52 protein-coding genes, 1 tRNA gene and 1 riboswitch (1 of these 54 running past the window's edge) are annotated in these 57671 nt (G+C 65.5%); of the genes, 15 read left to right on the top strand and 38 right to left on the bottom strand.

Translation table 11 applies throughout. From position 1 onward, the window contains the following. Nucleotides 1–355, top strand: the 3' portion of a protein-coding gene (locus tag D619_RS0109845; protein WP_017668419.1) for a hypothetical protein. The gene continues 119 nt to the left of window position 1, outside the view; the window shows 355 of its 474 coding nt (coding positions 120–474); the start codon falls outside the window, past its left edge; the stop codon is at nt 353–355. A gap of 163 nt (nt 356–518) precedes the next feature. Further along, entirely contained in the window at nt 519–1010 is a 492-nt protein-coding gene (locus tag D619_RS0109840) for a hypothetical protein (protein ID WP_017668418.1), read from the top strand. A gap of 6 nt (nt 1011–1016) precedes the next feature. Here the strand turns inward: D619_RS0109840 and D619_RS0109835 are convergent, their stop codons facing one another. From D619_RS0109835 to D619_RS0109795, 9 genes are all read right to left on the bottom strand, one after another. Next, nucleotides 1017–2975, bottom strand: a complete 1959-nt coding sequence (locus D619_RS0109835; protein ID WP_017668417.1) for a biotin carboxylase N-terminal domain-containing protein — start codon at nt 2973–2975, stop codon at nt 1017–1019. A 5-nt stretch (nt 2976–2980) separates the two neighbouring features. Further along, nucleotides 2981–3430 carry a DUF4440 domain-containing protein gene (locus tag D619_RS17330; RefSeq protein ID WP_017668416.1) on the bottom strand — a complete coding sequence of 150 codons (450 nt, stop codon included), beginning with the start codon at nt 3428–3430 and terminating at the stop codon, nt 2981–2983. Next, a complete protein-coding gene (locus D619_RS0109825; protein ID WP_206536358.1) occupies nt 3427–4230 on the bottom strand; it encodes an enoyl-CoA hydratase-related protein in 804 nt (267 codons plus the stop codon). Before D619_RS0109825 ends, D619_RS17330 begins: the two co-directional genes overlap by 4 nt. A gap of 96 nt (nt 4231–4326) precedes the next feature. After that, entirely contained in the window at nt 4327–5901 is a 1575-nt protein-coding gene (locus D619_RS0109820) for a carboxyl transferase domain-containing protein (protein ID WP_026090918.1), read from the bottom strand. A 57-nt stretch (nt 5902–5958) separates the two neighbouring features. After that, complete coding sequence (locus tag D619_RS16305; RefSeq protein WP_020480455.1) at nt 5959–6249, bottom strand: hypothetical protein; 291 nt, start codon at nt 6247–6249, stop codon at nt 5959–5961. A gap of 19 nt (nt 6250–6268) precedes the next feature. Then, nucleotides 6269–7000 (bottom strand): ABC transporter ATP-binding protein, encoded by a 732-nt coding sequence (locus D619_RS16300; protein WP_193743290.1) that lies wholly within the window; start codon nt 6998–7000, stop codon nt 6269–6271. Between the two features lie 47 nt (nt 7001–7047). Then, nucleotides 7048–7959, bottom strand: coding sequence for an iron ABC transporter permease (locus D619_RS0109805; protein WP_243442633.1), 912 nt, complete (start codon nt 7957–7959; stop codon nt 7048–7050). A 23-nt stretch (nt 7960–7982) separates the two neighbouring features. Continuing rightward, nucleotides 7983–8723, bottom strand: coding sequence for an ABC transporter substrate-binding protein (locus tag D619_RS0109800; protein ID WP_152417404.1), 741 nt, complete (start codon nt 8721–8723; stop codon nt 7983–7985). A 122-nt stretch (nt 8724–8845) separates the two neighbouring features. Continuing rightward, nucleotides 8846–10771 (bottom strand): TonB-dependent receptor, encoded by a 1926-nt coding sequence (locus D619_RS0109795; RefSeq protein WP_193743289.1) that lies wholly within the window; start codon nt 10769–10771, stop codon nt 8846–8848. A gap of 150 nt (nt 10772–10921) precedes the next feature. Further along, nucleotides 10922–11123: riboswitch (cobalamin riboswitch) on the bottom strand. Nucleotides 11124–11212: 89 nt separating this feature from the next. On the opposite strand from D619_RS0109795, the gene rpmE reads away from it, so the two are divergent. Beyond that, nucleotides 11213–11443 carry a 50S ribosomal protein L31 gene (gene rpmE / locus D619_RS0109790; RefSeq protein ID WP_026090916.1) on the top strand — a complete coding sequence of 77 codons (231 nt, stop codon included), beginning with the start codon at nt 11213–11215 and terminating at the stop codon, nt 11441–11443. A 183-nt stretch (nt 11444–11626) separates the two neighbouring features. Here the strand turns inward: rpmE and D619_RS0109785 are convergent, their stop codons facing one another. From D619_RS0109785 to D619_RS0109755, 7 genes are all read right to left on the bottom strand, one after another. Next, nucleotides 11627–13192, bottom strand: a complete 1566-nt coding sequence (locus D619_RS0109785; protein ID WP_017668407.1) for an AMP-binding protein — start codon at nt 13190–13192, stop codon at nt 11627–11629. Nucleotides 13193–13270: 78 nt separating this feature from the next. Then, nucleotides 13271–13483, bottom strand: coding sequence for a DUF4170 domain-containing protein (locus tag D619_RS0109780; RefSeq protein WP_017668406.1), 213 nt, complete (start codon nt 13481–13483; stop codon nt 13271–13273). Between the two features lie 25 nt (nt 13484–13508). Continuing rightward, nucleotides 13509–14090: a gamma carbonic anhydrase family protein gene (locus D619_RS0109775; RefSeq protein ID WP_017668405.1), complete on the bottom strand. Its 582-nt coding sequence runs from the start codon at nt 14088–14090 to the stop codon at nt 13509–13511. A gap of 62 nt (nt 14091–14152) precedes the next feature. After that, entirely contained in the window at nt 14153–14785 is a 633-nt protein-coding gene (locus D619_RS0109770) for an ABC transporter substrate-binding protein (RefSeq protein WP_017668404.1), read from the bottom strand. A gap of 52 nt (nt 14786–14837) precedes the next feature. Continuing rightward, entirely contained in the window at nt 14838–15335 is a 498-nt protein-coding gene (locus D619_RS0109765) for a hypothetical protein (protein WP_017668403.1), read from the bottom strand. Next, nucleotides 15332–15736, bottom strand: a complete 405-nt coding sequence (locus D619_RS0109760; protein ID WP_017668402.1) for a phage holin family protein — start codon at nt 15734–15736, stop codon at nt 15332–15334. Before D619_RS0109760 ends, D619_RS0109765 begins: the two co-directional genes overlap by 4 nt. Continuing rightward, on the bottom strand, nt 15733–16143 hold the full coding sequence (locus tag D619_RS0109755; protein WP_017668401.1) for a hypothetical protein: 411 nt from the start codon (nt 16141–16143) through the stop codon (nt 15733–15735). Before D619_RS0109755 ends, D619_RS0109760 begins: the two co-directional genes overlap by 4 nt. A 114-nt stretch (nt 16144–16257) precedes the next feature. On the opposite strand from D619_RS0109755, the gene eno reads away from it, so the two are divergent. The 4 genes from eno to prfB all read left to right on the top strand — a co-directional run bounded on the left by eno (nt 16258) and on the right by prfB (nt 22514). Further along, nucleotides 16258–17532 (top strand): phosphopyruvate hydratase, encoded by a 1275-nt coding sequence (gene eno / locus D619_RS0109750; RefSeq protein ID WP_017668400.1) that lies wholly within the window; start codon nt 16258–16260, stop codon nt 17530–17532. 38 nt (nt 17533–17570) lie between these two features. Next, complete coding sequence (locus tag D619_RS16295) at nt 17571–18872, top strand: N-acetylmuramoyl-L-alanine amidase (protein ID WP_017668399.1); 1302 nt, start codon at nt 17571–17573, stop codon at nt 18870–18872. 7 nt (nt 18873–18879) lie between these two features. Further along, nucleotides 18880–21318, top strand: a complete 2439-nt coding sequence (locus D619_RS0109740; protein ID WP_152417403.1) for a PBP1A family penicillin-binding protein — start codon at nt 18880–18882, stop codon at nt 21316–21318. Between the two features lie 67 nt (nt 21319–21385). Next, nucleotides 21386–22514 (top strand): peptide chain release factor 2 gene (gene prfB / locus D619_RS0109735; RefSeq protein ID WP_152417402.1). Its coding sequence is split into 2 segments (ribosomal slippage): nt 21386–21454 and nt 21456–22514, totalling 1128 coding nucleotides; the frame shifts between segments, so codons are not numbered across the junction. Here prfB and D619_RS0109730 read toward each other — a convergent pair. Genes D619_RS0109730 through sseA form a run of 3 tightly spaced genes read right to left on the bottom strand, consistent with a single transcriptional unit; the run spans nt 22511 to nt 25125 of the window. Beyond that, on the bottom strand, nt 22511–23041 hold the full coding sequence (locus D619_RS0109730; protein ID WP_026090914.1) for a chlorite dismutase family protein: 531 nt from the start codon (nt 23039–23041) through the stop codon (nt 22511–22513). The two genes, prfB and D619_RS0109730, sit on opposite strands and share 4 nt — an antisense overlap. Before the next feature lie 31 nt (nt 23042–23072). Then, nucleotides 23073–24278, bottom strand: coding sequence for a cystathionine beta-lyase (gene metC, locus D619_RS0109725; RefSeq protein WP_033373384.1), 1206 nt, complete (start codon nt 24276–24278; stop codon nt 23073–23075). Between the two features lie 7 nt (nt 24279–24285). Next, a complete protein-coding gene (gene sseA / locus D619_RS0109720) occupies nt 24286–25125 on the bottom strand; it encodes a 3-mercaptopyruvate sulfurtransferase (protein ID WP_026090912.1) in 840 nt (279 codons plus the stop codon). Between the two features lie 119 nt (nt 25126–25244). Here sseA and queF point away from each other — a divergent pair, with 119 nt between their 5' ends. Both queF and D619_RS0109710 read left to right on the top strand, forming a co-directional pair. Next, nucleotides 25245–25694 carry a preQ(1) synthase gene (queF, locus tag D619_RS0109715; RefSeq protein WP_017668393.1) on the top strand — a complete coding sequence of 150 codons (450 nt, stop codon included), beginning with the start codon at nt 25245–25247 and terminating at the stop codon, nt 25692–25694. Between the two features lie 19 nt (nt 25695–25713). Then, nucleotides 25714–27435, top strand: a complete 1722-nt coding sequence (locus D619_RS0109710; protein WP_020480453.1) for a DUF885 family protein — start codon at nt 25714–25716, stop codon at nt 27433–27435. Between the two features lie 46 nt (nt 27436–27481). Here D619_RS0109710 and queE read toward each other — a convergent pair whose 3' ends face one another. From queE to D619_RS0109670, 8 genes are all read right to left on the bottom strand, one after another. Continuing rightward, entirely contained in the window at nt 27482–28114 is a 633-nt protein-coding gene (queE, locus tag D619_RS0109705) for a 7-carboxy-7-deazaguanine synthase (protein ID WP_017668391.1), read from the bottom strand. Then, nucleotides 28111–28776, bottom strand: coding sequence for a 7-cyano-7-deazaguanine synthase QueC (queC, locus tag D619_RS0109700; protein WP_017668390.1), 666 nt, complete (start codon nt 28774–28776; stop codon nt 28111–28113). Before queC ends, queE begins: the two co-directional genes overlap by 4 nt. Beyond that, nucleotides 28773–29663, bottom strand: coding sequence for an Hsp33 family molecular chaperone HslO (locus D619_RS0109695; protein WP_017668389.1), 891 nt, complete (start codon nt 29661–29663; stop codon nt 28773–28775). The genes queC and D619_RS0109695 overlap by 4 nt, the downstream gene beginning before the upstream one ends. Continuing rightward, nucleotides 29663–30589 carry an ornithine carbamoyltransferase gene (gene argF, locus D619_RS0109690; RefSeq protein ID WP_017668388.1) on the bottom strand — a complete coding sequence of 309 codons (927 nt, stop codon included), beginning with the start codon at nt 30587–30589 and terminating at the stop codon, nt 29663–29665. Before argF ends, D619_RS0109695 begins: the two co-directional genes overlap by 1 nt. Before the next feature lie 107 nt (nt 30590–30696). Further along, nucleotides 30697–31884, bottom strand: coding sequence for an aspartate aminotransferase family protein (locus D619_RS0109685; RefSeq protein ID WP_017668387.1), 1188 nt, complete (start codon nt 31882–31884; stop codon nt 30697–30699). Between the two features lie 122 nt (nt 31885–32006). Then, complete coding sequence (locus tag D619_RS0109680; protein ID WP_017668386.1) at nt 32007–33974, bottom strand: TonB-dependent receptor; 1968 nt, start codon at nt 33972–33974, stop codon at nt 32007–32009. Beyond that, nucleotides 33971–37189 carry a hypothetical protein gene (locus D619_RS0109675; protein WP_017668385.1) on the bottom strand — a complete coding sequence of 1073 codons (3219 nt, stop codon included), beginning with the start codon at nt 37187–37189 and terminating at the stop codon, nt 33971–33973. Before D619_RS0109675 ends, D619_RS0109680 begins: the two co-directional genes overlap by 4 nt. Nucleotides 37190–37203: 14 nt before the next feature. Beyond that, complete coding sequence (locus tag D619_RS0109670) at nt 37204–37953, bottom strand: hypothetical protein (RefSeq protein ID WP_152417401.1); 750 nt, start codon at nt 37951–37953, stop codon at nt 37204–37206. A 109-nt stretch (nt 37954–38062) separates the two neighbouring features. On the opposite strand from D619_RS0109670, the gene D619_RS0109665 reads away from it, so the two are divergent. From D619_RS0109665 to D619_RS0109655, 3 genes are all read left to right on the top strand, one after another. Continuing rightward, entirely contained in the window at nt 38063–38542 is a 480-nt protein-coding gene (locus D619_RS0109665; protein ID WP_017668383.1) for a YbaK/EbsC family protein, read from the top strand. 99 nt (nt 38543–38641) lie between these two features. Further along, nucleotides 38642–40390 carry a PEPxxWA-CTERM sorting domain-containing protein gene (locus tag D619_RS18320; protein ID WP_017668382.1) on the top strand — a complete coding sequence of 583 codons (1749 nt, stop codon included), beginning with the start codon at nt 38642–38644 and terminating at the stop codon, nt 40388–40390. Nucleotides 40391–40462: 72 nt separating this feature from the next. Further along, on the top strand, nt 40463–40852 hold the full coding sequence (locus D619_RS0109655) for a hypothetical protein (protein WP_152417400.1): 390 nt from the start codon (nt 40463–40465) through the stop codon (nt 40850–40852). Here the strand turns inward: D619_RS0109655 and D619_RS0109650 are convergent. The 8 genes from D619_RS0109650 to D619_RS0109615 form a co-directional block, all read right to left on the bottom strand. Then, complete coding sequence (locus D619_RS0109650; RefSeq protein ID WP_017668380.1) at nt 40846–42168, bottom strand: AarF/ABC1/UbiB kinase family protein; 1323 nt, start codon at nt 42166–42168, stop codon at nt 40846–40848. The two genes, D619_RS0109655 and D619_RS0109650, sit on opposite strands and share 7 nt — an antisense overlap. A 64-nt stretch (nt 42169–42232) precedes the next feature. After that, a complete protein-coding gene (locus tag D619_RS0109645) occupies nt 42233–43777 on the bottom strand; it encodes a wax ester/triacylglycerol synthase family O-acyltransferase (protein ID WP_017668379.1) in 1545 nt (514 codons plus the stop codon). A gap of 85 nt (nt 43778–43862) precedes the next feature. Next, on the bottom strand, nt 43863–44642 hold the full coding sequence (locus D619_RS0109640) for an alpha/beta fold hydrolase (RefSeq protein ID WP_017668378.1): 780 nt from the start codon (nt 44640–44642) through the stop codon (nt 43863–43865). A 123-nt stretch (nt 44643–44765) separates the two neighbouring features. Then, nucleotides 44766–44841 (bottom strand) — tRNA-Glu (locus tag D619_RS0109635). Between the two features lie 67 nt (nt 44842–44908). Next, nucleotides 44909–46678, bottom strand: coding sequence for a single-stranded-DNA-specific exonuclease RecJ (gene recJ / locus D619_RS0109630; RefSeq protein ID WP_017668377.1), 1770 nt, complete (start codon nt 46676–46678; stop codon nt 44909–44911). A 161-nt stretch (nt 46679–46839) separates the two neighbouring features. Then, nucleotides 46840–47832, bottom strand: a complete 993-nt coding sequence (glpX, locus tag D619_RS0109625; RefSeq protein ID WP_017668376.1) for a class II fructose-bisphosphatase — start codon at nt 47830–47832, stop codon at nt 46840–46842. Nucleotides 47833–47927: 95 nt separating this feature from the next. Further along, nucleotides 47928–49217: a homoserine dehydrogenase gene (locus D619_RS0109620; protein ID WP_017668375.1), complete on the bottom strand. Its 1290-nt coding sequence runs from the start codon at nt 49215–49217 to the stop codon at nt 47928–47930. A 3-nt stretch (nt 49218–49220) separates the two neighbouring features. Beyond that, nucleotides 49221–50432, bottom strand: a complete 1212-nt coding sequence (locus D619_RS0109615) for an LL-diaminopimelate aminotransferase (RefSeq protein ID WP_017668374.1) — start codon at nt 50430–50432, stop codon at nt 49221–49223. A gap of 343 nt (nt 50433–50775) precedes the next feature. Here D619_RS0109615 and phaC point away from each other — a divergent pair, with 343 nt between their 5' ends. Genes phaC through D619_RS0109595 form a run of 3 tightly spaced genes read left to right on the top strand, consistent with a single transcriptional unit; the run spans nt 50776 to nt 54123 of the window. Continuing rightward, nucleotides 50776–52554: a class I poly(R)-hydroxyalkanoic acid synthase gene (phaC, locus tag D619_RS0109605; RefSeq protein WP_017668372.1), complete on the top strand. Its 1779-nt coding sequence runs from the start codon at nt 50776–50778 to the stop codon at nt 52552–52554. After that, entirely contained in the window at nt 52554–53102 is a 549-nt protein-coding gene (locus tag D619_RS0109600) for a hypothetical protein (RefSeq protein ID WP_017668371.1), read from the top strand. The genes phaC and D619_RS0109600 overlap by 1 nt, the downstream gene beginning before the upstream one ends. A gap of 4 nt (nt 53103–53106) precedes the next feature. After that, a complete protein-coding gene (locus D619_RS0109595; protein ID WP_152417399.1) occupies nt 53107–54123 on the top strand; it encodes a glycosyltransferase in 1017 nt (338 codons plus the stop codon). 82 nt (nt 54124–54205) lie between these two features. On the opposite strand, the gene D619_RS0109590 is transcribed toward D619_RS0109595, so the two are convergent. The 3 genes from D619_RS0109590 to D619_RS0109580 form a co-directional block, all read right to left on the bottom strand. Then, on the bottom strand, nt 54206–55654 hold the full coding sequence (locus D619_RS0109590; protein ID WP_017668369.1) for a serine hydrolase domain-containing protein: 1449 nt from the start codon (nt 55652–55654) through the stop codon (nt 54206–54208). Continuing rightward, nucleotides 55651–57129: an NAD(P)-binding domain-containing protein gene (locus D619_RS0109585; protein WP_017668368.1), complete on the bottom strand. Its 1479-nt coding sequence runs from the start codon at nt 57127–57129 to the stop codon at nt 55651–55653. The genes D619_RS0109590 and D619_RS0109585 overlap by 4 nt, the downstream gene beginning before the upstream one ends. A 190-nt stretch (nt 57130–57319) precedes the next feature. Then, nucleotides 57320–57671, bottom strand: a 352-nt coding sequence (locus tag D619_RS0109580) for a GcrA family cell cycle regulator (RefSeq protein ID WP_017668367.1), incomplete at its 5' end; no start/stop codon positions are given.

The following is a 57671-nucleotide window of genomic DNA, read 5'->3' as shown; positions in this document are numbered from 1 at the left end:
GGATGGCACGACGCCGATGGGTTTCCTGGGGCTGCGCCTGATCGGCCTGTTCAGTGCGGTGGCGCTGTTCATCGAAGGCCGCGGGCAGCTGACCCAGGCCAGCGACGCCATGCTGGATGAGCGGGAACGGGCACTGCGCGACAAATCCTATGTTGCCACCCACCAGATCATGATCATGGCGCTGTTCGGCTTTTTCCTGTGGTCGATCCTGGCCAAGTTCATCGATGGCTGGATGCCAGGCCGGGAACAGGCGCTTGATCTGCTGTCGGGTTTCGCCATCACCTCGATGGCGCTGCCGGGCATCATCCTGGCGTGGGGGGAACGCGTGGTTGACGATGCGGAGGACGCGGGATGACGCAATTGCCACGGTGCGCGCCCGATTGAACAGACTTCCCGGCCGGAAGGGCCCGGGCCGACAACGAGCCCCGTCGGCCCGGGCCACAACAGGTTGTAGCCACGGCTCCCTTGCTGCGTCTGCTGTGCTAGAATGCTGCAGCATGGTGGCGGGGAGAGTGTCGATGAGCGAAGCGCTGAGGCGATTTGTGGCCCAAACGGGCCGCGCAGCACAATTGGCCACCGCATCAGCCCGGTCGCCGGCAGCACAGCCGGGCACTTATCCCGATTGGTCGATCGACGCCCGATCGGTGCTGCAATGGCAAGCGCTGGTCACCGGCAGCGCGCCTTTGGGTGTCATCACGCTCGCCGCCGATGGGCAGTTGCAGATCGATCTGGATGACAGCCCGGGCTGGCATCCGTTCATCGCCATGGCGGGTGAAGCCGGCGGCCGGCAGTTCCGGGTCAACGCGCGCTATCGCTGGGATGGCGGCCCGGTTGAAGACAGTGAAATGGCCACCTTCGACAGCACGCTCGGCCGCTATGTCCGGCTTGCCACGGCCTCCGATGGCTCGCTGGCTTCCAATGGCCTGCGGTCCCGCCTGGTGGTGGTTGCCCTTGATGGCCAGCCGTGGACAGTGAATGATGCCTGGGTGGGATGGGTGCAGAGCGGTTGATGGCGCTCAGCCGATTTCCACCAGCATCATGCCATCGGCGACCTGATCGCCCACGCTGATGTGAACGGCCTGCACAGTGCCGGCGACGCGGGCGAGCAGGCGGTGCTCCATCTTCATGGCTTCCAGCACCAGCAGGCGGTCGCCTTCGGCCACGGCCTGGCCCGGCGTCACGTCGACCGCCAGCACGCGACCGGGCATCGGCGCGATCATGTGGGCGTGGCCGCCGCCAGCATCCTTCACGCGCGGCGGGCGGGTGCCGATCAGCCAGCTCTGGCCGGCGAGGCGCACATCCACCGTGCCGGTGCCGGGCACCACGGTGGCGGTCATCATCTGGCCGGCGAGGTCGATCGCCAGGCCGTGCGCACCAACCCGCATGGCAGATATTTCGCCAACCCCGGCGAGGCCACCGACGCGCCAGCGCTGGCCGCCCACATGGCGCAGGCTGATGGCGTGCCGGTTTTCATCCCACCACAGGCGGACATGGGTTTCGGCGGCCAGATTGATGCGGAAATTCAGTGCGCCATACAGGCTGGCGGTGGCGCTGTCCTGCGGCAGGCCCAATCCCAGCGCGGCGGCGAGCAGCACGGGGGCCGGGCACAGGCCGGGGGCGGCCAGTTCGGCGGCATGGCGGGCGATGAAGCCGGTATCGACCTCACCGGCGCGGAAGGCCTTGGTGTCGGCCAATCGGGCCAGGAAGGCGCGGTTGCATTTGAGGCCACTCACCACCGTGGCATCGAGCGCGCCGACCAGCCGGTCGATGGCTTCAGCCCGGGTCGCGCCGTGAGCGATGACCTTGGCGATCATCGGATCATAGTCCAGCCCGATGCGGCTGCCGTTTTCGACGCCGGTATCGATGCGCACCCCGGGGCCTGTGCCGAATTCCAGATTGCTGATCGTGCCGGTGGCCGGCAGGAAGCCGCTGTCCGGATCTTCGGCATAAAGCCGGGCTTCCATCGCCCAGCCGGTGACCGACAGTTCCTCCTGCCGCTTGGGCAATGTCTCGCTGCGCGCGACGCGGATCTGCCATTCAACAAGATCCTCGCCGGTGATGCATTCGGTCACCGGATGCTCCACCTGCAGGCGGGTGTTCATTTCCATGAAGTAGAAGGCAGGATCGCCGGCCTCGTCCACCGTGTCGAGATCGAGGATGAACTCCACCGTGCCGGCGCCGCTGTAGCCAATGGCATGGGCGGCGGTAACGGCGGCAACGCCAAGCGTGTGGCGCAGGCGCTCGGAAAGCCCGGGGGCAGGGGCTTCCTCGATCACCTTCTGGTGGCGGCGCTGCAGCGAACAATCGCGTTCGAACAGATGGACGGCATTGCCGTGATTGTCGGCAAACAATTGCACTTCGACATGGCGCGGGCGCTGGATCAGCTTTTCCAGCATCACCGCCGGGTTGCCGAACGCGGTTTCGCCTTCGCGCTGGGCGGCCATCAGGGCTTCCTGGAATTCGGCGGGGTTGTGCACGGCGCGCATGCCCTTGCCGCCGCCGCCGGCCACCGCCTTGATGAGCAGCGGATAGCCAACGCCCTCGGCCGCCTTTTGCAGGCGCACCAGCGATTGATCATTGCCCTGATAGCCCGGCGTGATCGGCACGCCGGCCTTTTTCATGGCGGCCTTGGCAGTGTCTTTCAGGGCCATCACCCGCATGGCGCTTTCGGGCGGGCCGATGAAGATTATCCCGGCCTTTTTCAAGGCCTTGGCGAAATCGGCATTCTCACTGAGGAAGCCGTAACCGGGGTGAACAGCATCGGCGCCGGTGCGTTTGGCCGCCGCAATGATGGCGTCCACATCCAGATAGGGCCGGTCACCGGCCAGCGGCACCGATTGGCCGGCTTCACGGACGAACGGCGCAGCGGCGTCGGCGGCCGAATGCACGGCGACCGTGGCAATGCCCATCCGGTGCGCGGTGCGGATGATGCGGCGGGCGATTTCCCCGCGATTGGCGATCAGGATTTTCTGCATGGGTTTCACTTTGGCGGGCAGCCCTTGGGATCGGCGGTCCAGCCGAAGGTGGTCAGCACCCACTTGCCGTCGAGTTTGCTCCAGCCAAAGCTGTCGATGCCGCAATGGATGCGCTTGCCGTCGATATCGAGCGTGTAGGGCGCCCAGACATGGGCATGATCGCGGGTGACCAGCACCCTGGACCGCACGATGCGCTCATCAAACTTGCGTGGCGGGGCATTGCGGAAATTGTCGAACAATTGCTGCCGCGTCATCACGCTGTACTTGCTGCCGCCTTCAGGCGGGAAGCGCAGCACCTGGATGGTCAAGGTCGGATGCGTCATCGCCTCGGCACCATTGGCATCGCCCCTGTTGAGCGCCGCCATGAAGGCGTTGGTGGCCGCGAGCACCTCGTCCTTCGGTGCAGCGGCAGCGGGAGCCGCCACCAGCAGCGCAGCGGCAAACAGCGGCTTCATTCCGTGACCCATGATGGTTTCCCCTTGCTCAGGAAGGCGGATATGCCTTCGCGGCCTTCTTCACTCACCCGGCGGGCGGCGATGCGGCGCGCGCTTTCCTCGCGCAGCTCCTCGGTGATTTCGGCAGCGGCGAAATCCAGCGCCAGACGTTTCGCATCAGCCACCGCGCCGGGGGCGGCCTGGCCGATATGGGCCAGCCAGTGGGCGACCATGGCTTCGGCAGCATCTTCATCAATGGCGGTTTCGTTCACCAGTCCCATGGCGGCGGCATCCTCTGCCGTGAACGCCTCGGCGGTGAGGAACCAGCGCCGCGCCGCCGCGCCGATCCTGGCCAGCACGAACGGCGAGATGGTGGCCGGCGTCAGGCCCAGCCGCACTTCCGACAGGCGGAACTGCGCACCCTCGATGGCGACGGCCATATCGGCACAGGCGACCAGCCCCACGCCGCCGCCTGTCACATGGCCGTGCGCCACCACGATCACCGGTTTCGGGCAATCATTGATAGCGGCCAGCATGTTGGACAGACTCATGGCGTCGGCCTGGTTCTCGGCCTCGGTCCAGCCGGCGGCGGCGCGCATCCAGTCGAGATCGGCGCCTGCGGAAAAGCTCTTGCCATTGCCGGCCAGCACGATGGCGCGCACGTCGCCGGACTGGCCGAGCCGGGTGAAGGCTTCCTCCAGCGCTGCGATCAGTTCGGCGTTGAAGGCGTTGTGGCGTTCGGGGCGATTGAGCGTGAGCCGCGCCGTGCCCCAGTCGTCGATGGTTTCATCCAGCATCGGCATGCCCTCCCCAAATGTCATGCTGGCGCAGGCCAGCATCCATCGCGCAGCGGGTGCTTGTGGTGGGGTGGATGCTGGCCTGCGCCAGCATGACGGCGAGAGGCAGGCGCATGTGGCTCACATCCGGAAGGTGCCGAACCGGGTTTCCGGCACCGGCTGCTGCAGGGCGGCGGCGAGGCTGAGCGCCACGACAGCGCGCGTGTCTTCCGGCGCGATGATGCCGTCGTCCCACAGGCGGGCGCTGGCGTAATAGGGGTGGCCCTGGGCTTCATATTGGGCGCGGATCGGGGCCTTGAACGCCTCCTCTTCGGCGGCATTCCGGAAGCCGCCGCCTTTCACCGTGGCGAGCACGCTGGCGGCCTGTTCGCTGCCCATCACCGAAATGCGGGCGTTGGGCCACATCCACAGGAATCGGGGGGAATAGGCGCGGCCGCACATGCCGTAATTGCCCGCGCCGAAACTGCCGCCGGTAACGACCGTGATCTTCGGCACCGCCGCGCAGGCAACCGCCGTCACCAGCTTGGCGCCGTGTTTGGCGATGCCTTCATTCTCGAACCGGCGGCCAACCATGAAGCCGCTGATATTCTGCAGGAACAGCAGGGGAATGCGGCGCTGGCATGCCAGTTCGATGAAATGCGCCCCTTTCTGGGCGCTTTCGCTGAACAATATGCCGTTGTTGGCGATGATGCCGACGGGATAGCCTTCGATCTGGGCAAAGCCGGTGACCAGCGTCTCGCCATAGCGCGGCTTGAACTCCTGCAATTCCGAACCATCGACCATGCGGGCAATGATCTCGCGTACGTCCACCGGCACGCGCGTGTCGATGGGGGCGAGCGCGTTGAGTTCCGACGCGTCAAACAAAGGCGGGCGTGATGGCCCGCGCGTCACGGCGGGCGCGGCGGGCAGGGTGGCAACGATGCGGCGGGCGATCTGCAATGCATCCTCATCATTTTCCGCCAGATGATCGGCCACGCCGGAAAGCCGGGTGTGGACGTCGCCGCCGCCCAGATCCTCGGCCGTCACTTCCTCGCCGGTGGCGGCTTTCACCAGCGGCGGGCCGCCCAGGAAAATGGTGCCCTGGTTCTTCACGATGATGGATTCGTCTGCCATCGCCGGCACATAGGCGCCGCCCGCCGTGCAGCTGCCCAGCACGGCGGCAATCTGGGCAATGCCATTGGCGCTCATGTTGGCCTGGTTGAAGAAGATGCGGCCGAAGTGATCGCGATCGGGGAATACCTCGTCCTGCCGGGGCAGGTTGGCACCGCCGCTATCGACAAGATAGACGCAAGGCAGGCCATTCTGCGCCGCGATTTCCTGGGCGCGCAGATGCTTCTTGACGGTGAGCGGGTAATAGCTGCCGCCCTTCACCGTGGCATCATTGGCGACGATCACGCACAGCCGGCCTTCGACCTGGCCGACCCCGGCGATCAGGCCGGCGGCCGGCACATCCTCGCCATAGATATCTTGGGCAGCGAACTGGCCGATTTCCAGAAAGGCGCTGTGCGGATCGATCAGCGCCTCGACACGCTGGCGCGGCAGCAGCTTGCCGCGCGCCACATGTTTCTCGCGCGCGGCGGCCGGGCCACCCAGCGCGATGCGGGCGGCCTTTTCGCGCAGATCGGCGATGAGATCGGCCATGGCCGTGGCCGTGGCGCGGGCGGACGGGGGAAGGGGCTGTCCAATTGGCGGCATGGTTGCGGGTATGGCCGATGTTGGCCATGCGCTCAATGGCCAATCATGCGGCGACGGTCAGGCGTATTGGGCCTGCGCGCCGGTTTTCTGACAGGTCCAGATCTTCTTGTTCAGCCGGCAAATATTCGCGCCGTCGAAGCGGATGGCAAAGCTGAACATGTCGCCTTCGTCGGTGCCCAACTGCAGATAGTGCGGGCCCTCACTGGCGCCGATCACATGCCAGGCGCCCTGCAGATATTCGGCGCTGACCTGCGGAGACTTGCCGGCTTCGACGACACGGGTCTGATTGTGCCAATCGAACATGCCGTCCCGGTGCAATGTCAGGGAGTCGATCCGTTCCCAGCTCATGTCTCTGTCCTCGAACCGGTCAATCCGGCTGAGGATGCTTCCCAGCAACGCTGTCTTGTGATCCCGAACCGCGAACATCAGAAGTGAATAAATCATTTCGTATTCGTTGCCAAGTATGATGAACAGATTGGACGCCGAAATGTTCAGCCAACAATGAAGGCGTCATCACCATTGCCGGCGGTCCATCAGCCATCAGTTCACCACCGGAGATCAACAGCAGCCGATCGCAGCGGCGGGCCAGGTCGAGATCGTGTAATGCCAGCACGACGCCCGCACCGCGCGCGGCTTCGGCTGCCAGCAGTGCCATCACGTCGAGCCGATGGCCGGGATCGAGATTGGCGATCGGTTCATCCAGCAGCAGCCACGCCGGCCGCGCCACGATCGCGCGCGCCAGCAGCACGCGGGCGCGTTCGCCGGTGGAAAGCTGGTTGACCGGGCGATCCGCCAAGGCCGTGGCGTCACAGGCGGCCAGCGCTGCCGTGACCGCGGCGGTATCTGGCGCGGCCGCCGGACCCAGGCCCAGCTGCACCAGGGCAGCAGCGCGCATCGGCCACACCGCATCGCGGCTGGCCGGCAGCCAGGCGAGGCGCTGCGGGTGCGGCACAAGGGGCCGGCCATCCAGGCGCACCGTGCCTGGCCCCCGCGTCAGGCCGGCGAGCGCCTTCAGCAGCGTGGTCTTGCCGGCGCCATTGGCGCCAATCACACCCGTCACCTGGCCCGGGTGGAGTGTCAGGCTTGTGGGGGCCAGCATCGGCGGGCGGGCCAGCGCAATTGCTTCAAGAAGCGAGGTTTCTGGCATCAGCGCCGGCCCATGATCAGCCAGAGGAAGAAGGGCGCGCCGATCAGCGCGGTGAGCACGCCCAGCCGCAGGTCGAGCCCGGCCGGGACCAGCCGCACGGCGATGTCGGCGGCAGTGAGCAGTACGGCGCCGGCCAGTGCTGCGGGCGCAATGGCGGCGCCGGGGCGATGGCCCACGAATGGCCGCACGAGGTGCGGCACGATCAGACCGATGAAGCCGATGCTGCCGGCGACCGCTACGCCGGCCCCGGTGGCCAGCGCGATCCCGAGCACCACCTGCCATTGCACGCTGACGACGCCGACCCCAAGCGATTGCGCCACTTCTTCTCCCAGGGTGAGGGCATCCAGCGAAGGTGCCGTGCGCAGCAGCAGGAAGAGGCCGGCAAGGATCAGCGGCGCGGCCAGGGCCAGCTGCGTCATGCTGCGATCATTGAGGCCGCCCATCAACCAGAACATCAGATCATAGAGTGCGAACGGCGACGGGGCGAGGCTGAGCGACAGGTTGATGGCGACGCCGAGCAGCATGGAAACCGCGACACCGGCCAGCACCAGCCGGGTGGCGGCGGCACCGGTGCCGGCCAACGCGAGCAGCAGCAGCAGCGACAGACCGGCACCGGCGAGGCCGCCGATGGCCATGCCGATCACCCCGGCACCCAGGAAATAGCCCGCCAGCACCGCACCCAGCGCCGCGCCCGAGGACGGCCCCAGCACATCGGGAGAAGCCAGCGGGTTGCGGAAGAACGCCTGTGCCGCCGCGCCCGATGCACCCAGCCCGGCGCCGATGGCCAGCGCCAGGCCGGTGCGCGGCAGGCGCAGTTCGATGAACAGGCTGCGCGCCAGATCAGGGTCCCGCGCCCAAAGCGCTGCCAGATCGACCGGCCCCAGCACCAGTGACGCCAGCGCCAGAGCCAAGCATAGCAAGGCCAGCCCCGCCTTCACGAGAGCGCCTTGCGCAGCCGCATGATCTCTGCCGGCATCGCGGCACCACCGCACAGGAAGGCGCGGCCATCGGCTTCGACCTGGCGGGCCTTCAGCTGGCGCAGCGCCGGATGCTGCGTCCACGCCTGCGGCAGCGATCGCTGGCCGGGGCGATAGACATTGCGGATCAGGATGGCGGGCGGCTGCACCAGCAGGGTTTCAAGGCTGATCTGCCCGCCCCGTTGCTGCCTGATGCCGGCCAGGCGCAACCAGGCGGCCGCCAGCCCGTTCATCGCCGGGGCCAGCCCGCTGCCACCGATCATCAGCCCGGCGCGGGCGGGAGGGGCCGTGGCGGTGAGCGCGGCGACCTTGCTGGCAAAGGCCGCACCGGCCGGCGCATTGCCGACCAAAGCCGCCACCTGGCGCACGTGCGCCGCCACCTCGTCCGGGCTGGCGGGGTAGGGCAGGGCCACCAGTTTCAGCCCCAGCCTGGCGGCCAACGCTGTTGCTTGCGGATCATGGCCCATGGTCAGCACCAGCTGCGGCGACTGGGCCAGCACATCACCCAACTGGCCATTGTTGGTGGCCAGCCCCCGGGCCCGGTCGGCGAGCGGGCTTTCCTGTGGATCGGCGCCGAGCCGGCTGATGCTGGCGATCTGGCCCGGGCGCGCGGTCAGCAGCAGATATTCATCGGTGCACAGGTTGAGGCTGACGATGCGCGATGGGGTGGCTGCGACGGCAACCACCCCCATTGTCATGCTGGCGCAGGCCAGCATCCATCGCGCCGCTTGGGCAAACTTCGGCATGAAAGCACGCGCCCGATCCACAGCGGATGCTGGCCTGCGCCGGCATGACAATATGGGAAGGGCGCGCCCGTTCATCACAACCGGAACCGGATGCCACCATGGACGGTGATGCCAGGCCCACGATAGGCGAACACATCAACCTGGGTCGCATCCAGCGCGTTCTCGATGCGGGCGGTCAGGTCGATGCGTGGCGTGAGGTGCCAGGCGCCGGCCAGCGTCACGATCGTGTAGGCCGGCAGGGTCACCGGCACGAAGCGGGCGAAATCGGTATCGCCGCGCGCGCCGGTGATTGCAGCGGCGGCCGACAGATCGAAATCACGGCTGCTGTAATTGAGCGCGATGCTGCCGCTGTGCCGGGGCCGGCGCACTTCGCGCACCATGGCGGTGCCCGCTGTCTGCTGCTGATTGGCATCCAGATATGTGTAGTTGGCGGTGAGGCCCAACCCCTTGGCCAGTTCGGCCCGGCCCGCGACTTCGACGCCGCGGCGCGTGCTGCGGCCAGTCGCGTTGGCCACGCCGGCGATGAAGGTGATATTGTCGAAGGTGCCGATGATCTCGTTGGTCAGATTGGCGTCGAACAGGGTGACATCAAGGCTGGTGCTGCCGCTGGCCCAGCCGATGCCGGCTTCGAAACTGCGGCTGCGTTCCGGCACCAGATTGGGGTTGCCACGGAAGGAACCCGGGAAGAAACCGAACTGATCGAAGAAGGTCGGATCGGCGATGCCGGTGCCGAATGCGGCGTGCAGGCGGAAATCGCCGATCGGTGCCACCGCGTCGAAACGCACGGTGGTGGCATCGGCAAAGCGGTCGTTCCTGTCGTGACGCACGGCGGCACCGGCTGAAACACCGCTGTCCAGCGTCAGGCGATATTCGCCCACCAGGCTGGTCTGCCGGCGGCGCTGGCGCTGGTTCGATGCGGCCTGGGCATTGGCATCGCGGCTGGAGAAGCGCTCGGTTTCGACATCGAGGGCGGCGGTGAGGCTGTGGCTGGCGCCGGCTGCGTCGAACAGGCCGGTCGATTGCAGACGGAACAGGTCACGCTCGCCATCGCTGCGGTTCTGGAAACTGCCGGCCCGGCGGTTGATGTTGTCGGCGCGCACCGCCATGAAACTGGCGCGTGTTGTCCACGTGCCGTCCAGCAGCGTCAGTGCCGCTTCGGCGCGCAGGGCGGTCTGGCGGCTCCGGGTCGCCAGCGGCTCGTCCCGCGGCACGCCGGTGACGAAGTTGAAGCCGTCAAAGCGCGACGTCGAATCCTGGTGGCGGCCGACCATCAGCAGGGTCAGTTCCGGTGCTGCCCGCCATTCGATGCGACCATGGGCGGTGACATTGTCATAGCCGTCCCTGTCACCGCCGCTGCGGGCGATGTCATAGCCGTCGCTGGACAGGCCGGAAAGTTGCCCGCTGATGGTGAGGTTTTCCCCGGCCCAACCACCGCCGATGCCGCCACGCACGGTGCCAAGGCTGCCGCCCTGCAATTCGCCATGGAACAAGGTGCCGGCCAGCGGCGCGCGGGTAACAATGTTGATGACGCCGCCAATGGCCTGGCTGCCCCACAGGGCCGATTGCGGGCCGCGCAGCACCTCGATGCGGTCCACGCCGTGGCTGAGCAGCGTGTCGAGCCGGAATTCGCCCGAGGAAGCCGGGTCGTTCATCTCGATGCCGTCGATGAAGCTGATGCTGTGATTGGCCTCCGCGCCGCGGATACGGACCTGGGTCTGTGCCCCCATCGGCCCGGTCTGTGCGACCGCAACGCCGGGAACCAGGGTGAGATAATCCTTCACCAGCGGCAGCGACAGGCCCTCGATCTGTGGCTGCCTGATCTGGCTGATGCTGATGCCGGTGCCGGTCAGCGCCACCGGCGTGCGGCTGGCCGCCACGGTGATATAGGAAGGATCCTTCAGATCGGCGATGATGATGCAATCTTCGGGCTTTTCCGCGCACGGGTTGGCAGCGGGCGCGGCGGCGGCGAGCAATAGGGTGGCAAATGACGCAATCGGCATGGAAGCCTCGACCTTTCGTTCGGCCCGGACAGACGCCGGGCACGGGTGAGCGACAAATGTCGCCACGAACGAAAGGCCCGGCTTTGCGCCGGTCCTTCCTCTCATGCACCGCTGGACCCGGCAGGCATGGGGCGACCCCGGGCAGCCCGAACGGGCGACACGGGGAACGGCAGGTCTCCTGGCTTGCGGCTCATGGCGCTGGCGCTTCGCCTTCCCGGGTTCTCCCAGTGGCATGTGAAGCATCAGCTGGCCGCTTACAGTTGCGGGCACAGCGCCGGACTTGGGTTTTCCCCGCACCGGCTTCCCTATTCTCCCGCCGGTCAGGGCGGGCACCGTTCGGTTGCTGGGTTACGCCTGTTGCAATCGGGCGGTCAAGCCGCTATGCCGCGCGTTCAATTTTCCAGGGCCGGTCGGAACCGGTCCGCACCGAAGGAAACCATCATGAAGTCCGGCATCCATCCCCAATATCACACCATCACCGTCAAGATGACCGATGGCACCACCTACCAGACCCGCACGACCTGGGGGAAGGAAGGGGATACGATGAACCTGGAAATCGATCCGACCAGCCATCCGGCGTGGACCGGCGGCACCGGCCGCATGCTCGATGCCGGCGGCCAGGTGGCGCGCTTCAACAAGCGTTTCGCCAGCTTTGGTCTGGGCAAGAAGTAACGCGCAGCGCCGGGAGCGCGCGTTTCGCGCGCCCACAGGCGCAAGTGCGGACGGCGAGCGAAGAGGGCGGCCCCAACAGGCCGCCCTTTTTGACTCGTCCGACGGCGTGGCTCTGCCACGCAACCTTGCCTACTTTTTCGGCTTTCCTGAACGGACTCGGCGGCTTTGCCGCCGGCCGTGCCCTCAGCCCGTTACCATTGCCTTTGCCGCGGCATAATCCGCCTTGCCGTTGGGCGCGCGCGGCACTTTCTTCACGATGTGCACGGTCTTTGGTGTCTTGTAGCCAGCCAGATGCAGGCGCACGTGGGCGCGCAGCTCCTCCACGTCCACCGGCTCATGGGCTTCCACCACGGCGGTCACGCACTGGCCCCATTTTTCATCGGGCAGGCCGAACACAAGGGCATCATCGATGGCAGGGTGGGTTTTCAGCGCTTCTTCCACCTCTTCGGGGAAAACCTTCTCGCCGGCAGTGTTGATGCACTGGCTGCCACGGCCAAGCAGGGTGAAGCTGCCATCCTCCTCGATGATGGCGAAATCGCCGGGGATGGAATAACGCTTGCCGTCGATTTCGGGGAAAGTGGCGGCGCTCTTCACCGGGTCTTTCCAATAGCCGCGCGGGATCAGGCCGCCGCGCGCGATGCGACCCATGGTGCCGGTTGGCACCGGCTTCATGTCGTCACCGATGATCAGCGTGTTGCCATCGGCCATGAACTTGGTCGGCGCCCCGGCATTGTCCCTGGTCTGGGCCGCGGCTCCCAGGCCAAGGCCTTCGGAACTGCCGAGTGAATCGACGATCATCAGGTTCGGCGCATGCCCGAGCAGGCCGGCCTTGACCTCCGGTGACCACATGGTGCCGGACGAGATCATGATCTCCACTTTGGCGATGCTGCCGATGCCGGCATCCAGCGCCTTCAGGATCGGGCGGGCAAAGGCATCACCGACGATGACGACATAATCGCAGGCCTCGCTGGCGCAGGTGGTGGTGGCCTGGCCGGCATCAAAGGTGGCGCCGGGCAGGGTCACGAGGGTGCCGCCCCGACACAGCGTGCCCAGCGCCACGATAAGCCCGGTGCCATGCATCAGCGGCGGCAGGATCATCGCCTTGCGGCGGCCAACACCGGCACGGAGATCGGCGGCATGGGCGGTCATGTCGTGCACCTGCACCGGATCAATGCCGGCGTTCATCAGGCCCCACAGCGCCGCCTGATCCCACATCACGCCCTTGGGCAAACCAGTGGTGCCCCCGGTGTAGATGAACAGCATGTCGGTGGGCTGATGGTCCTGGGGTGGCAATATGTGCCCGGCGCTGGCTTCGGTTTCGAAATCCAGCGCGAAATCCGGCGTTTCGCCGCCGACCTGGATCCAGACCTTCGTGGGCAGGCGGCCGCGGATGGAATCGACCAGCGGCGCAAATTCGGCATCATAGACGCACACGGCCGCATCGCTGTTGTCGAGAATATACCACAGCTCTTCGCCGGTATAACGGTAGTTGACGTTCACATGGACCAGCCGGGCGCGCAGGCAGGCGATCATGCTTTCCGCATATTCAGCGCTGTTGCGCATCAACAGCGCGCAGCGATCGCCGGCCACGGCTCCATGGTTCAACATTGCGGCTGCCAGGCTGGCGCTGCGCTGTCCGACCTCTCCCCAACTGCGGCGTGTCGACCCATGCACCAGCGCCGGCTGATCCGGGTCCAACGTTTTCACCACGGTATCGAGAATGGCACCAAAGCTCTGCTCTTGCGGCATGTATCGTCTCCCCGCTGGCCAATCTAGGGCAGCGGGGGGATGCGTGCAGCCTCCCTTATGCAAGGGGAGCAGAGCGGCTCAGGCGTCCGGCTGCAGCAGCTTGTGCAAGTGGACGACGACATATTTCATCGTCGCATCGTCAACCGTGCGCTGGGCGGCGGAGCGCCAGGCGGTTTCGGCGGTCTTGAAATCGGGGAAGATCCCGACAACGTCGAGATTGGCCGGGTCGACGAAATCGACGCCCTGCGGATCGGCCACGCGGCCACCAAAAACCAGATGCAATTTGCTCATGCGCGGCGTCTAGCCGCAGATGCCGCTATGCGCCAGTGGGGCTTTGCACATACTCGCTCTGCAGCCGCTGCATGGTGGCGGCAAACCAGGCTTCGAACTCCGGCCCGGCCCAGGCGCGGTGATTGCCTTGCCGGTAGCATTCGGCATTGCGCATGTAGAATTCGGCGTTGATGCGGTTGGGCAGCCGGTTGTTGCGGCTGGCGATCACCTTGGCCGGGCTGCCGACGACGATGCTGTTTTCCGGCGCTTCGAACCGGTCCTTGAGGTAGGCATGCTGGCCGACGATGGAACCGCTGCCCACCACCGCGCCATTGTACACCGTGGCGTTGATGCCGATCAGGCAATGATCGCCCACCTGGCAACCGTGCAGCGTTACATGGTGAGTCACGCTGGTATAGGCGCCCACCACCACCGGCTTGCCCGGATCGGTGTGGATCATCACGAAATCCTGAATGTTCGCCCCCTCGTGGATTTCGACATGCGACGTCTCGGCCCGGATCACCGCGTTGCACCAGATGCTGGCATGCGCGCCGATGGAGACATGGCCATAGATCTGGGCCGAAGGATGCACGAACGCCGTGGGGTGAATGTCGATCTGGCTGGTCATGCATGCCCCCGATTGTCATCGCTATTTGGTGTTCACCGCCAGGCCGTTTTTGTTGACGCTCTTCACTTTGCAGCGACGCTTCTCGCATTGGCACTCTTCATGAAAGTGACCAGCGCATCAAAGCCGTTCTTGGCGATATAGCTCGTGAAATCCGCTTCGTGGGTGAGCGACAGGTTGACGCCCGCCACCACCAGATTGTTGACCATGAGCTTTCCGCCAGCCGATTTCACCTGCCAGATTGTATCAATGGGCTGCGCGCCGGGGCGGGTGACGCGGGTATAGACCTCCGTGAACGGCCCACGGCCCAGCGTGCGCTGCACCTGAACCTTGGCATCGGAATAGTCGTAAAGTCGATCCGCATAGGCATTCAGCACGAATTCCGGGAAGGCAGCGCGATAGGCTTCCAGTTGTGCGGGTGTGAGCGTCGCCTTCTGGCGGCGGATCAGGCGCATGCCGATATCATCCAGCGCGACATTCTGGGTGAGCATGGTGCGGAACTTGGCCCGAGACGCCTGCTTGCTCAACGATTTGTCGCGCAACACCGCAAAGCCGTCGTTCACCAGTTTCTCGATGAACGGCCGGGCGGCGGGGTCGCCGGGGCTGGCGGCCGTGGCGGCGCCAACTTGAGCAGCAGCAGGAAGGGCGGGCAGGGCAGCGGCCAGCGCGGCCGCAATCAGCAGATGAGCATGTTTCATGGCCGGCAGCCTTGGCAGGGCAATGCTGAACGGGAGATCAACGCCAAAAAACTCAACGGTTGGTGAGCCGCCGGGCCAGCGCGCCGATGCTGCGCTTTTCCGCGCTGCTGGTCGGGAACAGCAAGGCGAGGGCCGCGCCGGCGGCAATGCCGGCCAGGATGGCGATCACCGGATTGTCCTTCACCAGTTCGCGGGCATCGTCGATGCGGTCGCTGCCTGTGGCGGCGGCCGTCAGCGCGCTGTCGTCATAATCACTGTAATCTTCCAGATCATGGCCCAGGTCGAGCTCGGCCTTGCTGATGCGGTTGCCGGCGTAGAGCGCCAGGCCCACGGCCGCGACGGCGGCGCCCGTGGCCACCGGGTGCGCCTTCACTACATTGCCGGCATCGCGGGCGAGATCGGTGCCGCGCAGTTTCACCACGGTCAGCGCTTCATCCACCATGCGGCGCGGGGTCAGGCGATCGGCGAGACCATTGACCTCGTCAACCAGCGACGCGCCGGCATCATCGGCTGCGCGGGCCAGATCTTCGATGGTGGCGGTCTCGGTCATGGGCGTGGTTCCTTGGGATGGGCGGGCTTGCGGGCGGCAAAACGATCAATCTGTGCCTGCAATGTGGCCATCGAACGGCGCGGCGCAAGATCGACGGCAGCAAGGCGCGACAGGCTGTGCCTTGCCAGCGCCCATGCTGCCACGATTGCGACGAAAGCGACAATCAAACACGCCATTATGGGCCCAACAAATTGCGCCAGGCCCCATACGGCAGCGACCAGCAGCAGCGTGACGGCAGTGAACAGCAGGCCCGATGCCAGCAGCAGCAGCAGCAGCGGCGTGCGCAAGGCGCCAGCGTTGGCGCGCAGTTCCGCCGCGGTCAGCCGCGACAGGGTCTGCATCAGCAGCAGGAAGCCGCCGACCAGATGCCGCGCCTGGGCTGCAAGGCCGCTGCCGATCAATCCCGTGCCGCCTTCAACATGCGCCCGGCCAGAAAGCCGATGGCAATGGCAACCCCGATCGCGGCGCCGGGCTGGGCGCGCACCAGTTCACGGCCGTCCTCCACCAGTTCTTCCACCGATTTCTGTTCCAGCGCGTCGGCGATGCTGTTGATGCTGCCGGCATAATCACCCAGCACGCGGGTGACGGGAGCGGCATGTTCGCCCAGCGCGTCGCTGACCACATCCGACAGCGAGGTGAGGCCACGCACCTGGCCCACCAGGCTATCCCGTGCATCCTCGACCATGGCGATCAGCCGGTCCCGCACAAAATCCAGCAGACTTTCGAGGCCATTGCTGCCGGGCGTGGCGATGCCGTCATTGCCGTCGTCGGTCCAGTCGCTGGCATCTATGGGGAGCTGGTCAGTCATCGGGCCATCCACATCAGGTCATGCTTGCCCGCACGGGCGCACCTCTCTATCTGGCGTGACCGACGCCGCTGCGCAAGCAGGCAGCTTCACCCACGGCAAAGGGAACGCCCGACCATGACCGCGATCATCGACATTCACGCCCGCGAAATTCTCGACAGCCGGGGCAATCCCACCGTGGAAGTGGACGTGGTGCTGGAGGATGGCAGCACCGGCCGCGCGGCGGTGCCGTCGGGCGCCTCCACGGGTGCTCATGAAGCGGTCGAGCTGCGCGATGGCGACAAGGCGCGCTATCTGGGCAAGGGTGTGCTCAAGGCAGTCGCCGCCGTGAATGGCGAGATTTACGACGCGTTGGCCGGCATGGAAGCCGAGGAGCAGGGCGCCGTTGACGCCGCCATGATCGAACTGGATGGCACGGCCAACAAGGGCCGCCTGGGCGCCAATGCCATCCTGGGTGTTTCCCTCGCCGTTGCCAAGGCTGCCGCCGATTCGCGCGGGCTGCCGCTGCATCGCTATGTGGGCGGCGTGTCGGCGCGGCTGCTGCCGGTGCCGATGATGAACATCATCAACGGCGGCGCCCATGCCGATAACCCGATCGATTGCCAGGAATTCATGGTGATGCCGGTGGGTGCCAGAAGTGTCGCCGAAGCCGTGCGCTGGGGGGCGGAGATTTTCCACACGTTGAAGAGCGAACTGAAGGCGCAGGGCCACAACACGGCGGTGGGCGATGAAGGCGGCTTTGCGCCCAATCTCCACGGCAGCCGCGCGGCGCTGGATTTCATCATGGCCTCGGTTGAAAAGGCCGGCTTCAAGCCCGGCAATGACGTGATGCTGGCGTTGGACCCGGCGGCCACCGAATTTTTCCACGATGGCCATTATGTGCTGTCGAGCGAGAATCTCACCCTCACGCCGGCACAGATGGTCGATTACTGGGCGGCGCTGTGTGCCGATTATCCCATTCTCTCCATCGAAGACGGCATGGCCGAAGACGATATGGAAGGCTGGAAGATCCTGACCGACAGGCTGGGCGGCAGCGTGCAGCTGGTGGGCGATGATCTGTTCGTCACCAACCCGGCGCGGCTGGGGCAGGGCATCAAGGATGGCCTTGCCAATGCGTTGCTGGTCAAGGTCAACCAGATCGGCACGCTCACCGAAACACTGGCCGCCGTCGAACTGGCACACCGCAACCGCTATCGCAGCGTCATGTCGCACCGCTCGGGCGAAACCGAGGATGCCACCATCGCCGATCTCGCCGTCGCCTGCGGCTGCGGCCAGATCAAGACTGGCAGCCTTGCCCGTTCCGACCGGTTGGCCAAGTACAACCAGCTCATCCGCATCGAGGAAGAATTGGGTTCAGACGCGGTGTACGCCGGACGGTCCGTGTTGCGCTGAGGTTGCTCCGCCGCGCTCCCGCCTCTATCCAGGGGTCCGTGCGCCGTTTCCTGCTGCTTTTGTGCCTGTTGTGGGCCGCTCCGGTGTGGGCGGCGCGCATCACCGCGCTGGAAAGCCAGCCAGGCCGGGTGATCATCACCGCCGATGGCCCGTTGCCGGCGGCGCAGGCCTTTGCGCTCTCCACCCCGTTCCGGCTGGTGGTGGATTTTGTCGGCGTCGTCGAACCGGGCCTTTCCGCGCCGGGCACCAACAGTGTTTCCAATCTGCGCGCCGCGATGTTTGCGCCTGGCACGGCCCGCCTGGTCATCGATCTGAAAGCGCCGGTGATCATTCGCGAGGCGCGGGCGCAGGGCAATCAGGTGACGCTGCTGCTGGAACGCGCGCCGCCCGATGTGTTCGCCGCGGCCGTGGCACGTGGCCGCAAGCCCTTGCCGCTCCTGCGCAGCGATGGTCCGCCGCCACTGCCCACGCTGGCCACCGGCAGTTTCAGCCTGCCGCCGGAATTCGGCCGCACGCGCGGCGCGCCTGACAAGCCGGAACCAGAGAAGCCGGCCGCCGAGCCACCAGCCGGGAAGCCGGCAATCACCCCGCCCCGGCCGGCCCCCGAACCCCTGGCAGAACCGCAAGCCACCCGCAGCGGCGTCAAGTCCCGCACCGGCGGCAAGCCGCTGGTGGTGATCGATGCCGGCCACGGCGGCAAGGACGTCGGCGCCATCGCCGTCAGCGGCGGTTACGAGAAGGACATCACGCTCGCCATCGCCCGCGAGGCCGCCCGCATCTTGCGCGATCGCGGGCGGGTGCGGGTGAAGCTGACCCGTGACGATGATCGCTTCATCCCGCTGGGTGGCCGCGTCCGCATTGCCCGCGATGCCCGCGCCGATCTGTTCATCTCCATCCATGCCGATTCCGCGCCGAATGACCAGGCGCGCGGTGCTTCGGTCTATACGTTGTCGGCCGTGGCCAGCGATGCCATCGCCGAGCGGTTGGCGGCGCGCGAAAACAAGGCGGACATCATCGGCGGCGTCAACCTGGGCGTCGAAGCGCCGGAAGTTGGTGAAATCATGGTCGATCTGGCGCGGCGGGCCACAAACAATGTCTCGGTGCAATTTGCCGATCTGCTGCAGAATGGCCTGGAGGAGCAGGAGGTCGGCTTTCGCGGCGAATTCCACCATTTCGCCGCCTTTGCCGTGCTGAAGGCGCCTGATGTGCCCTCCGTGCTGCTCGAAACCGGCTATGTCACCAACAAGGCCGATGCCGAGCGCCTGTTCTCCAGCGAAGGCCGCCAGCGCATGGCCCGCGGCATCGCCCGCGCCATCGAGCGGCATCTGACCGGGAAGTGACTTCCCAGTGACGCGCCTGCCCGCTATCCGTCTTGGCGTGTCCCGCAATCGCCTTTTGCTGCTGATCGGCCTGCCGCTTTTGCTGGCCGGCATCTTCTATTGGCAGGCAACGAAGGGCCTGCCGTCGGAAGCCGAGCTGTCCGCCTTCACCCCGGCGCTGCCATCGACCGTGCGCGACGTGAATGGCGAGATCGTGACAAGCTATACGCGCGAACGCCGCATCTTCGTGCCCTACGCCGAGCTGCCGCCCCGCCTGGTGCAGGCCTATATCTCGGCGGAGGACAAGGGCTTTTTCGAGCACGAAGGGATCGATTGGCTCGGCATCGTGCGGGCCGTCTTCACCAATATTGAATCACTGTTTTCCGACAAGCGGCCGGTGGGGGCCTCCACCATCACCCAGCAGGTCGCCAAGAGCCTGGTTGGCAACGAAGTCTCGTTGTGGCGCAAGATCCGTGAAGCGATCCTGGCGCGCCGCCTGGAAAGCGCCTTGTCAAAGCAGCAGATCCTCGAAATTTACCTCAATCAGATCTTTCTGGGCCGCAACGCCTATGGCGTTGAAGCCGCCGCCCAGGCCTATTTCGGCAAATCGGTGGAGCAACTCGATCTGGCCCAGATGGCCTATCTCGCCATCCTGCCCAAGGCGCCTTCGACTTACGATCCGGTGCGCCGGCGCGAGCGGGCGCTGGCCCGGCGCGATTATGTGCTGAACCAGATGGCGGAAAACGGCCATATCAGCGAAGCCGAGCGAGCGTTTGCGGCGGCCAGCCCGCTGGATGCCATCCCCAATCGCGCGCTGCCGCGGCCGCGCGATGATTATTTCGTCGAGGATGTGCGCCGCACGCTCATCGCCCAGTTTGGCGAAGCGCAGGAAGACGGGCCCAACAGCATCTATGGCGGCGGTCTGTGGATCCGCACCTCGCTCGATCCGCTCATGCAGGCCGCAGCCGAACAGGCGATGCGCGATGGCTTCACCCGCTTTGAGGCAGGGCGGGCGTGGCGCGGACCGGTGAAGAACATCGAACTTGGCGCCAATGACTCTGGGGGTTGGCCGGGTCGGCTGTCGGGCACACAGGTGCCGTTGGGCTATCCGCAATGGGTGAAGGCCGTTGTGCTGGCCAAGCAGGGCAATGACAGCACGATCGGTTTCACCGATGGGCGCAGCGATACGCTCTATGCCCGCAATGCCGCACGGCCTTATCGCGCCACCCAGCGTTCGGCCGCCCAGGTGCTGCGCCCCGGTGACGTGATCGTTGTCACTCGCACCGCCGCCGGCTGGGCGCTGCGCCAGCCCCCGGAAGTCTCGGGCGGCATGGTGGTCGAAGAGGTGGCCAGCGGCCGGGTGCGCGCCATGGTGGGTGGCTTTGATGCCCGCGCCCAGGCCTTCAACCGGGCCACCCAGGCCAATCGCCAGCCCGGATCGACGTTCAAGCCGATCGTTTATGCAACCGCGATGGACAATGGCTTCACCCCGGCCAGCATCGTGGTCGATGGCAGCTATTGCGTGTTCCAGACCAAGCTGCTGGGAACCAAGTGCTTCAAGAATTTCAACAATATGCGCTCGGCCGGACCGCAGACGCTGCGTTGGGGCCTCGAACAGTCGCGCAATCTGATGACGGTGCGCATCGCGGACGCTACCGGCATGGATCGCATCGTGGCGCAGGCCAAGGCGCTGGGCATCGGCGACTATCAGCCGGTGCTGTCGATCGCGCTGGGGGCCGGCGAAACCACGGTGATGAAGCTCACCAACGCCTATGCCCAGATCTTCAACCAGGGCCGCAAGTTGCAGCCGGGACTGATTGATTATGTGCAGGATCGTTCGGGCAAAGTGATCTGGCGGCGGGACAATCGCGGCTGCCCCGGTTGCAACGCGCCGGATTGGAACGGTGGGGCGATGCCGCGCCCGCAGGGCCGGATCGAACAGGCGATGGACGCGCGCACGGCGTTCCAGATCCTGCATGTGATGGAGGGCGTGATCCAGCGCGGCACCGGCACGGCGCTGCTGCCCCTGAATCGGCCGCTGGCCGGCAAGACCGGCACCACCAACGGCCCGCGCGATGTGTGGTTCGTCGGCGGCACGCAGGACATCGTGGCCGGCCTTTATCTGGGCTATGATCAGCCGCGCGACATGGGCCGCTCAGCCCAGGGCGGCACGCTGGCGGCGCCGATCTGGCGGCAATGGGGGCAGGTGGCGCTGAAGGACTGGCCAACATTGCCCTTTGCCATCCCGCCCGGCGTGCGGATGGTCCGCATCGATCGCCGGTCCGGCAAGCGCGTGTTTGGGGTCTGGCCCGATGCCGGATACAAGCCGGCGGTGATCTGGGAGGCCTTCAAGCCCGACAGCGAGCCGCGCCGCATCAACCGTGCCGCCGACGTGTTTGACAGGCGTTCGGCCGGCCCGATCCGGTCTGACGCCGAGTTCCTGGAATCCGAAGGCGGTATCTACTGACGCGCCATCTTGCGCGCTGGCGCTGCGGCCTCTATCCCGCCGCTTCATTGTTCACTGGAACCACGTGATGAGAGCCGAAGCCGAAAATGCCACCCTCCAGATCAAGCAGGCGCTGGACCTGCTGAGGAGGTCTCTTTGACTGGGATCGCGCCCTTCGCCGTCTCGATGAACTGAACGCACGGGTTGAAGACCCAAAGCTGTGGGACAATCCAAAGGCCGCGCAGGCGCTGATGACCGAGCGCCGCCGCCTTGATGAAGCCATCACCGCCACCCGCGATATCGAGCGTGATCTTGCCGACACGCGCGAGCTGATCGAACTTGCCGAAATGGAAGGCGATGAAGCGCTGGCCGATGATGGTGTGGCCGCGTTGAAGGCGCTGGCCGCCAAGGCCGAGAAGGACAAGGTTGCCGCGTTGCTGTCGGGTGAGGCCGACAACAACGACACTTACATCGAAGTCAATTCCGGCGCCGGCGGCACCGAGAGCCAGGATTGGGCCTCGATGCTGCTGCGCATGTATCAGCGCTGGGCCGAAAAACATGGCTACAAGGTCGAACTGATCGATTTCAACAGCGGCGAAACCGCGGGCATCAAGAATGCCACGCTGCTGGTGAAGGGCGCCCAGGCCTATGGCTGGGCCAAGACCGAAAGCGGTGTGCACCGCCTCGTCCGGATCAGCCCCTATGACAGCGCGGCGCGGCGGCATACCAGCTTTGCCTCGGTGTGGGTCTATCCCCAGGTGGACGATGATATCGAGATCGAAGTGAAGGAAAGCGATCTCAAGATCGACACCTATCGCGCGTCGGGCGCCGGCGGCCAGCACGTGAACACCACCGATTCGGCCATCCGCATCACCCATATTCCGACCGGCGTGATCGTTGCCTGCCAGAACGAGCGCAGCCAGCACAAGAACCGCGCCACCGCGATGAAGATGCTGAAGGCGCGCCTGTACGAGCGTGAACTTGCGATCCGCGAGGCGGAAGCCGCCAAGACCGAAGCCAGCAAGACCGACATCGGCTGGGGCCACCAGATCCGGTCCTACGTGCTCCAGCCCTATCAGCTGGTGAAGGACCTGCGCACCGGCGTTACCTCCACCAGCCCCGGCGACGTGCTGGATGGCGATGTCGATCCGTTCATGGCCGCCGCCCTGGCGCAGCGCGTCACCGGCGAGACGGTGGATGTGGAGGACGTGGACTAACGCCTGAGCCTGATCTCGCTTTCGGCGCTGACATAGTCCCATTCCTCGCTGGCGCGCAGTTGGGCCAGCATGGCGTCGAAGGCCGGTTCGTCGCTGGGCGCGAATTCAAACCAGGTGAGAAAGTCAAACGGCTCACCCAGATCGCGGCCATGAAAAAGCGTGCGGGACACGGCGGGCAGCACGGTCATGCCGATGCGCATGTGGCGGGCGCGGGCATAGATGGCGAGGCGCTCATCCTGGGCCAGCGCCCACCACGCCGCATTCTTGCTCATCGGGATCAGCACCGCACACTGATCGCCCCGATCGGCCGGCGCGCCATTGGCCAACAGCTCGCTGCGTTCGCGCGCCGTGGTATAGCGCAGATTGCTGTTGAAACCGCGCGCCTGCCAGGGGGCCGGTCCGGGCTGCTCGGGTCCAATGGCGAGACGGTCGAACGCCGGAATCGCCGGGCCAGTGAGGTGACGCCGGTTTACCACCTGCCAGGGGCCGTGATCGCCGCCGCGAAACTGGGTGATGGGGTTTGTCATGCCTGCCAGTTCGCTGGCCGGCATGGCGAGGTTACTGGAACTGCGCCTGATAGCGCGCCAGTCCGGCGTCGAGATCGGTGATCAGGTCGCTGGCATCTTCCAGCCCGATCGACAGCCGCACGATCGGCCCGGGCAGGGGCGTTTGCGTCGCCGTGCGGATGCGGTCCAGCTCGACGGGCAGCACCAGCGATTCATAGCCGCCCCAGGAAAAACCGATGCCGAAATGCTGGAGGCTGTCGATCAGCGCGGCGGTGTGCGGCCGGCTGCCCTGCTTCAGCACCATGGCAAAAAGTCCGGTGGAGCCACTGAAATCACGGCAGAACAGCGCGTGATCGGGATGAGAGGGCAGGGCCGGGTGCCAGACCCGGTCGACGGCAGGGTGGGTTTCCAGCCAGCGCGCAATGGTCAGCGCCGACTGCTCGTGCCGATCGAGCCGCAGGCCCAGCGTTCGCAGGCCGCGCAGCACCAGCGCGCAATCATCCGCCGAAACGAAATGGCCAAGGCGGTAAGCAGTCGCCTTCAGCCGCGGCCAGAGCGCCGGGGTGGTCGTCGCGCTGCCCATCATCACGTCGCTGTGGCCGCCGACATATTTGGTCAGCGCCTGGATGCTGATATCCACGCCCAGGGCCAACGGTTGCAGCCGCAACGGCGTTGCCCAGGTATTGTCGATCAGCGTGGTGATGCCGCGGGCCCGTGCAACCGCAGTGATGGCCGGCACATCCTGAATCTCGAATGAAAGAGAACCAGGCGATTCCAGCAGGATGGCCTTGGTCTTCTCAGAAATCACGTCAATGATGCCAGCGCCGCAGCGCGGGTCAAGATAACGCGTGGTGATGCCCATCGGCCCGAGCAGATGGTCGGCAAATGTCCGGCTCGGTTCATAGGCGCTGTCAGTCACCAGCAGTTCGTCGCCGGCCTTCAGGCAGCTCAGCAGGCTGGTAGTGATGGCGGCCACACCCGATGGAAACAGCTTTGTGCCAGCAGCGCCCGGTTCCAGTCCGGTCAACGCGTCTTCCAGGGCCCAATGGGTCTGGGTGCCGCGCCGGCCGTAATAGAGACCGGCATCCGGATCGCCGATCGCCCGGTCCAGATCAGCGAGCGATTCGAACAGGATGGTCGACGCCCGCGCCACGGGCGGGTTGACCATGTCGACGGCATGTTCGCGGCCGACCTCGGCCAACCTTGTGCCTGTGCCCAGCGCCGACAGGTCTGGCCGCGGCGGGCGCCTTGCAGTCATCGGGCGGTCACGCGCCCGTCACGACCGGATTATGCGGGTTGGCGCCCCATTCGCTCCAGCTGCCGTCATAGATGGCGACATTGGGCTTGCCCGCCAACGCGGCGCCAAAGGCCACGACCGGCGCCGTGATGCCGGAACCGCAGGTGGCGACCAGCGGCTTGCCCAAGTCGAGCCCGGCGGCATCAAACAATGCCTTGATATCGCCCGCCGACTTGTAGGTGCCATCCTCGTTGAACAGCGCGGAATAGGGGATGTTCTTCGAACCCGGGATATGGCCGGGGCGCACGCCCGGGCGCGGATCGGGCTCGGCACCGGTGAAGCGCGCCGCCGAACGGGCATCGACGACCTGTTCGGCCTTGCTGCGCAGATTGTCGGTCATCTGTGCGGTGTCGCGCACCAGCGCCTTGTCGGCCCAAACGGTGAAATGGCGGTGGCGCACGATCGGCTTGCCGCTCTCCACCGGGCGGCCTTCCGCCTGCCACTTGCCAAAGCCGCCATCCAGGATGGCTACCTCATGGGCGCCGAACAGGTTGAGCATCCACCACAGCCGCGCCGACGACTTCAGCGGGCTGTTGTCATAGACGACGATGCGGCTGCCATCACCCAGGCCCAGCGCCTGGCAACGCGAGGCGAATTTCTCGGCTGGTGGCAACATGGTGGGCAGGGGGTTGGTGGTGTCCGACACTTCCTCGATATCGAAGAACACGGCGCCGGGGATGTGAGCGGCTTCGAATTCGGCGCGGGCATTGCGCCCCATGGCAGGCAGGAACAGGCTGGCATCGATGATGCGCAGATCGGATTTGCCCATCTCTGCGGCAAGCCAGTCAGTGGACACCAGAAGGTTCATGCGGCACTCCCCACGCGCGTTCTCGCTACGCTATGGGGCGTGACATAATTGCGCAGGCGGCGCATGTCACCCCCCGAGTAAGCGCCGGCACGCGCTTTGTTACGGAATGGAGAGATTAAGTGGTCGACGTGTTGCATTTGGGCCAAAGCAGCGCCCTGCCGGCCAGCCCGGACGCCGCGGTGCTGGACTATCCGCCCAACCCGCGGCCTGGCGCGATGTTCCTGGTGCGCTTCACCTGCCCGGAATTCACTTCGCTGTGTCCTGTCACCGGTGCGCCCGATTTTGCGCACATTGTGATTGATTATGTGCCTGATCAAACCATTGTTGAATCAAAGGCCTTGAAGCTATTCCTCGGATCGTTTCGCAACCATGCCGGCTTCCACGAGGATGTGACGGTGGGCATCGGCGAGCGCCTGGTGGCCGAAATGAAGCCGAAATGGCTGCGCATCGGCGGTTACTGGTATCCGCGCGGCGGCATCCCGATCGATGTGTTCTGGCAGTCCGGCCCGGTGCCGGACGGCCTGTGGCTGCCGGATCAGGGCGTGCCGACCTATCGTGGCCGCGGCTGATAACAGGGAGGGGGGAAACATGATTCGCGCTATCGTCGCCGCGTTGCTGCTGGCGGGTTCTGCGCAGGCCCAAACGGCAGACCAGAAATTCAAGGCGATCTATGACGCCGAATGGCAATGGCGCCTTGCGCAGACCGGCCAGATGCAGGACGGGCTCGACACCAGGCCCGGCCCACGGCTGCCGTGCGTGACACCGGCGTGCCAGGCCGAACGGCAGGCCAAGTGGCAGGCGGTGCTCGACAATATCGCCGCCATAACCGATGCCGAACTGTCGCCGGCCGAACGAGTGAACAAGGCGGTGCTGGCCGAATCGCTGCGCGCCGAGGTGGTGGGCATCAAGTGGCGCAACTACGAGATGCCGATCAACAGCGATGTGAACGTGTGGAACTATCTGCCGGCGCAGGTGCCGTTCCGCACCGCAGCGGAGTATCGCAATTATATCAGCCGGATGCGCGACATTCCGCGCTGGTTTGATGAACATGCCGCCAACATGCGCGCCGGCCTGAAGCGCGGTTTCACGCCACCGGCCGTCACGTTGAAGGGCCGTGATGCGACGCTGGAAAAGCAGATCAAGCCGGGCAAGGACAGTCCCTTTTACGCACCATTCACAGCGATGCCGGCCACCATCTCGGCGTTCGAGCAGGATCAGTTGCGCGCCGAGGCCCGCGAGGTCATCGATACCATCGTCAACCCGGCGCAAACGAAAATGCTCGCCTTCCTGCGCAGCGAATATGTGCCCGGCGCCCGCACCACGACGGCAGCGCGCGATCTGCCCGATGGTGTCGCCTGGTATCGCGATCAGGTGAGGGAATTCACCACCACCGATCTGACCCCCGAAGCCATCCACCAGATCGGCCTTAAAGAGGTTGCGCGCATCGATGCCGATCTGCGCGCCGCCATGGTGCAATCAGGCTTCAAGGCCGAATACAAGGATTTCCTGGTCTTTCTTCGCACCGATCCGCAATTTTATGCGCGCACGCCGGATGAGCTGCTCGGCTTCTCCGCCTATGTGATCAAGCGCATGGACGGGAAGCTGGGCCAGATCTTCACCACCCTGCCGCGCTATCGCTTCACGCTGCGGCCGGTGCCGGACGCGATCGCGCCCACCTACACCTCCGGGCGCGGCGGGCTCGATGCCTGTTACATGAACACCTATGATCTGAAATCGCGGCCGCTGTTCATGCTTACCGCGCTTACCCTGCACGAATGCGTGCCCGGCCACAGCCATCAGGGCGCCATGGCGCTGGAGGCTCCGGCCGCGCCGCCCTTCCGCCGCCGGACCTATTTTTCCGGCTATGGCGAGGGCTGGGGGCTCTACACCGAATATCTCGGCAAGGAACTCGGCATGTATCGCAACGCCTATGAGGAGTTCGGCCGTGCCAGCTTCGAAAACTGGCGTGCCAGCCGCCTGGTGGTCGATACCGGCCTCCATATGATGGGCTGGAGCCGTGATCAGGCCATCGCCTATCTGGAAGAGCATACCGCGCTGGCTCGCCACGATATCGAGATCGAGGTGGATCGCTATATCAGCTGGCCCGGTCAGGCGCTGGCCTACAAGCTGGGCGAGATGAGCATTCGCAAATTGCGCGCCGAAGCTGAGACGACGCTGGGCTCCGGCTTTGACCTGCGCCGCTTCCACGACACGCTGCTGGGCCTCGGATCGGTGCCGTTGCCGGTGATGGAAGCCGAAATGCGGGCATGGATGGCGCAGGAGAAGTCCAAGGTGACGGTGGCGCGGTGACCATGCAATGCGTGACCCTGGCGAACGCCGGGGTGACGAGGGACAGTCAGGGGATCCCTGTCAGCTTGTGGGTCTGCAGGCTCAGCCGCCATTTCGGGTGGGCGAGGCAATAGGCGATCGCCGCCTGGATATTTTCGGCTTGGCGCGGCCCATCCATCGGCTGCAGGAAGAAATGCTGGAAATCCAGCGCTTCGAACCGTTCCGGCATCGCCTTGGGCTGCGGATAGACGAGTTTCAGTTCGTTGCCCGCCGTCAGCGCCAGCGGTGCATCTGCCTTTGGCGAGACGCAGATCCAGTCGATGCCGGGTGGCGGGGTTTGGGTGCCATTGGTCTCGATGGCGATCTCGAAACCGCGGGCGTGCAGCGCATCGACCAGCGGTGCATCGAGTTGCAGCAGCGGCTCGCCGCCCGTGCAGACGACGAGACGGTGCGCCCCTGTCTCGCCCCAGCAGGCGGCCACGGCATTTGCCAGTGCCTCGGCATCGGCAAACTTGCCGCCACCCGGCCCATCGGTGCCGACGAAATCGGTGTCGCAGAAGGTGCAGATGGCCTTGGCGCGGTCCTGTTCGCGGCCGGTCCACAGATTGCAGCCGGCAAAGCGCAGGAACACCGCCCGCCGGCCGGTCTGCGCGCCTTCACCCTGCAAGGTGAGGAACAATTCCTTGACGGCGTAGCTCATAGCGCCGGATCGGCGACGCCGGCCTCGGCAAAGCCCTTGGCGCGCAGGCGGCAACTGTCGCACAGGCCGCAGGGCGTACCGGCGGGCAAGGGGTCATAGCAGGACCAGGTGAGGTGCAGCGGGGCACCCACGGCCTGCGCCGCCGCGATGATGCCGGCCTTGTCCAGCATCATCAGCGGGGTGTGGACCTTGAACCCTTCGCCCTCCACGCCGGCCTTGGTGGCGGTGTTGGCCATGGCTTCGAAGGCGGCGATGAATTCCGGCCGGCAATCGGGATAGCCGGAAAAATCCAGCGCATTGACGCCGATGAACAGATCGCGCGCGCCTGCTGCTTCCGCCCAGCCCAGCGCGACGGACAGGAAAATGGTGTTGCGCGCCGGCACATAGGTGACCGGAATGCCAGGTTCCACGCCGCCTTTCGGCACGGCGATATCGGCGGTGAGGGCCGATCCGCCGAAGCCGGTGAGATCCAATGGCAGCACGATATGGCGTTCGGCGCCAAGCGCCTCGGCCACGCGCGCGGCATGCTCCAGCTCGATGCGGTGGCGCTGGTTGTAATCGATGGTCAGCGCCAGGATGCGCCAGCCTTGCGCGCGGGCGATGGCGGCGACCGTGGTCGAATCCAGCCCGCCCGACAGCAACACGACCGCAAGCTTGCTCATGCAGCGATCCCGAACACCCGGCTGCAAAATTGGCAATCCACCGAGATCACGCCGCTGTCATCCCGCATGCCGGCGCGTTCGGCGTCCGGGAAGCGCATCAGCACGTCCCTGATATGGGCGGCGGAACAGCGGCAGCCCTTCACCGGAGTGGGGCCGGGCACCACGCGCACCTGCTCTTCATGGAACAGGCGCCACAGCAGCGCTTCGGGGGTCAACTCGGCGTCGGCCAGTTCCTCGGTCGATGTGGTGGCGGCGAGCGCTGCGACATGTTCCCAATCCGGGTGCTGTTCGCCGGCATCGAGCCGCTCGCCGCCGATTTCAGAGCGGGCCAGATGCTGCATCAGCAAGCCGCCGGCCAGCCAGCCCGTCGTTGAACTGCCGGTCACGCCAATGCGCATCAGCGTCGGCAATTGTTCGGACTGGCTGAACCAGCCTTCCAGTGCGCCGGCCAGGCCATGGCCTTCCAGCGGCACGATGCCCTGCCAGCGCTCTTCCGAGCTCACTTGGTCAACGGTGATTGCCAGATAGCCCTTGCCGAACAGTTCGGGAAGCGACATGCCTTCTGAAACAGTCAGTTGTTCGTCATATTTGAGATAGCCGCGCAGCTCACCCGCGCGCCAGTCGCAGGCCAGCAGATCAACCACGCCGCCCTTGGCCGAGGCCTGCACCGTCACCTGCCCATCGTCCTGCCGCATGGTGGCGCCCACCAGGGCGGTCAGCGTCAGGGCTTCGGCGAGCAGGCGGATCAACGGCGGCGGATAGGGGTGTGCGGCCAAAATGGCGTTCAGCGTTGCATCCAGCCGCACCACCATGCCGCGCGCGTTGCGGGCCGGCACCATGAAACCCAGCGTGCGATCGGCCGTGGGGGCAAGGCCTTCGGTCACCATCACAGGCGTCCCAGGCACCACAGCAGGATGGATTTCTGCACGTGCAGGCGGTTTTCGGCTTCGTCCCACACGGCCGAGGCCGGGCCGTCCATCACCGCATCGGTCACTTCGTCGCCGCGATGGGCGGGCAGGCAGTGCAGGAAGACGGCACCGGGCGCCGCCTTGGCCATCAGCGCGTCATTCACCTGGAAGGGTTCGCAAGCGGCCATCTTTTCCTTGGTATCGGCCTGGCCCATCGACACCCAGGTATCGGTGACGACAACATCGGCATCTTCCACGGCGGTTTCGGCATTGTGCACCAGATCGATGCAGCCGCCGCGGGCACAGGCGGTGGCCATCACGCCCGAATCCGGCTCCAGCCCGTGCGGCACGCCCACTTTCAGATCGAATTTCAGCAGCGAACTGGCTTCGATCAGCGAGTTGGTCATGTTGTTGCCATCGCCGACATAGGCCCAGGTCGAACCGGTTACCGTGCGACCGGCGCGTTCCTCGAAGGTCATGATATCAGCCATCACCTGGCAGGGATGCGACAGATCGGTGAGGCCGTTGATCACCGGGATCGTGGCATGTTCGGCCAGTTGCTCCAGCTTTTCGTGATTGTTGGTGCGCAGCATCAGCGCGTCGACCATGCGGCTGAGCACGCGGGCCGTATCGGCAATTGTCTCGCCGCGACCCAGCTGCATCTCGCCGGCGGACGAAACGATGGTGGTGGCGCCGAGCTGGCGCGCCGCCATGTCGAAGGAGAAGCGGGTGCGGGTGCTGGGCTTCTCGAAGATCATGCCGAGCACATGGCCGGCCAGCGGCGCATCGGCATCGACGCGGCCTTTCGGCCAGCCGGTTCGCGCCGCCTTGCGGGCGTGAGCGTCATCCAGGATGGCCCGCAGACCGGCCGGAGTGGCAGTGGCAAGATCAAGGAAATGGGGCATTTTCTTATTTCCTCCCCTCCCCTTTGGGGGAGAGGTTGGGGGTGGGGAGCCATGGGGTAAGGCTGCACGGCCCACCCCTGCCCCTCCCGCAAGCGGGCGGGGAGTTGTTATGCAGCAGCAGCCGGTTGATAGCTGCGCGCAGCGGCCGACAGGCGCTCCACGCACTCGCGGATCTGCTTTTCCTCGATGGTGAGCGGCGGCAACAGGCGCACGACATTGTCACCAGCCGCCACCATCAACAGGCCATGGCTGCGCGCGTGGCCGACAAAGGCGCGGCTGTCGCTCTTCAGCTTCAGGCCGATCATCAGGCCCTTGCCGCGTACGCTTTCGAACAAATCATCATGATTGGGGATCATCTGCTCCAGCGCCTGGGTCAGGCGCGCGCCCATTTCGGTGACCTGGGCGAGGAAGGCCGGTTCCGTCACGATGTCCAGCACGGCTTCGCAGGCGGCCATGGCGAGCGGGTTGCCGCCATAGGTGCTGCCGTGGGTGCCGACCACCATGCCCGTGGCGGCCTTTTCGGTGGCCAGGCAGGCGCCGACCGGGAAGCCGCCGCCGATGCCCTTGGCAATCGCCATGATATCGGGCGTGACGCCATAGAGTTCATGTGCGAACAATTTGCCGGTGCGGGCGACGCCGCACTGCACTTCATCCAGGATCAGCAGCAGGCCATGCTTGTCGGCCAGCGCACGCAGGCCCTTGAGGAATTCCGGGCTGGCCGGGCGGATGCCGCCTTCGCCCTGGATCGGTTCGACCATGAACGCGCCCACCGTGTCGTCGATGGCCGCTTCAGCAGCAGCGAGATCATCGAACGGCACCACCTTGAACCAGTCCGGCAGCGGCTCGAAGCCCTTGCGCAGCTTTTCCTGATCGGTGGCCGAGATCGTGGCCAGGGTGCGGCCATGAAAGGCGTTGGAGAAGGTGATGATGCGATGCTTGTGCGGGTTGCCGGTGGCATAATGATAGGCGAAGGCCGTCTTCACCGAACATTCGATGGCTTCGGCGCCGCTGTTGGTGAAGAACACCGTATCGGCAAAGGTCAAGTCAACCAGGCGCTGGGCCAGATGCTCCTGCGCCGGCACCTTGTACAGGTTCGACGTGTGCATCAGCGTGGCGGCCTGTTTCTGGATGGCGCCCACCAGGTGCGGGTGGCCATGGCCCAGGCAGTTCACCGCGATGCCGCTGGCCATGTCCAGCCACTCGCGGCCTTCCGCGTCATAAAGGTAACAGCCGTCGCCTCGCACCGGCGCAACCTCGCACCGGCCATAAACGGGCATGAGCGGGGTGATGGTCATCGCGGTTCGTCCCTGTCTCTCGAAGACTGGCGGCCTCAGGATGCGGAAGCCGGCAACGCATAAAGGCGGCTCAAAACAAGCCGCCTCTTGGCTGTGCGCTATAGCGACTTGGGGCAGCGCCCTCAACCCCCGACAATGAGGCCGATGCGCAGGCTGCGGCCGGGCTGCGGCAGGCCCTGTTGCGGCAGGATCACCGCGTTGGTGAGATTGTCGATGGCGGCGGTGGCGCTGATCGGCAGCTTGCCCAGCCGCAGCACGGGAATGCGGGCGCGCAGGTTGATTTCAGTGGCCGGGGCCAGCCGCGCCTGGCGGCCATCGGGCGCCAGATCGCGGGCCGGGCCGATGCGGCGCATTTCGGCGCGGAAATCGAAGGCGCCGCGTCGGGCCCAGTCCAGTGCCAGCATGGCCTCGTGGGCCGGACGTTGCAGCAGAGGCTGGCCGGCGCTGCTGGTGTCGAGCGCCGAACCGGTGAGTTCCAGCGTCAGCCCGGCGGCCAGCGGCACCTGCAGCGCCGCGTCGAGACCGATGCTGGTGGCGGCGGCCTGGTTGAAGCGCTGGCGCAGATTGTTTCCGTTCACGCTGATGATGCGCTGGCCGATGCTGCCATCGACGCGCTGCCAGAACGGGGTGAGCGTGAGGGTGAAGCCTTTCGTGCGCCAGCCGAGTTCCGCATCGGCCAGCCAGGCCCGTTCGGGCAGCAGCGCCGGATTGGCCAGGAAGCGGCCCTGCGCTTCGCCGAACAACTCCCGCGCGGAGGCAAAGCGATTGCGGCGGCCGCCAGACAGGGTGAGCGAAAGCCGCTCGGCAGGCTGCAAGGCAAGGGCGACCGAGAAAGTGGCGGCCTGACGGGAGGGTTGGGCGGGCTTGTCGCCGGTGCGCGGCGTGGTGGCGCGATCGAGGCCCAGACCGAGCGTCAGCCGGGTTCCACCCAACGGCACATCAGCTTCGACTCCACCGGAAGCAAGGGTCTGGCGATAGAGCAGGGCGGCGGCCTGCGTACTGGGCAGCGTATTGGGCGCGATGGCGATGTCGGTCTGGCGATGGTCGCTGGTCTGGCCAGACAGGCTCCAGCGCAAGGTGGCCGGGCCCAGCCCATGGCTCAGCGTGAAGCGGCCGCCCAGCGTATCATCATCATTGAATTCGCGGGCCCGCAGCATCGTGTAGCTGGCGTCGCGATAGGCCTCGATCTGCTGGCCGAACCATTGCCGCCAGAGGACGGCGCGGGCGGTGGCGGTGCCCAGTGGCAGTTCCAGCGCGATCTGGGCCTGGGTCAGCGACCACTCGGGCGTGCGCCAGAACCGCGCCTGCGCCGGGCTGCGGTCGCTTTCGGGCGCGATACCGCGCCGGGCGTCGATGGTGAGCAGGCTGACGCGCCAGATCAGGCTGCCGGCGGTGCCGCCGAGGCCGCCAAAGAGACTGGTCGCCGCAAGATCGGTGTTGAGGCGGCGATCAGGGTCAGGCTGGTTGAAGGGCAGGGCGGCCAATTGCGCCACCGGCAGCGCCGATTGGGCCTGATGCGCCGCAGCCAGCGTCAGCGACACACCGCCCAGCGGCAGCACGCCAGCGGCGGAGAGATTGGTCATCCCGTAAGGCCCGGCTTGCGCCACGCCCACGCCGCCGCTGGCACGCGTGGTCAGGTCCAGCACGCCGGCCACTGCGTTGGCGCCATATTCGATGGCACCGGCCCCCTTGCGCACGGAAAGGCCGCCGATCAGACCCGCCGGCAACAGGCCGATATCCACCCGGCCATCCCATGGCACCGCCAGCGGCGCGCCATCGAGGAAGACCAGCGTCTGCCGTTCATCGCTGCCGCGCACACGGGCGATGGTTTCGCCGCGCGAATTGGTGCGCACCGAAACGCCCGGCAGGCCACGCAGCGCATCGCCAACGCTGCGGGGTTGGCGATCAAGCAACGCGCCGCCGGAAAGGCCGACAACGGGCGTGAGCACGCGACCGGGCAGCGCCGGTGCGGTGACGGTAATCAGGGCTTCGGCGGGCAGACTCGGTTGCAGTGCAGCTTCCCCGGTGACGGTCTGGGCCGCCACCGGGGAAGTCTGCGCCAACAGCAGCGCCAGCAGGCTTGGCGTCACCGCTTCTTGCGCGGGAAGGCAAGGTTGCGGAAATCGCCGAAGTAACGGGCGCCAACCAGGCCGCGGCCCAGGGCCGTCAGCTGGCCGCCGGTTGGCGCCATGTCCACTTCGACAGATGCCAGGCTGAGCGGCGTGATGCCGACCAGTTTGAGCGCGCTGTTGAGGGCCGCCGCTTTCGTTGCCTTCAGGGCGGCAAAGGCGTCCTCGACTTCCTTCAGCTCCTTCTCCAGCGCATCGACCCGGGCGATGGCATAGGCTGGCGGCCGGCCTTCGGTGCTGATGATCTGGCCATAGGCCGAGTCCATGTTTTCACGCAGACGCTCTTCGCCAGTGATGGCGCCGCCTTCAGTGGTGGCGACGACCTGCCTGCGCAGTTCATCGGTCTTCATTACCAGTTCCAGCGCAGCCTTTTTTGCCGCTGGAGTGGCCGCGGGATCGGCAGCGGCCTTTTCGGCGCCCTGCTTCATCGCCACCAGCCCGAAGGTGAGGCCAGTCATGCGGCGGAACAATGTCTTCACCCGTTCAGCCGCATCGAACTGCGCCTGCTGGTCGGCCACCGTGTAGGTCGCGCGCGGATCGGTCACCACGGTGAGCGGCACTTCGGTGACTTCGCCGGCCTTGGTCAGCCGCACCTTGTACTGGCCGGGCAGATAGCGCTGGCCCAGGATCGAATTGCCGGCGATGCTGGCTGCTGGCGGGACCACCGGCGGCTTGGTGCGCATCGACCATTCGACGCGATTGAGGCCCTTGCGCTTGGCGGTCGGCAATTCCTCCACCAATTTGCCATCGGGGCCGATGATTTCCAGCTTCATGCGCCCGATGACGTGGCGGGCCTTCTGGTAATAGGTGATGACGGCGCCCGAAGCCGGATTGTCACCGACGAAATTGGCATCGCCTTCCGACCAGCCGCCATTGCCCTGGATGCGCTGTTCCACCGGCGCCGAGGCCAGCAGCGTGACGTTGGCGGCCACCACGGCGGGCGTGAGGCTGCGCAGTGGCGAGACATCGTCGATCACCCAGATGCCGCGGCCGTGGGTGGCCAGCACCAGATCATCGCCCTTCTTCGATTGGGCGATGTCGCGCACCGCCACGGCCGGGAAATTGCCAGGGCGGAATTCCTCCCAATTGGCGCCGCCGTTACGGCTGATGAACAGGCCGAATTCGGTGCCGGCATAAAGTATGTTCCGGTCAACCCGGTCTTCCTTGATCACGTGCGCATAGCCGCGGATGCCAGACGTGGCCGGGCCAGCGATGCGGGCAAACGACTTGCCGCCATCGCGGGTGACAAACAGGTGCGGGGCCATGTCGCCAAAGCTGTGACGATCGACTGCGACATAGGCGGTGGCCGCATCATGCTGGCTGGCTTCGACCCAGCTTACCGTATTGTCCGGGCCCAGCTTCAGCGCCCTGGTGACATTGGTCCAGCTGCCGCCGCCATTGCTTGTTACCTGCACATTGCCATCATCGGTGCCAACCCAGATGGTGCCGGCGGCCTTGGGGCTTTCGCTGATCGAATAGATCGTCGTGTGCATTTCCGCCGACGAGTTGTCGACCGTGATGCCGCCGGATTTCTCCTGCTGCTGCTTGGCCGGATTGTTGGTGGAAAGATCGGGCGAGATGCGCTCCCACGTGTTGCCATGGTCGCGGGTGCGGTGGAGATATTGGCTGCCGAGATACAGCACGCTCTTGTCGTGCGGGCTCAGCGCCATCGGCGTGTTCCAGTTGAAGCGCAGTTTCTCCTTGTAACCGGCCTTGGGCTGGATCGCCTTCTGTTCCAGGGTCTTGCGGTTGATCCAGGCGATGTTGCCGCCCTGATATTCGGCATAGACATGATCGGGGCTGGCCGGATCGGGCAGCACCCAGAAACCATCGCCGCCATAAAGATTTTCCCAGCGGTGATTGGTGATCCCGCCCGGATATTCGCTGTCGCCCACCCAGGATGAATTGTCCTGCAGGCCGCCATAGACCTGATACGGATCCTTCTCGTCGATGGCGACATGGTAGAACTGGCTGATCGGCAGGTTGCGGGCGTGCCACCATTTGCTGCCGCCGTCATAGCTGATCCACAGGCCGCCATCATCGGCGCCGATCAGATGCTTGGGGTTCTTGGGGTTCACCCACAGATCGTGCCAGTCGGCATGGCTGCCGCCGGCGGTGTTGGAAAAGCTCTTGCCGCCATTGTCGGATACGATCACCTGCAGGTTCATCTTGAACAGGCGATCGGCATTGGTCGGGTCCACCACCAGCTTGGAGAAGTAGAAGGGCCGCCACACCATCATCTGGCTGCGATCTCGCGCTTCAAAGCTCTGCCCGCCATCATCCGAGACATAGAGCGCGGATTTCACATGTTCGACAAAGGCATAGACGCGCTTGGGGTTGGATGGAGCGTGCACCACCTCGATGCGGCCCCACGGCCCGGCCGGCAGGCCCTTGGCGGTGGCGGCGTCCAGCTTCGTCCAGCGCGCACCACCATTGTCGCTGACCATCATGGCGCTGCCCGACGGGGCGTTGGGGCCATCGCCGCCAGAACGGAAGGTCCAGCCCTTGCGGCGGAAATCCCACAGCCCGACGATCAGCTTTTCCGGGTTGGACGGATCGAGGCTGAGCGAGGAGCAGCCGGTGGACAGATTGGGAGCCTTCAATATATGCGCCCAGCTCTTGCCGCCGTCGGTGGTCTTGTAGACGCCGCGTTCGGCACTGTCGCTCCACAGCGCGCCGGTGGCGCAGACATACACCACATCGCTGTTGGTCGGGTGCACGACGATATCGGCGATCCGTTCGGTGCCGGGCAGGCCCATGTGGGTCCAGTTGTCGCCGCCATCGGTGGATTTGTAGACGCCGTCGCCCACCGAAACGCTGTTGCGGGTCCAGGTCTCGCCGGTGCCGACCCAAACCGTGCGCTTGTTGGTCGGGTCCAGCGTGACGGCGCCGATCGATTGCACGGGCTGGCGATCGAACTTGGGCGCAAATGTCGTGCCGCCGTCTTCGGATTTCCACACGCCGCCCGATGCCGCGCCCACGAATATGGTGACCTTGCCATCATCTTCGGTGCGCGCCGCGATGGCGGCAATGCGGCCGGACATGGCCGCCGAACCGATGTTGCGGATGCCCAAACCGGAAATACCGGCACCGGCTGGCGGTGCGGCCATTTCGGCGGCAAAGGCGGGGAGGGCGAGGGTGAGGGCCGATCCGGCCAGCAGAGCAATGCGGGTCATGTCCTGTCCTCTCTTCAATTGGTCGGCTGCGCGAACAGCGTCGCTGGGGCGTCCGCGTTGGCGGTGCCCCTGGCAACGATGATGCGCTGGCGCTGGCTTGATCCTTGCGGGCCGGATTCGATCGACATCGGGAACATCACGCCGCCCACGGCTTCATAATCGCCCAGTTCGCTTTCGCTCACCTGCACGGCGCCGCGGATGCGACGGGTTTCGATGATCTTCACTTCCAGCATGGAATCAGGGTCGATCAGATAGACGAATTCATCGCCATCCGGCTGCGCCACCTTCAGCTTGTAGCAATTGGTGCCGTCGAAATCCTCGCGGCCCAGATAGGTGGTGCTGCTGCCATCGCTGGCGGCAGACAGCAGGACGCCGGCGATGCTGGCGCTGTCGGCCAGGCTGCGGGCTTCGTCGTCGCTCATCTTCTCGGCGTCCTTGCGGCCCTGGAACGGGTTGATGCGCCAGGCACCGCCCTTGCCGTCATAGGCCTGTACCAGCGCGAGGCCCTGCAGCGCCGCTTCGAACCGCGTCGCACCGCCGGAGCGCACTTCGTTGTAGGTCAGCTCGAAACCGCCGGGGAAGATCAGCTTGCCTTCGAGGCGCACCGATTTCAGCGCCGCCAGCGCCGCACTGCCGCCGCGCGCGGCCAGGTTCCTGGCCACCAGATCAGCGGCGGTGGGTTCGGCAGCGGGCTGAGCCGCAGCGTGTGGATGAACGGTGCCGGCCAACAACAGTGCCGCCAGCGCGCAAGATGCGAGTCGCATGGTCTTCCCCTTCGGAACAGGTGACGATGCGGCTTCGCTGCCGCAGCCCAGGTGTGTTGTCAAACCAATACTCTTGTGCGTTGCCGCAATTGCGGGCAATTCCAGAGCCATGGCTCATGATGACGTGCTCCGCTGGCTGGCTGTCCATGCCCCTGATGTGCCGATGATCATCCCTGGCGCGTCGACCGCGACGGTTGCCGAAGCCGCCGCCGCGCTGGGTGTGGAACCGGCGCGGATCGCGAAAACGTTGGCGATGCGGGTGAATGGCGAAGTGTTGCTGCTGGTGACGCGCGGCGATGCCCGGCTGGACAACCGTAAGGCGCGGGAATCGCTGGGTGGCAAGCCGCGCATGCTGGATGCCGGGGAAACGCTGGCGGTGACTGGCCATGCCGTTGGCGGCGTCTGCCCGTTCGGGCTGGCCACCGATGTGCCAGTGTGGGTGGATGTGTCGCTGAAGGCCTTTCCCACCGTTTTCCCGGCTGGTGGTGACCGCCTTTCCTCCGTTGAGATTGCGCCGGAGCGGCTTGCGAGCCTTGTCGCTTGCGGCTGGGTCGACGCCTGCACCTTGCCAATGATAACGAACTATTAATTTAACATTCATATTTTTTGCTTGCGGTTGGCCGTAATTGTGACACGCTTCACTGTGCCGTTCACGCGGCAGGTTTGTTGTGCAATTGGGGGTAGTCAAATGAAGCCGATGTTCCTGCTCGCCGCATGCGGCGTTCTCCTGTCGTCCGCTGCGCCGGCGCTGGCGACTGATCCCGCTTTCGGCGATCCAACGCAAACGAAGAGCGCGCGTCTCACCGAACGGTTGCCGCGTGTTACCGTCGATCCGGGCCAGCCCGGCGGCACCCCGCTGCTCACCACTGTGGGCCAGGATTTCTTCGGCCCGTCGCCAACCGTGTTCGGCAACCAGCCTCACCCCGATTCGCGCATCATCAGCTCGTTCGCGGCCCTTGGCGATTATGACACGCGCCTGCTTGGCCGCGCGCTGGTTCCGCCCGATACGATGGGCGCGGTTGGCACCACGCAGTTCGTTCAGCTCATCAACGGCGGTTTCGCGGTCTTCTCAAAGAGCACCGGCAACCTGCTTGGCGCCTCAACAGACAATGGCTTCTGGAACCAGTTGGGCCAGGGCGCCACCGGCGGTGACCCGCGCATCCTGTTTGACCATAGCACTGATCGCTGGATCGCCATCGGCTTCGGCGCCCAATTGCGCGATATCAACATAGCGGTATCCACCACCGCCGATGCGCTTGGCGAGTGGAAGGCCACAAGGTTCGAGGGCCTGGCGCCGCTGTGCACCGGCTGTGCGACCATCGCCGACTATCCGACCCTGGCGATGGACAACAACGCCATCTACATCGGCACCAACAATTTCGCTGCGGCCACGCCGGGTGGATCGACGCTGTATCGCGGCACGTCGCTGTTCGTGCTGAACAAGGCGGGGCTGTTCGATGCCGGTGGTCCAACCGTTTCGGGAACGACCTTCAATACGCCATTCGTCAACGGCAGCCAGAACAATGACACCACGCGCGGCTTTGCCATTCAGGGGGTCAACTCCCATGAAAGCGATGGCACCGGCCATGTCGTGGCAGCTTCGGCCTTCATCAATGGCACCCTGGCCTATGACATCCTGAATGCGGGATCGACAACGGCCACCCAGTCGGTGGCAACGCTGCTGACCACCGGCTATGACAGCAACGCTCCGGGCCGCCAGCCGGGCCGTGTGCCGATTGGCAGCCCGGTGCCGCTGCGCAACATCGATGTGCTGGATGACCGCATTTCCGGCAACGCCTGGGAGCTGAACGGCAAGACCTACTTCGTTCACACCGTCACGCCCGAAGGCACGGACTTTACCCGCGTGCAGCTGGTCGTCTCCGATTCGACCACCAAGGCGATCATCCAGGTGATCGACATTGGCGATGGTGCCTATGATTTCTATCAGGGCGCAATTGCTGTGTCGGATCAGCGCGCCGTCATCGCCTACAACCGGTCGGGCTTTGATCCGCTGACCGGCAAGATCGGCATCTATGCCAATACCTACCGGATCCTCAGCGATGGCCGGATCGTGCAGCTTGGCGATCCGATCCTGGTCAAGGAAAGCCTGACCGCGGGCTATCTGAACGGTGCGCCGGAATTGAGCGGCACGCCGGCCGGGCGTCAGCGTTGGGGCGATTATGCTGCCGTCACGCTCGATCCGGTCAATTCCAGCCGCTTCTGGCTGATCGGCCAGTTCGCCGATCAGGCCTATGAAGTCTCGCGGCCCGGCTATCCGGCAGCCTCCGGCTTCTCGCGCTGGGGCCAGTGGGTTGCCCAGGTTGCCGTGAACGGCGTGCCTGAACCGGGGACATGGGCGACGATGCTGGCCGGCTTCGGCATGATCGGCGCAATTGCTCGCCGTCGGCGCCGGGAGGGAGCAAACGGTTTCGCCTGACGCCTGGCGAAATTGGTATCGCGGGGGCGCGAGCTTGCTGGCGCGCGCCCTTTTCGCGTTTCAGGAGACATCATGTCTTACCGCATGCCCATCGCCATTTCCGCGCCTTGCATCGGGCTGCTGCTGATGGCCGCCTCCGCGCCCGATGGCACCTGGAGTGGCGGCCGCTATCTGTTGCGCTTTTCCGCCAGCGGGGTGACGCTGGAAACCGACTGTGCCAGCGCGAACTTTGCCCCGGTCGTTGCCGGCAAGGATGGTCACTTCCGGATCGAAGGGCGCTACAGCGCCCATACCCCAGGCCCGCAATCGGCGATGGAAGAGGGCCCGGCCGGCGAGCCTGCGACACTGTCGGGCCGTATGCAGGGCGGTCAGCTCGATCTGGTCCTGAACGTCAAGGGCATGGCCCCGCAGCGTCTCGTGCTGGATCAGGGCAACAAGGTGAAGATGATCCGTTGCTATTGAAGGGCGGGGCTGGCGATATAGGGCCGCACCAGCGCCGCCACGTCCACGCGCGCCTTCAGGCGGGCGGCCAACAGATACATGCCGGCGATCTTGCGCTGGATGAACAGGATGTCGGGCGGGGGCGCGATGAAATGTTCGCGCAGGCCCACCAATATCTGTGACTGGTCCTTCAAGTTGCTGGCCAGGCCACCGGCACCGAAATCGAAAGGTCCGGCCATGCGCAGCGGCGCAAAGCCGTCGCGGGCCATGGCGAGGATGGTCTCGCGCATCATGGCGGGCGCATTCGGCGGCAATATGCCGATCCCCGCCATGGCGTCGAGCAGGGCCGCATCATCGCCCGCCAATCCGGATGCCAGCAGCGCGCGATAGCCGTCGCTGATGGCATCCGGCACCACGCGCGCCGCGCCGAAATCGAGCAGCACCAGCCGGCCGCTGTTGAGATCATAGCGGTAATTGGCGAAATTGGGATCGGTCTGCATCACTCGCCAGTCGAACAGTTCAGCCATCAGGATGCGCAGCATCAGCGTCATCAGCCGGTCGCGCTCGGCCTGGGGCAGGGCTGCGGCCTTGTCGATGGCGACACCTTTCACATGGCTCATGGCCAATATGGTCGGCCGCGACAGGTCCGCCGCGAGCTCCGGCACCGTTACCTCCGGCCAATCGGCGGCGAGTGCGCCGTAGCGCGCCAGCATTTCGCCTTCGCGCGCATAGTCAGCCTCTTCGTGCAACTGGCGCTTCGCTTCGGCCAGCAGCGGATCGACGGCAAAACCGGCCGGCAGCAGGCCGGATAGCTTCACCAGCGTCGCCACATTGTCGACATCGGCATCGATGCTGCCGGCCACGCCGGGATATTGCACCTTGATGGCCAGGTCGCGGCCATCCAGCGCCACCGCCCGGTGGACCTGGCCAATCGAGGCCGCCGCCATCGGTGCCATGTCAAACCGTTGGAACTGGCCGCGCCACGCCGCCCCCCAGCCGGTGACCAGCACCTGTTCCAGCTGCTTTTCCGGCATCGGATCCGCTTCGGACCGCAGCCGGGCAAGGATGTCGGCCAGCTCGCGCGGCAGCACCTCGCCGCCATCCATGGAGATCAACTGCCCCAGCTTCATGGCCGCGCCGCGCAGCCGGGCCAGCTCATCGGCCAGACGCCTGGCATTGGCGGGATTGAGCAACAGGCTGGGCAGATCGGGTTTCTGCCCCTTCAGCACTTCGCGCGCGCCGCCGCCCAGCACATTGCCGGCAATGCCGCCGGCCAGCCGGCCAAAACCGGCAAGGCGCGACAGGCGGGAAGAGGGGACGGTGCGGGGGCGCTGCATGCGGCGTCAATGCCTTGGCCGGCGCACAGATGCCAGTGTGGGGCTTTGACGCTGGCAGAGGGCTTCAGGCCGCCAGTTCGAACGCCTGTTCCAGCACGTCCAGCTCGTCGGCCATCATTCCGGCCAGGCGTTGCACATCGGGCAGGATGTTGGCGCCGGCAATCAGGCCGAATTCCAGCTGATCGCGGTAGCTTTGCACCGTGATGTTCAGCGCCATGCCGTGGGTGACGATCGACACCGGATAAAGGTGCAGCAGCTCCGCCCCGGCGCCGTAAAGCGACATGCGCGGCCCCGGCACGTTCGAAATGCACACGTTTGTGGCCGGTGGCAGCACATCCGACAGGCCGGAGCGCGAATAGAGCAGTGCCAGCACCTGCGCCGCCATCGGCAGGCCCAGCGTGGAGGCATTGCTCATCAGCGGCACGAAATCCTTGAACGGGCTGACCATCGCCTTGGACTTGCTGCTCTCGCCAATGATGGTGGCCAGTCGCTGCTTTGGATCGGCGATATCAGTGGCGATCGGGCACAGCATGGCAAACACCTGGTTGTTGGCGTTGGCATTGCCTTCCTCACGCAGGGAAATCGGCACCCCGGCGGTGAGCGGCCGCGGCGGCAGGCTGTTGGTTTCCAGCAGGTAGCGACGCAGCATCCCGGCCGAAATCGCCAGCACGGCATCGTTGATGGAGCCGCCGGCGGCCTTGCCCACCGCCTTCACCCGGCTCAAGGGCAGGGTTATGGTGGCAAAGGCGCGTTCGGAGCTGATCGACTTGTTGAGCGGCGTCTTGGGTGACACCAGATTGCGCAGCTCGGCCAGTTTCGACACATCGGCCAGCTGCGGCAGGCTCTTGGCAGCGGCTCCGGCCATGGCGGGCAGGGCGGCAGCGAACTTCACGCCCATTTCAACCTGGCCGGCAATATGGTCCATCAACATGGAGCCGACATCGGTCTTGCCCGATCGCGGCAGGCTGAAACCGCCGGCGGCATCGGGTTTGAACGGCGCCTGCCAGAAGCGGAGATAGGATTCCATCGCGCTGCTGGCGGTTTCGACAAGGCCCGCCGGGGCCGCCGGCCTGGCGGCTTCCTCGGGTTTGGCGACGGCTTCGCGCACCCGCGGTTCCGGATTGGGTACCACGTCATAGATGATCTTGGTCAGCGCCATGCCGGCACCGCCATCAATCAGCGCATGGTGGATCTTCACATACAGGCCAACCTGGTTGCCCGGCATGTTTTCGAACAGGTAGAATTCCCACAGCGGCCGGGCGCGGTTGAGCAATTTGGCATGCATCCAGCCAACGATCCGGCGCAGCGAATCCATATCGGCCGGCGCCGCCAGGCTGCCGCGGAAGATGTGACGGTTGATGTCGAACTGTTCGTCTTCCACCCAGCTGGGATGATCGAAATCCAGCACGGTGCGGGACAGCTTGAGCTTCAGCATCGGCGCGTCGGCGAGGCGGTCGATGATCTGGGCCTTGAAGTCTTCGAAGAAATCACCCGAATAGCCTTCGGGCAGCTGAAACATCGACAGCGAGCCGACATGCATCGGCATTTCCGGCGTTTCGAAATAGAGGAAGGCCGCATCCATCGATGACAGCTTGACGGCTTCGGCCATATGATCCCCCCGCTACCTGTTGTTCAGGCGTTTCTCCCGCTTGGCAGACTGCTGGTTTGCGCCTCTCAAAGTCAAGAGGCCCGGATCAGGCGTAGGCGAAGCCGAACGGCCCCTTGCGATTGAACGGTGTGAACTGGCCTTCTGGCTGGGCCAGACGGTCGGCCATCGCCCACAGCGCCGCCGGGTTGCCGCCGATGCCGAGATGACTGGCCAGGTGCACTTCGATATTTTCCGCATTTGCGGCCGGTGGCGCGATGCAGGTGCGCCAGTTCACGACGCCATCGAGCTTGGTATAGATGGAACTGTTGGGCACCGGCAGATCGCCGGCGAGCCGCTGCAGATCATTGGGATCGGGTTCGCCTTCGCCCGACATGAATTCATACAGTCGTTTGGCGTTGGTGGCGTTGATGTCGCCGGCAAAGGGGCTGCCCAGGGTGACAACGCCGCGCACGGCTTCGGGATGGGTGAGCGCCAGATAGCGCGAGAAGACGCCGCCCAGGCTCCAGCCGACCAGCGACACCTTGCGCCCGGTTTCGGCATGGATATCGAGCAGCTGGCGGCTGAGCACGTCGCGCATCTTGTAGAAGCGGCCAAGATTGCGGCCATTGCCCCAGGCGCGGGCGTCATAGCCCAGATCGATCAGATATTTGCGCAGGAAGCCAGTGGAACGATCGCTGGCCATGAAGCCGGGCAACGCCAACACCGGGTGGCCATCGCCGCGCGGCGCGGTCATCATCATCGGACGCAGCGCCATGCCGGCGGCAAACTCCATCAGTCCGCGCCCTTCCGACAGGGTGAGCAACAGGCTGGGTGGCTTCATCGGTGTGGACTCGGTAGCGGCGGCGTTCATCGCGGCTTTGGTCATGGGCGTGCCTCGCATGGCAGCGGAAAGGATCACTACCCTGCACCTGAGCGCCTGCGAGCGCAAGTGACCGCCCCGAAACGCAAAACGGCAGACTTTCGCCTGCCGCCAATGCTCGCTGATGGATGGTGACCCCTACGGGACTCGAACCCGTGTTTTCGCCGTGAAAGGGCGACGTCCTAGACCGCTAGACGAAGGGGCCAGCAGCGAGAGGCCGCCTGTTATTGGGCCAAGGCTGCGGCGTCAACAGACAATTTCAAAAACCTGCCTCAATCGGTGAATGCAGCGTCATCCAGTTCCAGTTCGACCGCGTTGCCGCCGGTCCATTCGTCGCGCTTCACGCGGCCAGCCACGTGCACCGGCCGGCCGCGTGCACCCATCAGCGCCGCGCCATATTCGGTGTCGCCCTGGCGCCAGGCCATTGCCTTGATACGGCCGCCATCGGGGCCCGTCAGCTGCAGCCGCAAATGATTTTCGCCGACGATGCGGGAATCGACGATCTGGAAGGGCCCGGCGGCGATGCGCGGGGCGGGCCAGCCCTGGCCATAGGGGCCGCCGGCTTCCAGTACGTCCACCAGCCCGGCATTCAGCCCGCGCGGGGCGACGGCGCTGTCGATGGAGAGGGCGCGATCGGCGGTCGCCTCACTCACCGCTGCCGCCAGCCGGTCGTTGAGAAATTCATCCAGCGCAGCGATGCCGTCGGCTGCCACGGTGAGGCCCGCCGCCATGGCATGGCCACCGCCCGCCACCAGCAGGCCCATGTCCTTGGCGGCCAGCACCGCCGCACCCAGATCGACGCCGGTGATGCTGCGCCCCGAACCCTTGGCGATGCCGTCCTCGCCAATGGCAATCACGATGGCCGGGCGGTTCATCTTCTCCTTCAGGCGGGAAGCGACGATGCCGATCACGCCGGGGTGCCAACCTTCACCGGCCACGATGGTGCAGCCGGGAGACGGCAGCGCCGTGCCCAGCGCCGCATCAGTCACCGCCTGTTCGATGGCGCGGCGTTCCTGGTTCAGCCGGTCAAGTTCGGCGGCAATCTGCGCCGCTTCGCCGGCATCATGGGTGGTGAGCAGCCGCACGCCCAGATCAGCCTGGCCCACGCGCCCGCCAGCGTTGACGCGCGGACCCAGCGCAAAGCCGAGATCGCGCGACTGCGGTGCCCGGCTCAGTCGCGCCGCATCGCACAGCGCGGCAATGCCGATGTTGGCGCGTCGGCCCATCACCTTCAGCCCCTGCGTGACAAAGGCGCGATTGAGCCCCCGCAAGGCCGCCACATCGGCCACCGTGCCCAGCGCCACCAGATCGATCAGCTCCATCAGATTGGGTTCGTCGCGATTGGCAAACGCCCCACGCGCCCGCAGCAGCCGATTGAGCGCCACGCAGAGCAGGAAAGCCACGCCCACCGCCGCCAGATGGCCATGCGCGGCGGCGTCGGGCGCTTCATCCAGCCGATTGGGATTCACCAGCGCGATGGCCGGGGGCAGGGCGGTGCCGGCCTTGTGGTGATCGACCACGATCACATCCAGCCCCGCTGCCTGTGCCGCTTCCAGCGCGGCAAAGCCCTGCGTGCCGCAATCGACCGTCACCACCAGATCAGCGCCGGCCTGTTTCAGCGCCACCAGCGCCTCGGCGGACGGGCCATAGCCTTCCAGCAGCCGGTCCGGGATATAATGGCCAACCTTGCCGCCGACGTTGCGCAAGTAGCGGATCATCACCGCGGCCGAGGTCGCGCCATCCACGTCATAATCGCCATAGATGATGATATGTTCGCCCGCCTTCACGGCGTCGGCGATGCGTTCCGCCGCGCGCTCCATGTCGGCAAAGATCGCCGGATCGGGCAGCCAGTCGCGCAGGGTGGGCGCGGCCAGCCGGCCAAAATCCGCCGCATCGGCGCCGCGGGCGCGGAACAACTGGTGCAGGAGTTCATTGTCGGCGCGGCCAGTCAGCGCGCCGTCACCGGGCGCAATGCCGCCCCGCCAGGCCCAGCGTTGGCCGGTAAGGGAAGCGGTGACGTTGAAGACGGGGCGTTGGTCCATTCCACATCAATGCGGGTGGACGCGGATTCGAACAAGGCTGGTTTGTTGAGCATGGAACAATCCGCTCATGCCGAGCTTGTCGAGGCACGGGCGGCAATCGCTGCGTGCCTCGACAAGCTCGGCATGAGTGGGTTCAGTCTTCAGACAAAGGCGAACCGCACTTACGGATGCCGCGCGGCGCGATGCTCGCCGCTCACCCGGCGCACCGTGCCGGTCGATGCGCGCATCACCACGCTTTCGGTGGTGATGATGCCATCCTTGCGACGCTTGACGCCCTTCAGCATCGAACCATCGGTCACGCCGGTCGCCGCAAAGATGCAATCGCCCTTGGCCATGTCGGTGAGGCTGTAGATGCGATCGAGATCGGTGATGCCCCAGCGGCGGGCGCGGCCGCGCTCATCATCGTTGCGGAACAGCAGGCGGCCCTGCATCTGCCCGCCCACGCAGCGCATGGCAGCGGCGGCCAGCACGCCCTCAGGTGCGCCGCCCGACCCCATGTAGAGATCGATGCCGGTATCGGGATTGGTGGTGGCGATCACGCCGGCCACATCGCCATCGGGGATCAGCATGATGCCGCAGCCCAGTGACCGCAGTTCGGCGATCAGGGCTTCGTGGCGGGGGCGATCCAGTACGCAGATGATGATGTCACCGGGAGCCACGCCCTTTGCGGCAGCGACGGCCTTCACATTTTCGGTCGGGCTTTTGGCCAGATCGATGACGCCTTCGGGATAACCGGGGCCGACCGCGATCTTGTCCATGTACACGTCGGGCGCATTGAGCAGCCCGCCTTCTTCGGCAATCGCCAGCACGGCCAGCGCGTTGGGGCCGGCCTTGGCGGTGATGGTGGTGCCTTCCAGCGGATCCAGCGCGATATCGATGCGCGGGCCGGTGCCGATGGCCTTGCCGACCTTTTCGCCGATGAACAGCATCGGCGCTTCGTCGCGCTCGCCTTCGCCGATCACCACGGTGCCATCGAAATCCAGCATGTTGAGCGCGCCGCGCATGGCTTCCACGGCGGCGGCATCGGCGGCCTTTTCATCGCCGCGCCCGATCAGCTTGGACGCGCCAATCGCGGCATATTCGGTGACGCGCACCATTTCGAGCACGAGCACACGATCAAGCGCCGTCGAGGGCTGCACTGGGCTGGAAGCCATATCTGTTTTTCCCACCGTCGAATCAAACCTGCCACGCTTTACGCCCGGCAGGCGAAAGGCGGAAGGCTGCAAAAATCGAGCCCGACACGGACGCGTCAGAAATCGAGGATATGCATCATCACCGGCTGCCCGGTGACCGCCGGCGAGGCTGCCATGCGGGCCAGGCTGTCGATCACATCGGCTTCGCGGGCCTCATGGGTGACCATCACCACCATGGCATCGCTGCCGGTGGTGCCGCGCTGCACAAGGCTTTCGATGGATACGCCGCTATCGCGCAGCGCTGCCGTCAGTTCGGCCAGCACGCCGGCCCGATCCGCCACGGAGAGCCTGAGATAATAGCGTCCGCGCCGGTCCGCCGCCGGCGCGCGGGGCAGCGCAGCCAGATCAGCCACCGGCATCACGAACGGCGGCCGCACGTCGCCGCGCGCGATATCGACCAGATCGGCCACCACGGCGCTGGCCGTGGGCCCTTCACCGGCGCCGCGTCCCTGGAAGAACAGCCGGCCGACGAAATCGCCTTCCACCACCACGGCATTCAAACTGCCCATGGTGGTGGCAATCGGGTGATCGATCGGCACCAGCGCCGGGTGGACGCGCTGGAACAACTGGCCATCTTCCGCTTCGGCCAGGCCGACGAGCTTGATGCGGAAACCCAGCGCAGCCGCCTGCGCGATATCGGCGCTGGCGATGGCGCGGATGCCGTGCGCGGCAACACCGGCGAAATCGATGCGCGCACCGAAGGCCAGTGCGGCAAGGATCGAGAGTTTGTGGGCCGTGTCGATACCGTCAATGTCGAAGCTCGGGTCTGCCTCGGCAAAGCCCAGTGCCTGCGCGTCGGCGAGCACGGTGCCGAAATCCAGCCCTTCGGCTTCCATGCGCGACAGGATATAGTTGCAGGTGCCGTTCATCAGGCCATAGACGCGGGTGATACGGTTGGCGGCCGCACCTTCGGCCAGCCCCTTGATCACCGGGATGCCGCCAGCCACGGCCGCTTCATATTTCAGCGGCAGGCCGGCTTTTTCGGCGCTTTGCGCCAGTTCCAGGCCGTGGTGCGCCAGCATCGCCTTGTTGGCGGTCACCAGCGGCTTGCTGGCGGCCAGCGTGCGGCGGGCCAGCGTGAGCGCCGGGCCGTCGCTGCCACCGATCAGCTCCACCACCACATCGACATCATCGCGGGTGGCAAGTTCGGCGGCATCATCCACCCAGGCGATACCATCGAGGCTGATGCCGCGATCCCGGCTGCGATCGCGCGCGCAGACAGCCGTGACCACGATTGGCCGCCCGGCGCGTTTCGCCACCAGTTCCGCATTGGCGCTGAGGATCTTCACGACCCCGGCGCCCACATTGCCCAGGCCGGCAAGGCCAATCCGCAAACTCTTCACCATGGTTCAGGCACCCGCGTTGGCAGCAGGCGTGTTGACGCCCATCGATTGGAGATATTTGCGGATATTGCGCGCGGCCTGGCGCAGGCGCTGCTCGTTCTCGACCATGGCGATGCGCACGAAACCTTCACCATCCTCGCCATAGCCCACCCCCGGCGCCACGGCGACACCGGCTTCGGTGAGCAACTGCTTGGAGAATTCGAGGCTGCCGAGATGTGCCAGTGCTGGTGGCAGCGGGGCCCAGGCGAACATGGAGGCGCGCGGCGGCGGAATCTCCCAGCCGGCGCGGCCAAAGCTTTCCACCAGCACGTCGCGGCGGCGGTGATAGAGCTCGCGGTTCTGCGCGACGATATCCTGCGGGCCATTCAGCGCGGCCACGGCGGCAGCCTGAATCGGCGTGAAGGCGCCGTAATCAAGATAGGATTTCACCCGGGTCAGCGCCGAAATCAGCGTCTTGTTGCCCACGGCGAAACCGATGCGCCAGCCGGCCATCGAATAGGTCTTGCTCATCGAGGTGAACTCGATCGCCACGTCCTTGGCGCCCGGCACCTGCAGGATCGACGGCGTGGGCTGGCCATCGAAATAGATTTCCGAATAGGCCAGATCCGAAAGCACCCAGATATTGTGCTTCTTTGCGAAGGCCACGACGCGCTCATAGAAAGCCAGATCGGCGACTTCGGCGGTGGGGTTGCTGGGATAGCCCATCACCAGCACGCTCGGGCGCGGCACCGTGAATCGCACCGCCCGCTCCAGCGCCTCGAAATAACGCTCGTCCGGCGTCGTCGGCACGGAACGGATGGTGGCGCCAGCAATGATGAAGCCGAAGGTGTGGATGGGATAGGACGGGTTGGGCGCCAGCACCACGTCACCCGGCGCGGTGATCGCCTGGGCGAGGTTGGCGAGGCCTTCCTTCGACCCCAGCGTGACGACGACTTCGGACTCGGGGTCCAGATCAACGCCAAAGCGGCGATCATAATAGGCGGCCTGGGCGCGGCGCAGGCCGGGAATGCCCTTCGACGCCGAATAGCCATGGGCATCCGGCTTGGCGGCCACTTCGGCCAGCTTGGCGATCACATGCGGCGGCGGCGGCAGATCGGGATTGCCCATGCCCAGATCGATGATGTCGTCGCCGCGCGCCCGTGCTGCGGCCCGCATCGCGTTCACTTCCGCGATCACGTAGGGCGGCAAACGTTTGATGCGGTAAAAATCGTCCTGCATGGTCAGTTCCGTTGGGCTGAAGGCGTTGCCTTAGGCAACAGTGGGTCAAAAGAAAAGCGGCGGGGGAACCTATTTGTTCCGCCGCCGCTGGTGGGAAAGACTGATTGTTGCGTGCAGTCTCTCAGGGCGGCGGCGTTGCGGCCAGTGCTGCAATCAATGCAGCAGCGGCGGCGGCTGCGGATGCAGCGCCGGCGGCGGCAATGATGATGGCCTGGTTGATCACCCGAAACGTCCCTTGGTGCCGGCCCCCAGCGGGCCGACATCTATTTCGATAGCGCATCAGGCCGGGCTTGGCAAAGCAGGCCAACACGGGGCACAGTGAGACCTGCAGGAGATCACCCAGATGCCCGTCACGCCCGACACGTCCGACACCAAGGATCTTGGCTTCAGCCAAGCCCAGGCGCAGGAGAATTTCCGGAAAGTCACCGATCTGATGGGCAAGGGCCAGCAGATGATGATGGAATTCTGGACCAGGGAACATACGGCGCCGCCGATGGTCACCGATCCGATGGGCTTCATGTCGACCTGGCAGAAGGCGTGGACGGCCATGTTGTCCGATCCGGCCAAACTGTTGGAGATGCAGCAGAAATACATGACAGATGCCATGGCGCTGTGGCAGAGCTTCCTGTCGCCCGATGCTGAAAAGCCGGCCATCAGGGACAAGCGGTTCGCCAATGCCGCCTGGGCCGAAAGTCCGGCGTTCGATTTCCTGCGCCAATCCTATCTGCTCACCGCCAGCCATTTCATGGAAGCCGCGCACAGCCTTGATGGGCTGGAGCCGGCCGAAAAAGCCAAGGCGCAGTTCATCATCAAGCAGTTTGTCGACGCGATGAGCCCGTCGAATTTCGCCCTCACCAATCCCGAAGTGCTGAAGGCGACGGCGGAAACCGGCGGTGCCAATCTCCTGAAAGGCCTCGAACATCTGCTCGGCGATCTGCAGACCGGCCGCATGAAGATGACCGACGAAAACGCCTTTGAAGTCGGCCGCAACGTCGCCATCACGCCGGGCAAGGTGGTGTTTCAGAACCGGCTGCTGCAGCTCATCCAATATACGCCGACCACGCAGACGGTGTACGAGATACCGTTGGTGATCTTCCCGCCGTGGATCAACAAATTCTACATTCTCGATCTCACCGCCGAAAAAAGCTTCATCCGCTGGGCGGTGGAGCAGGGCATCACCGTTTTCGTCGCCAGCTGGAAGAACGCCGATGCCAGCATCGCCGATGCCACGGTGGATACCTATGTGGAGGAAGGCATTTTCGCCGCCGTGAATGCCGTGCGCGAGATCTGCAACACGCCCAGCACCCACGCCATCGGCTATTGCGTGGCCGGCACGACTCTGGCCGCCGCCATGGCCGTGCTGGAAAGCCGGGGTGACGCCGCCAACATCGCCACCGCCACCTTCTTCACCGCCCAGGTCGATTTCGAGGAAGCCGGCGAGCTGAAATTCTTCGTCGATGATCCCAGTGTCGAAACGCTGGACAAGGTGACGGAAGACAAGCCGGTGCTCGATGGTCGCTTCATGGCCACCACCTTCAACCTGCTGCGCTCCAACGATCTGATCTGGAACTATGTGGTGAACAACTACATGCTGGGGAAGGATTATTTCCCCTTCGATCTGCTCTATTGGAACAGCGACGCCACCAATGTGCCGGCCCGCTGGCACCAGCAATATATCCGCGACATGTATCGCGAGAATCTGCTGGTCAAACCCGGCGGCATGAATGTCTGCGGCGTGCCGATCGATCTCAAGACGGTGAAGACGCCGATCTATATCCAGGGCGGCAAGGAAGATCATATCGCCCCGGCGCGATCGGCCTTCAAGCTGACCAAGGCCTTCAGCAACGAAGCCCGCTTCGTGCTGGCCGGCAGTGGGCATATTGCCGGCGTGGTCAACCCGCCGTCGGCGAAGAAATATCAACATTGGACCGGCGATTCCTCGGCTGCCAACCTTGATGAATTCATCGCCGGCGCCACCGAGCACAAGGGCAGCTGGTGGCCGGATTGGCTCGCGTGGCTCACGCCGCGTTCCGGCCCGCAGGTAAAGCCGCGCGTGCCGGGCGAGGGGCCCTACAAGGCCATCGAGGACGCGCCCGGCGCCTATGTGAAGGAGCGCATCTGATGGACGATTTCACGACCGCGATGCGCCGCATCATCACCGGCGACGATGCCGACGGCCGTTCGGTGATCATCATCGATGGCCCGCCATCCTCCAGCGCCGGCGCCGTTGATGTCGGCGGCCTGTTCGAAATCTGGGAAGACGCCGCCAGCGGGCCGCTCGATCCCAAGCTGCACGACGATCTGGGCACGGCCACCCCCGTGCTGGGACCGCGTGCGGGCAATGTGCAGGTGCGCTGGTTCGTTGTCACGCCGCAACCCGAAGGCGTACCCAAGGAAGCGCTGGATGCCGCCACCCGCGCCGCCTTTGCCACCGTGCACGGCGATCATCACATCGTCGATCAAAGCCGCCATTCGGCCATGCACGAAACCCACTCGCTGGATATCATCTGCCTGCTCAGCGGTGACGTCTCGCTCATCCTTGAAGGCAGCGAAACCCGCGTCAAACCCGGCCAGGTGGTGATCCAGCGCGGCACCAACCACGCCTGGGTGGCCCATGGCGGCCCGGCGATGCTGCTGGCCGTGCTGATTGACCGGCCGCTGGTGCGTTGAATCCGTGAATTCCATCGGTCAGCCCCTGTTGGGCGTCGTCATCGTTGCGTTCCATTCGGCCGACGTGATCGGGGCCTGCATCCGCAGCCTGCTGGCCAGTGTCGGGCAGGAATTGCGCATCGTCGTCGTCGATAATGCCAGCCCGGATGACAGCACCGCCGTGGTGGCTCGCGAAGCGCAGTCGGCCGGCGTGGCCTTGTCTGAAATGGACGCCGATCGGCCCTACGATGGCCCGCCGCTCGATCTGGCGCCGATCACCATCATCCGCGCCCCGCACAATCTCGGCTATGCCGGCGGCTGCAACCTCGGCCTGGCGCTGCTGCGCGCACAACCGGCGGTGGGGCTGTTCTGGGTGCTCAATCCCGATTGCGAAGTCCTGCCCGATACTGCCGCCGCCTTCGGACGCGCCGCAGCCTTGCCCGGCGCCTTCGGCCTGATGGGCGGGCGGATCCGCTATCAGCACCCACCCAACCTGCTGCAAAGCGACGGCGGCCGCATCCGGCGCTGGACCGGCGTGGCCGAGAATGTCAACAAGGGGCTGCTGCCCGAAGCCGCCACGCTGCCCGATCCGGCCAGCCTCGATTTCATCTCCGGCGCCGCCATGGTCGCCTCCCGCGCCTTCATCGACCAGGTTGGCCTGATGGCGGATGATTATTTCCTCTACTATGAGGAAATTGACTGGGCCGCCCGCCGCGGCACGCTGCCCTTCCGCCTGTGCAGCGATGCCATCATCTATCACCACACCGGCACCAGCATCGGCAGCGGCTCCCCCACACAGCGGGCCAGCGCCTTCTCCCACTATTTCAACTACCGCAACCGCCTGCGCTTCATGCTGCGCTTCCGGCCCCTGGCCGTGCCAGCCACCTGGGCTTGGTCCATGGCCGCCATCGCCAAACTGGCCCTGCGCGGCGAAGCGGCCGAAGCCATGGCCGCCCTGCGCGGCCTGAACCAACTGCCACCCCCATCCGCCGTCCGCGCGCGCCTGTCACCGGCAGCGGCGTTGATGGCCTTCGGGCGGTAAGAAACCCCGGCAATGAGGCCGTCTGGTCGTCCATGAGGCAGTGGATTTGAAGGCGTAAGAGTGCCTCCGTGCGGAGGCCCCCTTACTTAACCTCCCGAACCGACCGGTTGTAATATTCCTCCTTTGCCACCACGCGCCCTGACGCGTCCCGTTTGAACGTCACTTCGTGCATCTCGCTGCCGTCCTTGGCGATGCGGCGGAAGCGATCCTGGGCGATGGGTTTGAGATAGGAGAGATGTTCTGCGGCCTTTGGATCGGGCAGGTCGAGGGTGACGAGGCCGCCGTTCCAGGGAAGGATGATTGTCTCGTTGTTCCAGGTGTTGTTGGTGTAGCGGCCGGCATAGTCTTCGAGGCGAGCGGTGACGGGGGCGGGGCCTTTCCATGCATGCGCGCGGCGGGCGTCGAGCAGCTTGTGGACGGTTGTGGTGTCGTCCCAGGTTTCGTGATTGTCGGTGGTCATCACGGCGACGGCGGTTTCGCTGTCGGGCCGGATCAGCATGGCGGTGTGGTAGCCGGGGCAGCTGCCATCGTGGCCGATATAATGGCCTTCGTCGGCGTCTTCGTTAAAGAAACCAAGGCCCCAGCTGCCGTAATTCACCTTGTCGATGAACTGGATGCGATGCATTTCGCGCAGCGTGCTGGGTTTGAGCACATCCGGTTTTGCGGGTGCGGTTTCCTGCGCCAGCAGGCCGATCTGCCACAGGCCAAAGCGCACCAGATCTTCCGCGGTGCTGGTGAAGCCAGCGGCGGGCGTGATGGCTTTCGCATCGAAGCGGCTGAGCAGCGTACGGTTGCCGGCGCGATCGAGCGGGCTCCAGCCCACGGCCATGCGGGTGCCGAGCAGCTGATAGGGGTGATCGGGGCGTGTGTCGTTCAGGCCGAGCGGGGCGATGATGCCGCTGGTGACCAGGCTGTTGTAATCCCGGCCCGATACGGCCACCGCCGCCTCGCCGGCCAGGGTGACGCCGATATTGCTGTATTGGTAGGTGCGACCGACCGGGTAGAGCGGTTCGTGCTGGCTGATTTCGGCCTGCAGATGGTCGCGGGTGGGGAAGAGATAATTGGGGCCGGTCCAGTTGCCGACGTCGCTGTCGCGCTGGACACCGGCCGAATGGGTGAGCAGGGCGCGCAGGGTGACGGGGATGGAATCGCGGCCGTCGGGCTTGGGCGCGGCCCAGGGCAGATAGGTGGTGACCGGTTCATCCAGCCGCAGCTTGCCCGCCTCCCACTGCTGCATCACGGCGACCGCGGTGAACAGTTTGGAGATTGAGCAGATGGAGTAGATGGTGTCGCCCTTGGCCGGCACTATTTTCGCCGCATCGACGGTGCCATAGCCTTTCGACCACAGCAGGCGCCCATGGTGCCCGATCGCCACCGAATAGGCCGGCCAGCGGCCATAGACCTGGCCGGCATCGGCCCAGGCGTCGATCAGGCGGATGGCTTCCTGGGTGGCGGTATCGGTGGGTGGGGTGATGGACTGCGCGCTGGCGGTGGTCGCCAGCAGGGCCAGGGTGGCAGCGAGACGTTTCATTCGGCGGCCTCCAGCATGGGGGTGACGCTGTGCGCCTTGGCGAAGACCATTTCCTCGGTCAACGAGCCATCGAGCAGGATCTTGCGGTCATAATGATAGCTGGGGACGACCAGCCAGGGTGCGCGGTTGCCCGAGCGGGGCAGGGCATCGGCGGCTCGTTGGACATATCCGGAGGAGAGATCCATCGCGAGCCGTTCCGGCACCACGTCGGGCGCCGCAGTGGGGGTGGCGATGTCCACGCCCGTGGCGCGCATGTGATTGAGCAGGCGGCAGACATAATCGGCGATCAGGTCGGCGCGCAGGGTCCAGCTGGCGTTGATGTAACCGAAGGTCCACGCCAGATTGGGGATGCCGGAGAACATCAGCCCCTTGTAGGCGATGCAATCGGCGATGCGGCGGGGTTGGCCGCCGACCGTGAGCTGCATGCCGCCAAGGGCTTGCAGCTTCAGGCCGGTGGCCGTGACGATGATATCGGCTTCGAGCAGCTTGCCGGATTTGAGGCGGATGCCGCCGGCCTCGAACTTCTCGATATGATCGGTGACGATTTCGGCCTTGCCGGCGGTGATGGCCGTGAACAGATCACCATCCGGCACAAGGCACAGGCGCTGATCCCACGGATTGTAGCGCGGGGTGAGGTGGGTTTCGAGGTCGTAGCCGGCGGGAAGTTGCCGGGCGAGGCGCTTCAGCAGTGCTTCGCGCACCCTGGCCGGGCGTTCGCGCGTCTGCTTGTAGAACCACTGGTTGAAGCTGACATTCTTCCAGCGGATGAGGCGATAGGCCAGCCTTGCCGGCAGGATCGCCTTGAGGGCATTGGCGATGCGGTCTGAACTGGCGCCCGACGCCATCCACGTGGGCGAGCGTTGCAGCATTGTCACATGCGCCGCTGTTTGGGCCATGACGGGCACCAGCGTGACGGCCGTGGCGCCGGAGCCGATGACGACGACCCGCTTGCCGCTGTAATCGAGATGCTCCGGCCAGAATTGCGGGTGGATGATGGTGCCCTTGAAGTCGGCCTCGCCATCCCATGTCGGCCGATAGGCTTCGGCATAATTGTAATAGCCGCTGCACATGTGGAGGAAACGGCAGGTGAGGGGGCCGTGATTGGTCGTGACCGTCCAGCGCGCAGTGGCGCTGTCCCACGCTGCGGCGGTGACCTTGTGGCCAAAGCGGATGTGACGAGTGAGGTCATGCTCGGCGGCGGTTTCGTGGATATAGTCGCGAATGGAGGGGCCGTCGGCGATGGCCTTGGGCGAGGTCCACGGTTTGAAGTCGTAACCCAGCGTGTACATGTCGCTGTCGGACCGGATGCCGGGATAGCGGAACAGATCCCAGGTGCCGCCCACGGCCTCGCGACTTTCAAGAATGGCGAAGGTCTCGTTTGGGCAATTGCGCTGCAGATGCACGGCGGCGCCAATGCCTGACAGGCCGGCACCAATGATCAACACGTCGAACTCGGTGGAACTCACAGCCTGCATCTCCCTTTACGCGAACGTAAAGCGAGGCGTTGGCAGCGGCAATGGGGCAAAACAGCATGGGCCGGACACGAGACGCCAGTTGCCGGCAGCGGCCGGCACCCGCCGCTCGGCTGCGTTGCTTGTTTGCCGCTGTTTCAGCGGCGTTGTCTGATCACCGCCGTTTCAGCGGCGCTGTCTGATCACCGCCGTTTCAGCGGCGGGGCGCACCCGGCAGCGGCGGCAGCTGGCGCGGACGATCCTTGCGCGGCATCTGGGCCTGATAGGCAACCAGGCAATGATCATTGCAATAGGGGAAGCCGGCGTTGGACGGGCGGCCGCAGAAATGGAAATCCGCGTCCCCGGGATGGCCGATCGGCCATTTGCACACCTTGTCGTTGAGATCGAGCAGGGTGGTGAAGGCCTGCTTGCCGCCCTTGCAGGCCTTGGCCACGGGGCGCGGTGCCGGGGCTTCCACCGGCATCGGAGCTGGAGCGCTGGCCGCCACCGGCGCCGGCGGCGGCGCGGGCGGCGCGGCAACCGGGGCTGGTGCCGGGGCCGGCGCT

The sequence above is a fragment of the Sandarakinorhabdus sp. AAP62 genome (genome assembly GCF_000331225.1).
In the GTDB taxonomy this organism is placed as follows: Bacteria; Pseudomonadota; Alphaproteobacteria; order Sphingomonadales; family Sphingomonadaceae; genus Sandarakinorhabdus.
This window is presented reverse-complemented; position numbering and strand designations above follow the sequence as displayed.

Coding starts and splice junctions, on each gene's coding strand:
- D619_RS16300 (WP_193743290.1), bottom strand. CDS start 7,000: ATGCTGGCCCCCACAAGCCTGACACTCCACCCGGGCCAGGTGACGGGT.
- D619_RS0109640 (WP_017668378.1), bottom strand. CDS start 44,642: ATGACCAAAGCCGCGATGAACGCCGCCGCTACCGAGTCCACACCGATG.
- D619_RS18320 (WP_017668382.1), top strand. CDS start 38,642: ATGAAGCCGATGTTCCTGCTCGCCGCATGCGGCGTTCTCCTGTCGTCC.
- queC (WP_017668390.1), bottom strand. CDS start 28,776: ATGAGCAAGCTTGCGGTCGTGTTGCTGTCGGGCGGGCTGGATTCGACC.
- D619_RS0109620 (WP_017668375.1), bottom strand. CDS start 49,217: ATGGTGAAGAGTTTGCGGATTGGCCTTGCCGGCCTGGGCAATGTGGGC.
- metC (WP_033373384.1), bottom strand. CDS start 24,278: ATGACTGCAAGGCGCCCGCCGCGGCCAGACCTGTCGGCGCTGGGCACA.
- D619_RS0109615 (WP_017668374.1), bottom strand. CDS start 50,432: ATGCAGGACGATTTTTACCGCATCAAACGTTTGCCGCCCTACGTGATC.
- glpX (WP_017668376.1), bottom strand. CDS start 47,832: ATGGCTTCCAGCCCAGTGCAGCCCTCGACGGCGCTTGATCGTGTGCTC.
- D619_RS0109695 (WP_017668389.1), bottom strand. CDS start 29,663: ATGGTGACCGAAGGCCTTGCCCCCACGGCCGATCGCACGCTGGGTTTC.
- D619_RS0109755 (WP_017668401.1), bottom strand. CDS start 16,143: ATGACTGACCAGCTCCCCATAGATGCCAGCGACTGGACCGACGACGGC.
- queE (WP_017668391.1), bottom strand. CDS start 28,114: ATGAGCTACGCCGTCAAGGAATTGTTCCTCACCTTGCAGGGTGAAGGC.
- D619_RS0109645 (WP_017668379.1), bottom strand. CDS start 43,777: ATGGCCGAAGCCGTCAAGCTGTCATCGATGGATGCGGCCTTCCTCTAT.
- rpmE (WP_026090916.1), top strand. CDS start 11,213: ATGAAGTCCGGCATCCATCCCCAATATCACACCATCACCGTCAAGATG.
- D619_RS16305 (WP_020480455.1), bottom strand. CDS start 6,249: ATGAGCTGGGAACGGATCGACTCCCTGACATTGCACCGGGACGGCATG.
- D619_RS0109670 (WP_152417401.1), bottom strand. CDS start 37,953: ATGCGACTCGCATCTTGCGCGCTGGCGGCACTGTTGTTGGCCGGCACC.
- argF (WP_017668388.1), bottom strand. CDS start 30,589: ATGCCCCATTTCCTTGATCTTGCCACTGCCACTCCGGCCGGTCTGCGG.
- D619_RS0109840 (WP_017668418.1), top strand. CDS start 519: ATGAGCGAAGCGCTGAGGCGATTTGTGGCCCAAACGGGCCGCGCAGCA.
- D619_RS0109765 (WP_017668403.1), bottom strand. CDS start 15,335: ATGACCGAGACCGCCACCATCGAAGATCTGGCCCGCGCAGCCGATGAT.
- D619_RS0109780 (WP_017668406.1), bottom strand. CDS start 13,483: ATGAGCAAATTGCATCTGGTTTTTGGTGGCCGCGTGGCCGATCCGCAG.
- D619_RS0109730 (WP_026090914.1), bottom strand. CDS start 23,041: ATGACAAACCCCATCACCCAGTTTCGCGGCGGCGATCACGGCCCCTGG.
- D619_RS0109835 (WP_017668417.1), bottom strand. CDS start 2,975: ATGCAGAAAATCCTGATCGCCAATCGCGGGGAAATCGCCCGCCGCATC.
- D619_RS0109795 (WP_193743289.1), bottom strand. CDS start 10,771: ATGCCGATTGCGTCATTTGCCACCCTATTGCTCGCCGCCGCCGCGCCC.
- D619_RS0109655 (WP_152417400.1), top strand. CDS start 40,463: ATGTCTTACCGCATGCCCATCGCCATTTCCGCGCCTTGCATCGGGCTG.
- D619_RS0109675 (WP_017668385.1), bottom strand. CDS start 37,189: ATGACCCGCATTGCTCTGCTGGCCGGATCGGCCCTCACCCTCGCCCTC.
- D619_RS0109770 (WP_017668404.1), bottom strand. CDS start 14,785: ATGAAACATGCTCATCTGCTGATTGCGGCCGCGCTGGCCGCTGCCCTG.
- D619_RS0109710 (WP_020480453.1), top strand. CDS start 25,714: ATGATTCGCGCTATCGTCGCCGCGTTGCTGCTGGCGGGTTCTGCGCAG.
- D619_RS0109775 (WP_017668405.1), bottom strand. CDS start 14,090: ATGACCAGCCAGATCGACATTCACCCCACGGCGTTCGTGCATCCTTCG.
- D619_RS0109785 (WP_017668407.1), bottom strand. CDS start 13,192: ATGCCGCAAGAGCAGAGCTTTGGTGCCATTCTCGATACCGTGGTGAAA.
- D619_RS0109685 (WP_017668387.1), bottom strand. CDS start 31,884: ATGACCATCACCCCGCTCATGCCCGTTTATGGCCGGTGCGAGGTTGCG.
- D619_RS0109665 (WP_017668383.1), top strand. CDS start 38,063: ATGGCTCATGATGACGTGCTCCGCTGGCTGGCTGTCCATGCCCCTGAT.
- D619_RS0109590 (WP_017668369.1), bottom strand. CDS start 55,654: ATGAAACGTCTCGCTGCCACCCTGGCCCTGCTGGCGACCACCGCCAGC.
- D619_RS0109585 (WP_017668368.1), bottom strand. CDS start 57,129: ATGCAGGCTGTGAGTTCCACCGAGTTCGACGTGTTGATCATTGGTGCC.
- D619_RS17330 (WP_017668416.1), bottom strand. CDS start 3,430: ATGAAGCCGCTGTTTGCCGCTGCGCTGCTGGTGGCGGCTCCCGCTGCC.
- D619_RS0109600 (WP_017668371.1), top strand. CDS start 52,554: ATGGACGATTTCACGACCGCGATGCGCCGCATCATCACCGGCGACGAT.
- D619_RS0109800 (WP_152417404.1), bottom strand. CDS start 8,723: ATGACAATGGGGGTGGTTGCCGTCGCAGCCACCCCATCGCGCATCGTC.
- sseA (WP_026090912.1), bottom strand. CDS start 25,125: ATGAACCTTCTGGTGTCCACTGACTGGCTTGCCGCAGAGATGGGCAAA.
- D619_RS0109825 (WP_206536358.1), bottom strand. CDS start 4,230: ATGACATTTGGGGAGGGCATGCCGATGCTGGATGAAACCATCGACGAC.
- phaC (WP_017668372.1), top strand. CDS start 50,776: ATGCCCGTCACGCCCGACACGTCCGACACCAAGGATCTTGGCTTCAGC.
- eno (WP_017668400.1), top strand. CDS start 16,258: ATGACCGCGATCATCGACATTCACGCCCGCGAAATTCTCGACAGCCGG.
- D619_RS0109820 (WP_026090918.1), bottom strand. CDS start 5,901: ATGCCGCCAATTGGACAGCCCCTTCCCCCGTCCGCCCGCGCCACGGCC.
- recJ (WP_017668377.1), bottom strand. CDS start 46,678: ATGGACCAACGCCCCGTCTTCAACGTCACCGCTTCCCTTACCGGCCAA.
- D619_RS0109650 (WP_017668380.1), bottom strand. CDS start 42,168: ATGCAGCGCCCCCGCACCGTCCCCTCTTCCCGCCTGTCGCGCCTTGCC.